Annotated in this window: 38 protein-coding genes, 1 tRNA gene, 2 rRNA genes and 1 pseudogene; 22 read left to right on the forward strand and 20 right to left on the reverse strand. The window is 28.5% G+C overall.

Annotated features, from left to right (window positions below; translation table 11 throughout):
• Positions 1 to 519: 519 nt before the first annotated feature.
• Positions 520 to 804: an NADH dehydrogenase ubiquinone Fe-S protein 4 gene (locus tag h2es_RS06480; protein ID WP_154512461.1), complete on the reverse strand. Its 285-nt coding sequence runs from the start codon at positions 802 to 804 to the stop codon at positions 520 to 522.
• Between the two features lie 69 nt (positions 805 to 873).
• On the opposite strand from h2es_RS06480, the gene xseB reads away from it, so the two are divergent.
• The 8 genes from xseB to h2es_RS06520 all read left to right on the forward strand — a co-directional run bounded on the left by xseB (position 874) and on the right by h2es_RS06520 (position 9436).
• Positions 874 to 1107 (forward strand): exodeoxyribonuclease VII small subunit, encoded by a 234-nt coding sequence (gene xseB / locus h2es_RS06485; RefSeq protein WP_126045267.1) that lies wholly within the window; start codon positions 874 to 876, stop codon positions 1105 to 1107.
• An 89-nt stretch (positions 1108 to 1196) separates the two neighbouring features.
• Entirely contained in the window at positions 1197 to 2921 is a 1725-nt protein-coding gene (locus h2es_RS06490; protein WP_154512463.1) for a type I secretion system permease/ATPase, read from the forward strand.
• A gap of 15 nt (positions 2922 to 2936) precedes the next feature.
• Positions 2937 to 4598, forward strand: a complete 1662-nt coding sequence (locus tag h2es_RS06495; protein ID WP_154512465.1) for an HlyD family type I secretion periplasmic adaptor subunit — start codon at positions 2937 to 2939, stop codon at positions 4596 to 4598.
• A gap of 137 nt (positions 4599 to 4735) precedes the next feature.
• Complete coding sequence (gene hisS, locus h2es_RS06500) at positions 4736 to 5989, forward strand: histidine--tRNA ligase (RefSeq protein WP_154512467.1); 1254 nt, start codon at positions 4736 to 4738, stop codon at positions 5987 to 5989.
• Positions 5990 to 5992: 3 nt separating this feature from the next.
• Positions 5993 to 6808 (forward strand): division plane positioning ATPase MipZ, encoded by an 816-nt coding sequence (locus tag h2es_RS06505; RefSeq protein ID WP_126045020.1) that lies wholly within the window; start codon positions 5993 to 5995, stop codon positions 6806 to 6808.
• 36 nt (positions 6809 to 6844) lie between these two features.
• On the forward strand, positions 6845 to 8032 hold the full coding sequence (locus h2es_RS06510; protein ID WP_154512469.1) for an EAL domain-containing protein: 1188 nt from the start codon (positions 6845 to 6847) through the stop codon (positions 8030 to 8032).
• Positions 8033 to 8167: 135 nt separating this feature from the next.
• Positions 8168 to 8641, forward strand: a complete 474-nt coding sequence (gene pal, locus h2es_RS06515; RefSeq protein ID WP_126045023.1) for a peptidoglycan-associated lipoprotein Pal — start codon at positions 8168 to 8170, stop codon at positions 8639 to 8641.
• A gap of 60 nt (positions 8642 to 8701) precedes the next feature.
• Entirely contained in the window at positions 8702 to 9436 is a 735-nt protein-coding gene (locus h2es_RS06520; protein ID WP_154512471.1) for a pseudouridine synthase, read from the forward strand.
• Positions 9437 to 9573: 137 nt separating this feature from the next.
• On the opposite strand, the gene h2es_RS06525 is transcribed toward h2es_RS06520, so the two are convergent.
• On the reverse strand, positions 9574 to 10233 hold the full coding sequence (locus h2es_RS06525; protein ID WP_154512473.1) for a hypothetical protein: 660 nt from the start codon (positions 10231 to 10233) through the stop codon (positions 9574 to 9576).
• Between the two features lie 680 nt (positions 10234 to 10913).
• On the opposite strand from h2es_RS06525, the gene h2es_RS06530 reads away from it, so the two are divergent.
• Positions 10914 to 11510, forward strand: coding sequence for a hypothetical protein (locus h2es_RS06530; protein ID WP_154512475.1), 597 nt, complete (start codon positions 10914 to 10916; stop codon positions 11508 to 11510).
• Between the two features lie 167 nt (positions 11511 to 11677).
• On the opposite strand, the gene h2es_RS06535 is transcribed toward h2es_RS06530, so the two are convergent.
• From h2es_RS06535 to h2es_RS06550, 4 genes are all read right to left on the reverse strand, one after another.
• The gene (locus h2es_RS06535; protein ID WP_154512477.1) at positions 11678 to 12103 is read right to left on the reverse strand and encodes a GNAT family N-acetyltransferase; all 426 of its coding nucleotides are present in this window, start codon (positions 12101 to 12103) and stop codon (positions 11678 to 11680) included.
• 29 nt (positions 12104 to 12132) lie between these two features.
• The gene (locus h2es_RS06540) at positions 12133 to 12465 is read right to left on the reverse strand and encodes a hypothetical protein (RefSeq protein WP_154512479.1); all 333 of its coding nucleotides are present in this window, start codon (positions 12463 to 12465) and stop codon (positions 12133 to 12135) included.
• Between the two features lie 44 nt (positions 12466 to 12509).
• Positions 12510 to 12624: ribosomal RNA gene (gene rrf, locus h2es_RS06545) — 5S ribosomal RNA — on the reverse strand.
• Between the two features lie 86 nt (positions 12625 to 12710).
• Positions 12711 to 15478 (reverse strand): 23S ribosomal RNA (locus h2es_RS06550).
• Positions 15479 to 15777: 299 nt separating this feature from the next.
• Here h2es_RS06550 and h2es_RS06555 point away from each other — a divergent pair.
• On the forward strand, positions 15778 to 17169 hold the full coding sequence (locus tag h2es_RS06555) for a hypothetical protein (RefSeq protein ID WP_154512481.1): 1392 nt from the start codon (positions 15778 to 15780) through the stop codon (positions 17167 to 17169).
• A gap of 249 nt (positions 17170 to 17418) precedes the next feature.
• Here h2es_RS06555 and ftsH read toward each other — a convergent pair.
• Positions 17419 to 19331: pseudogene (gene ftsH, locus h2es_RS06560) on the reverse strand (ATP-dependent zinc metalloprotease FtsH).
• A 93-nt stretch (positions 19332 to 19424) separates the two neighbouring features.
• Complete coding sequence (locus tag h2es_RS06565) at positions 19425 to 20258, reverse strand: pyruvate, water dikinase regulatory protein (protein ID WP_154512483.1); 834 nt, start codon at positions 20256 to 20258, stop codon at positions 19425 to 19427.
• Between the two features lie 161 nt (positions 20259 to 20419).
• Between h2es_RS06565 and h2es_RS06570 the strand changes: the two genes are divergently transcribed.
• The 4 genes from h2es_RS06570 (at position 20420) to h2es_RS06585 (ending at position 22050) form a co-directional block, all read left to right on the forward strand.
• On the forward strand, positions 20420 to 21205 hold the full coding sequence (locus h2es_RS06570; protein WP_154512485.1) for an enoyl-ACP reductase FabI: 786 nt from the start codon (positions 20420 to 20422) through the stop codon (positions 21203 to 21205).
• A 6-nt stretch (positions 21206 to 21211) separates the two neighbouring features.
• Positions 21212 to 21394 carry a hypothetical protein gene (locus h2es_RS06575; protein ID WP_154512487.1) on the forward strand — a complete coding sequence of 61 codons (183 nt, stop codon included), beginning with the start codon at positions 21212 to 21214 and terminating at the stop codon, positions 21392 to 21394.
• A 9-nt stretch (positions 21395 to 21403) separates the two neighbouring features.
• Positions 21404 to 21823: a nucleoside-diphosphate kinase gene (gene ndk, locus h2es_RS06580; protein ID WP_154512489.1), complete on the forward strand. Its 420-nt coding sequence runs from the start codon at positions 21404 to 21406 to the stop codon at positions 21821 to 21823.
• Between the two features lie 151 nt (positions 21824 to 21974).
• Positions 21975 to 22050: transfer RNA gene (locus tag h2es_RS06585), tRNA-Lys, on the forward strand.
• 147 nt (positions 22051 to 22197) lie between these two features.
• Here h2es_RS06585 and h2es_RS06590 read toward each other — a convergent pair.
• The 8 genes from h2es_RS06590 to h2es_RS06625 all read right to left on the reverse strand — a co-directional run bounded on the left by h2es_RS06590 (position 22198) and on the right by h2es_RS06625 (position 27574).
• Complete coding sequence (locus h2es_RS06590) at positions 22198 to 22923, reverse strand: DUF445 domain-containing protein (RefSeq protein ID WP_230204285.1); 726 nt, start codon at positions 22921 to 22923, stop codon at positions 22198 to 22200.
• Between the two features lie 21 nt (positions 22924 to 22944).
• Positions 22945 to 23943, reverse strand: coding sequence for a protease SohB (gene sohB / locus h2es_RS06595; protein WP_154512491.1), 999 nt, complete (start codon positions 23941 to 23943; stop codon positions 22945 to 22947).
• A 61-nt stretch (positions 23944 to 24004) separates the two neighbouring features.
• Positions 24005 to 24577, reverse strand: a complete 573-nt coding sequence (locus h2es_RS06600) for a ProQ/FINO family protein (protein WP_154512493.1) — start codon at positions 24575 to 24577, stop codon at positions 24005 to 24007.
• Between the two features lies 1 nt (position 24578).
• Positions 24579 to 24788: a DUF2905 domain-containing protein gene (locus h2es_RS07970; RefSeq protein WP_154512495.1), complete on the reverse strand. Its 210-nt coding sequence runs from the start codon at positions 24786 to 24788 to the stop codon at positions 24579 to 24581.
• A 155-nt stretch (positions 24789 to 24943) separates the two neighbouring features.
• Complete coding sequence (locus tag h2es_RS06610) at positions 24944 to 25222, reverse strand: HU family DNA-binding protein (RefSeq protein ID WP_154512497.1); 279 nt, start codon at positions 25220 to 25222, stop codon at positions 24944 to 24946.
• Positions 25223 to 25468: 246 nt separating this feature from the next.
• The gene (locus h2es_RS06615; protein ID WP_154512499.1) at positions 25469 to 25948 is read right to left on the reverse strand and encodes an AraC family transcriptional regulator; all 480 of its coding nucleotides are present in this window, start codon (positions 25946 to 25948) and stop codon (positions 25469 to 25471) included.
• Positions 25949 to 26373: 425 nt separating this feature from the next.
• Positions 26374 to 27138, reverse strand: a complete 765-nt coding sequence (rlmB, locus tag h2es_RS06620) for a 23S rRNA (guanosine(2251)-2'-O)-methyltransferase RlmB (protein ID WP_154512500.1) — start codon at positions 27136 to 27138, stop codon at positions 26374 to 26376.
• A 4-nt stretch (positions 27139 to 27142) separates the two neighbouring features.
• A complete protein-coding gene (locus tag h2es_RS06625) occupies positions 27143 to 27574 on the reverse strand; it encodes a ribonuclease H family protein (RefSeq protein ID WP_154512502.1) in 432 nt (143 codons plus the stop codon).
• 39 nt (positions 27575 to 27613) lie between these two features.
• Here h2es_RS06625 and h2es_RS06630 point away from each other — a divergent pair, with 39 nt between their 5' ends.
• Positions 27614 to 28882 carry a S41 family peptidase gene (locus h2es_RS06630; RefSeq protein WP_126044919.1) on the forward strand — a complete coding sequence of 423 codons (1269 nt, stop codon included), beginning with the start codon at positions 27614 to 27616 and terminating at the stop codon, positions 28880 to 28882.
• Entirely contained in the window at positions 28875 to 29372 is a 498-nt protein-coding gene (locus h2es_RS06635; RefSeq protein WP_154512504.1) for a TlpA family protein disulfide reductase, read from the forward strand. Before h2es_RS06630 ends, h2es_RS06635 begins: the two co-directional genes overlap by 8 nt.
• A 176-nt stretch (positions 29373 to 29548) precedes the next feature.
• Here h2es_RS06635 and rsfS read toward each other — a convergent pair whose 3' ends face one another.
• A complete protein-coding gene (rsfS, locus tag h2es_RS06640) occupies positions 29549 to 29869 on the reverse strand; it encodes a ribosome silencing factor (RefSeq protein WP_154512506.1) in 321 nt (106 codons plus the stop codon).
• 9 nt (positions 29870 to 29878) lie between these two features.
• Complete coding sequence (lon, locus tag h2es_RS06645) at positions 29879 to 32269, reverse strand: endopeptidase La (RefSeq protein WP_154512508.1); 2391 nt, start codon at positions 32267 to 32269, stop codon at positions 29879 to 29881.
• Between the two features lie 562 nt (positions 32270 to 32831).
• Here lon and mrdA point away from each other — a divergent pair.
• Together mrdA and h2es_RS06655 are read left to right on the forward strand one after the other, a co-directional pair.
• On the forward strand, positions 32832 to 34592 hold the full coding sequence (gene mrdA, locus h2es_RS06650) for a penicillin-binding protein 2 (RefSeq protein WP_154512510.1): 1761 nt from the start codon (positions 32832 to 32834) through the stop codon (positions 34590 to 34592).
• Positions 34593 to 34685: 93 nt separating this feature from the next.
• Complete coding sequence (locus h2es_RS06655) at positions 34686 to 36134, forward strand: peptide MFS transporter (RefSeq protein ID WP_154512512.1); 1449 nt, start codon at positions 34686 to 34688, stop codon at positions 36132 to 36134.
• Between the two features lie 11 nt (positions 36135 to 36145).
• Here the strand turns inward: h2es_RS06655 and h2es_RS06660 are convergent, their stop codons facing one another.
• A complete protein-coding gene (locus h2es_RS06660; RefSeq protein ID WP_154512514.1) occupies positions 36146 to 39922 on the reverse strand; it encodes a pentapeptide repeat-containing protein in 3777 nt (1258 codons plus the stop codon).
• Between the two features lie 59 nt (positions 39923 to 39981).
• On the reverse strand, positions 39982 to 40242 hold the full coding sequence (locus h2es_RS06665; RefSeq protein WP_154512516.1) for an accessory factor UbiK family protein: 261 nt from the start codon (positions 40240 to 40242) through the stop codon (positions 39982 to 39984).
• Between the two features lie 60 nt (positions 40243 to 40302).
• Between h2es_RS06665 and lgt the strand changes: the two genes are divergently transcribed.
• From lgt to h2es_RS06685, 4 genes are all read left to right on the forward strand, one after another.
• Positions 40303 to 41127: a prolipoprotein diacylglyceryl transferase gene (gene lgt, locus h2es_RS06670; protein ID WP_154512526.1), complete on the forward strand. Its 825-nt coding sequence runs from the start codon at positions 40303 to 40305 to the stop codon at positions 41125 to 41127.
• A 235-nt stretch (positions 41128 to 41362) separates the two neighbouring features.
• Positions 41363 to 42097 carry an HvfC/BufC family peptide modification chaperone gene (locus tag h2es_RS06675; RefSeq protein WP_154512518.1) on the forward strand — a complete coding sequence of 245 codons (735 nt, stop codon included), beginning with the start codon at positions 41363 to 41365 and terminating at the stop codon, positions 42095 to 42097.
• A 12-nt stretch (positions 42098 to 42109) separates the two neighbouring features.
• On the forward strand, positions 42110 to 42565 hold the full coding sequence (locus h2es_RS06680; RefSeq protein ID WP_154512520.1) for a DoxX family protein: 456 nt from the start codon (positions 42110 to 42112) through the stop codon (positions 42563 to 42565).
• Positions 42566 to 42742: 177 nt separating this feature from the next.
• A complete protein-coding gene (locus h2es_RS06685; RefSeq protein WP_154512522.1) occupies positions 42743 to 43933 on the forward strand; it encodes a DEAD/DEAH box helicase in 1191 nt (396 codons plus the stop codon).
• Positions 43934 to 44254: the final 321 nt, after the last annotated feature.

Genomic DNA, 44254 nt, shown 5'->3' on the forward strand with positions numbered 1-44254 from the left:
AGCATCCAGCAAGAAGATACACTGCCAATGCTATACATAAACGATTCAAAAGGAATGGGAATAGCAATGCACTCACTAAACTTAAATAATAGTACTGAAGAGATGCTAACTCAAAATGATGAAACACCACATTATGCTGAATTATTATAGCCATTATATATAGCTAAATAACTTTAATTTAACCCAAGCTGCAGATAAGAAATAAGAAATTTACAGCAAATCTTATAATCATGAAGAAGAGTATATATCTGGATTGCCACGGATGCTTGAGGAGTATCCTCGCAATGACGTTTTTATTTTTGTCATCACGAAGGAGGAATGTAATTCCGACTGTGGTGATCCAGAATTGTTGTCGCATATACATTTGTTGATAGCTTCCCTGGATTGCCACGGATGCTTGAGGAGCATCCTCGCAATGACTATATTTTTAACTAAGTGCACCTATACAATAGCTTTTTTGCCTCTTGCAACTTAATTTTCATCTTCAGCTTTGGTTAATGATAATAATAAATGGAAAGATTAGGATAAATAATTATTTACATATGATTTTATAGTAAATTTTTGCTTATTCAAGTCTTGAACAAAAAATTCTAATTTATTTTTCTTTGCAAAATTAATAGCTTCTTCTTTATTTTTAAACTGTAATTTAACTTCACTAGGGTACATATTAGTGCTACCTGTCCAACCCATAATTTGCTCTTGAAACCTATCATCATTTGATAAGAATTCTATAGTCCAATGATTAGTATTTGCTTTGCCTGATTGTGTGGGATTTTTATATTCTTTAAATATTTTGACAATCATTTGTTTTATAAAATTGAAATTCAAGTTATCCTAACTATATAGTATATAATTAATTAACTTATTCAAGTAATGAGCAATAATATATCTAAATTAACGTTTGAGCAATCCATGCAAAGGCTGGAAGAAATTATTAATGATCTAGAAAGTGGCAACGTAGAACTAGAAAACGCTATAAATCTTTATTCTGAAGGAATTAAATTACAACAACATTGTAAAGATAAGTTAGAAAATGCCAAATTAAAGATAACTAAGATAATAAAAAATAAAGATAAAATTGAAACTGAAAACATTGAGATTGGTTAAAATGTTAACTAAAAATTAACTTAAAAATTCTTGTTTTAATTAATTTAATCACTATATGTTTAATTAATGTATATAAGCAGAGTAAATAAATGCAAAATAATTTTAATAATGAAATCCCTAATAATCCTCTAAAAGAAGCTTTGCTTTCATGTAAAGTGATGATTAAATTTGTGCTGTTATTTGGATGTTTGATTAATTTATTAATGCTTTCAACACCTCTATTTTCCATGCAGGTATTGGATAGAGTTTTAGGTAGTCAAAATACAAATACACTTTTAATGCTAACCCTCGTGATAATATTAGCATTATCATTATTAGGTATTATACAAGCTGCTAGAGCTTTCGCGATGAATAAAATGGGAAGTTGGCTAGAAAATAAATTATCTGAAACTGTATTCTCAAATTCAATTAAGTTGTCCTTAGAATCAAAAGCCATGGCAAATAGCCAACAACTAAGAGATTTGCAAACTGTAAAAACATTTTTAACGAGTCCTGGCTTAATATCTATTATGGATATGCCATGGGCAATAATCTTTATTATCGTATTATTTATTTTACACACATCAATAGGATTTTTAGCATTAATTGCAGGCACAGTTCTTATAGTTTTTGGAATTATAGCTGATAGATCAACTAAACCTTTAATTGAAATGAATAATGAAAACTTCATAAAAAGTATGAGGCAAGTAGATCAATCAACTAGGAATGCTGAGGTTATCGAAGTGATGGGCATGAAAGATAATATTATATCATCTTGGCAAAAAATGAACCAAGAAGTCCAAAAGACACAAAATTTAGTCACTAAGAGACAAGCAATTTTCATGGAGATTACAAAATTTTTCAGATTGGTAATTCAGATTTCAGTAACAGCTTTAGGTGCATATTTAGTAATTCAAGGTCAAATAACTTCTGGTACAATAATTGCAAGTTCCTCATTAGTAGGTAGGGCTCTTGCGCCATTTGAAGCAGCTATTAATTCATGGAAAGGTTTTGTTACTTGTCGTAAATCATATGAAAGGCTGACTAAATCATTCACCAGATATAAAAATGATAGTGATAAAATGTCATTACCTCATCCAGAAGGAGAAATTGATGTAGAAAATGTATATTTTGCACCACCAGGGGTACCTAAACATATATTAAAGGGAATTAATTTTTCATTAAAGAAGGGAGAAGTTCTTGCTATTATTGGACCTAGTGCTTCAGGCAAAACAACACTTGCAAAACTTCTTGTTGGGATTGCTAATCCTAGTATTGGGACAGTGAGGATTGATGGTGCAAGTTTGAAAGATTGGAAAAAAGAAGAACTTGGCCCACATGTTGGTTATTTGCCACAAGATGTTGAATTGTTTTCAGGTACTGTTAAAGAAAACATAGCAAGAATGCATAGTGATCCTCATTATGAAGATGTTGTAGTAGCTGCACAACTTGCTGGAGTGCATGATATGATATTACAATTGCCACAGGGTTATGATTCAAGCGTTGGTCTTGATGGATCTATGTTATCTGGTGGTCAAAAGCAGAGAATAGGCCTAGCTAGAACTTTTTATGGTGAACCAAAATTTATTGTATTAGATGAACCAAATGCTAGTTTAGATACACAAGGTGAAGAAGCACTGATGACTGCAATTTCTGTAGCTAAGGAAAAAGAAATAACAACAATCATCATATCACATAAAACTTCAATACTTAGTATAGTTGATAAAATATTAGTTATGAAAGATGGAATGGTTGGATCATTTGGCCCTAAAAAAGAAGTATTAGCTAAATTAAAAGAAGCTCAATCAATTACTCAAGCTGGTATTGGGGCATAATTTAAGGAGATTAACATGGTTAAAAAGAATAAAGAAGAAACAAAAATTATACAGCAAGAAGATATAGAAGTTATTTCTGATGACAATACAGCAAAAAAGCAATCAAAAGCTAAGGATGATATGGCTTTTAAAGATGGTGAAGAAAAGAAAACTATATCTGTAAAAGATGAATTTGAAGAAAATTTAGTTGAAAAATATAAAGATTATAAAATATTAGATATAAAATCTTTTAAAAAATTTTTAATGGAGACTAAAGATTTTTTATTTGGAATAACATTAGAAAAATCTAATTATGTAGAAAATAATGAAAAAGAAATATCAAAGCAAATTAAATTTCCAATAAAATTTGGCTTAATTGCAGTTGCTATTACCTTAGGATTTTTTGGAGTATGGAGTGGATTTGCTCCACTTGACAGTGCATCCATTGCAGAAGGATATGTGGTTTTAAGTGACCATAGAAAGCAAATTTTTCATGAAAGTGGTGGGGTTATAGAGAAAATTTTAATAAAGGATGGAGATGAAGTTCAAAAAGGACAACCATTAATAGTGCTTAATGAATATAAAGCTAAAGCTGAACTTGAGAGTGTTTTATGGCAATTAAGGCATACAATTGTTGATGAAAAAAGATTGTCTCAAAATTTACAAATAATTTCTTATTACCTAAATGGCAATCAAAATGAAATAAAAAGTATGCAAGTAAATTTTGATAATAAATATTTAGATACTAAGAATGAAAGGGTATTAAAATTAATTGAAGCACAGAAAAACTCGTTTGAATCATTTAAATCATTTATTGAAAGTAATGTAAAATCTTTTAATGCACAAATTGAGCAAGTGCATGCTGAAATTAATGCTTCAAAAGAAAGGATTGATTCCTATAAAGAAAATATCACCACTCTAGAAAAAGAATATAATAGGAAAAAAAAGTTATATGAGAAGCAATTAGAGACTTCTGAAAGATTATCACAAGTAAAAGTACAGTTGCAAGAATATAAAGGAAGAGAACTTGAAGAACAATCTAGATTAGCTGGAGCACAACATAGAATTGCAGAGATTGAAGCTAAAAAAGCGCAATTTATGGAAGAACAAAATGTTAGATTATCTGATGAATATAAGAAAAATCATACTGAATTGCTGAAATTAGAAGCACAATACATTCATGTTAAAGATGCTCATGAAAGAACTACAATCACTGCCCCTAATGCTGGAATTATTACAGGATTAAATATTCATACTATAGGCTCTGCTATACGTCAAAATGATAAGCCTTTGGTAGAAATTATACCTCAAGATGATAATCAAGTAATAGAAGCTTTCATACCTTCTGGTGAAATAGATAGTATAACTGTAGGAAGTATTGCTAGAATACAATTGAATGCCTATAAGGCTCGTCTTGTTCCTAGAATTGAAGGAAAAGTGATTTATATTTCAGCTGATAAATTTGATAAAGAGATGCCTGGCATGGTAGCACCTGGAGTACCAAAATACACACCTGCTGGTTATTATAAGGCTAAAATTGAAATAACTCCTGAAGAGCTAGCTAAAATAAATATGGATGTTAAGTTGTTTCCTGGCATGCCAGTAACAGTGTTTATTGTTAAAGGATCCAGAAGTTTTGCGGAATATTTATATTCACCTATTAAGGATAGCTTCCATAGAGCTTTCAAAGAGCCATAGTACCTTTTTTTGAAATTCTTATTTATGATAGAGGTATTGGTATGATTAAAAACAAGTAATTTAGCAAAAACATGACTTTTGCACTTTTTTAAGATATAGGGTAATACTAAAAATCATATTGATGATATCAAATTAACATGAAATTACAAAGAATTAGAGGGACAGCAGATTTATATGATCAAGATATAGATCGATTTAATCATGTAGTTAGTTATGCAAAACAATTTGCAGAGCTATATTGTTTTGATGAAATTGTAACTCCTATAATGGAGAATAGTGAGGTTTTTCATAGGACTCTCGGAGAAACATCAGACATAGTTAATAAGGAAACATACCATTTTTTAGATCGTGATAAAACTAACATTACCTTAAGGCCAGAGTTTACTGCAGCTATAGTTAGATCTATTATATCAAATGGAATGCTTCAATCTTTGCCACTACGTTTATTTAGCTATGGCCCATTATTCAGGCATGAAAGACCTCAAAAATGTAGATTAAGACAATTTCATCAAATAAATTTTGAGTATATTGGTTCAGATAGTTTGAAAGTTGATGTTGAGTTAATAAATCTTGCTTATGATATACTAAATTCTTTAAAAATTCTTGATAAAATTAAATTAAAAATTAATACCTTGGGTAATTTTGATTGCAGAAATAAATATAAAGAGGCCTTAAAAAGCTATCTATTGAAATATAGAAATGATTTATCTGATATTAGTTTAATAAGATTAGAAAAAAATCCACTTCGAATTTTAGATACAAAAAATGAAAAGGAGAGAATGTTACTTGGTGATGCTCCAAATTTATATAATTTTATAGATAATAATTCAAAATCTACCTTCGAAAAAATAATGCTAAATTTACAAGACTTGGATATTGAATTTGAACATGAGAAAAGATTAGTGAGAGGTATGGATTATTACTCTGGTTTTGTATTTGAATTTATGACTGAAGATTTAGGAAGTCAAGGAACTGTAATTGCAGGAGGCAGATATGATTCTTTAATATCTACAATGGGAGGCAAAGAAACTCCTGCTTCAGGTTTTGCTGGTGGAATCGAGAGATTGATGGAATTATTATCTATATCATCAAACGAATTACAAGATAAAAAACCGCTTTACTTAATACCTATTGGAGAATTTGCAGAGAGTAAAAGTTTAAAAATTTCAGATGATTTTAGAAGTGAGAATATTATAACTTTAGTTGATTATGAAATTTCATTAAAAAAGAGAATGCAAAAAGCTAATAAATTAAATGTAGATTTTGCGATTATCTATGGTGATAATGAGTTGCAAAATAAAACATTTATATTGAAAAATTTGAATTCTGGCGTTGAAGAAGTAATGAATAAAGAACAGCTTTTAAATTATATAAAGAAGAGTATAAAATAATATATGACACATATAATTGTTTTTGGAAATGAGAAAGGTGGCTCTGGTAAAACAACTACCGCAATGCATTTAATTATTTCGTTATTAAACTTAGGCTATAAAGTAGCCACATTAGATATAGATTTAAGACAGGCATCTTTAACAAGATATATAGAAAATAGGAAAAGAACTCTTGATTCTCAAGGTATCAAATTAAGTTTACCTATACACTTTAAACTTAATAAGAGTGTTAATAATTTGCAAACAGTTGAATTTACATCTGATGATATTGGCGATTTTAATAATTTAATAGATAAATTAATTAACAAATTTGATTTTATAATAATTGATACGCCAGGAAATGATAATCTCTTAAATAGACATGCACATTATATTGCAAATACTATAGTAACACCAATTAATGATAGTTTTATTGATGTTGATTTATTAGGTAAAATAGATCCAACTAATTATAGCAAAGCTATACCAGGCATTTATAGTGCTATGGTATGGGAGCAAAAAAAATTAAAAGCACTTAAGAAAAAAATGGAAATAGATTGGGTTGTTGTTAGAAATAGACTTTCCTCTACAAATGTTAAAAATAAACAAAATGTAGGAGAAGCAATTACTTATCTTGGCAAAAAATTAGGATTCAATGTGTCGCCTGGATTAGGAGATAGAGTTGTGTTTAAAGAATTATTTCTTAATGGTCTAACATTATTAGATGCAAAAAATTGTAAGCATTTAATTAAACTAAATACTTCTGTAATATCTGCAAGACAAGAGTTGAGGGAATTTTTATATTCATTAAATCTTGATGCAATTAATAAAAAAATATAGAATATTTAATGTAAATACATAATCTGAATAGAATTGGTGAATGTTTCTAATAGGACATTAAATAAAGTTGATATTTTTTGCAAATTAAATGATAAATGTTCATTTTATGTAGGTATTATATCAATTGAAAATCTTTGTATTATAGAACAGAATAATGGCTCAGAAATTTGCAATGTTATAGATCGTGTAATAAGTAAAGCATTCAAATTTCATGCTAAAGGTGAGTATTTTTTAGAAAAAATTAGTTATAACTCATTCATTTTTGTTATTATTGATGAAAATTTGAAGTTAACTATAAGTGTTATAGAAAATATCATAACCTTTATAAATAAAAGAGATAACTTTTTAAAAATGCAAAATGTGTTTTTTTTGACCAGGGTAGGATTAGCAGAACACACAAATTCAAAAGATATAAGTATTACACATAGCCAAGCTCAAACTGCATTATTTGAGTGTAGTAGTGAAAAAAAAATATACAGTTTTTATAGAACATCACTTAATACAATTCAAAAACATATTAACAATACTGACTTAATAGCTAATTACTTAGAAGCATATGAAAATAGAAAGCTAGAATTTGATTTTCAGCCTATTGTGGACAGTAAAACTAGAAAATATCTATTTTATGAATGTCTTTTGCGGTTAGTAGACGAAAAGGGATTAAGATTATCTGGATCTTCATATATTCAAGCTGCTGAGCAATATGGCTTAGTCAGTTTTATTGATCAGTTTACATTAACTAGTGTTTTGAAATTATTAGAGGAGGATAAAAATTTAATTCTTCACATTAATATATCTGGTGCAACTATTACTGATTATGATTGGATGGAACTGGCTCAGCAATTATTTTACAAAAAAGATTTTCATCACCGACTAGTAGTTGAAATTACTGAAACATCTGTAATAAAAAATTTAAAAGCTGCAAATTTTTTCATTGATATGCTAAGAAAACTTGGATGTAAAATTTCTATAGATGATTTTGGTTCAGGATATAGTTCTTTCGCTCAACTTAAAAATATGAAGGTTGATAGTATTAAAATAGGAGAAGATTATATAAAAGATTTGCCAGATAATAGAGATAATGTAATATTTATAGAAACGCTTATTAAGCTAGCCAAAAATCAAAATTTAGAGATTATTGCTGAACATGTGGAAAACGAAAAAGCTGCAAGATATTTAGCTGACATAGGTGTTGAATACTTGCAAGGTTATTTATTTTCATAAACAAAATTTACTACCTATAAAAAAATTTTATAAATAAAAATGTCATTAATTATAATCTAAATATATTTGACCAAGCATATAAAACATATTAGAGTGTTACAGAGAGTATAAATAATATAAAGACAAGGAGACCTAATGAAAAAAATATTACTAACTATTTGCAGTATGGCCCTACTTACAGGAGTTGGTTGTAAAAACAAATCACATCAATCAGCAAGTGACGTAAATAGCAGTACTTTAGATTCAATACCAAATTCCACTTTTGAAGAACTAGACAAAAAGGTAGGTGATAAAGTATTTTTTGCATATGATAATTCAGAATTATCAGATAGCGCAAAAACTATTCTTGATAGACAAGTTGAGTTTATGAAAGAAAAGTCTCACCTAAAATTTGTTATTGAAGGTTTTTGTGACAAAAGAGGTACTGTTGAGTATAACTTAGCACTTGGTGAAAGACGTGCAAATAGTGTTAAGAAATACTTAGTAAATCATGGTATTAATCCAGATAGACTAATTGTAATAAGTTTTGGTAAAGAAAGACCAGCAGTAATAGGTGATACTGAAGAAGCTTACAGACAAAATAGAAGAGCTGTTACTGTTATTAGATAACTTTTTTATAATTTTTATAAACTTGAATATATGTGAATATATTCAAGTTTTTTTATTAAAATGTCGCAAATTAGGATTACTAAAGCGCTTTCTCATTATGGTATTTGCTCTAGAAGGGATGCTGAATTATTAATTGCAAAAAATAGAGTAAAAGTAAACAATCACGTATTAGACTCACCTATATATTTTGTAAATGATGAAGATGTTATACATGTAGATGATGTTATTGTATCTAAGCCTTCAAAAATACGCTTATGGAAATATTTTAAACCAAAAAGAGTGATCACAAGTCATAAAGATAACTTCGGTAGAACAACATTATTTGAAATTCTGCCAAAAAATATTGGAAGAGTTATTTCAGTTGGTAGATTAGATTATAATACTGAAGGATTAATTTTATTAACTAACAACGGTGACTTAGCAAGAAAATTAGAATTACCAGCAACTAAATTAAAAAGAATTTATTTATGCAAAGCATATGGAATCATGCCAAAAAATATGATTCAAGAGTTATTATTAGGCATAAAAATAGATAATATTCAATATGGCCCTATTTTTGTTGAGGTTTATAAAAAACAAAATTCTAACACTTGGTATAGAATTAAATTATATGAAGGAAAGAATAATGAAATTAGAAAAGTTTTTGCACACTTCAATTTACAGGTTAACAGGCTAATAAGAACTGATTACGGTAATTTTTCATCAAAAAATATGATAGCTAAAAGCCTCATAGAGATTGAATATAAAGAATTTGCTAAATTGTATAAACAAGAAACAGAGTTACAAAAGAATTAGATAATCAAAAGCAGTCTGAAAATTTTAACTATAAAGATTCACTTAAGTTACTTAATATAATTTTTATAGTTGTCAATCTTAATCTATACATAATGATTGAGTAATTATATACAGTTATATTTCTCTGTTATATAATATTATTGATTGCTAGAAATTTTAAACTTCTCTTCAAATTTATCATTAGAGGTATTTTTTGACTTTTCTGTTTTTTTATTTTTTTCCTTTATTTTATTGCCAAAGACTTTTTTGGAAAGCAAAAAGTAAAATATTAATGGTTGATATAAAAATATATTTAATATATTAGTTAAACTATCAGGAAAACCTAATACACGCCTGGTACAGAAGCTTAATAACCCATATAACATAACCCAAGCAGCTATAAATTTTAATTCCCCTTTCCAACCTTTTGAACATTCTAAGTAAAACATCTTAGGGGTATAATATGCATTAACTTTTCTAAATACATAAAAAGTAACTAAAACATGTATTATGTACACACATACTATCACTATTAAAGCTATAAGAATCCACCATATATATAGTAAGCTCACTGCTAAATCTGTTTTTAAATGATAACCATCTTCAGAAAAAAATCTCATAATTAACGAAGCAAGTGATTCATAAAAATTATCATTTTGTGAAAACTTAAAAATAGACTTGATAAAATATAAATATATTGGAATTGATACAATTGCAGCTATATACATTATAACTTTAACAAAGAAAATTATAGCTAATGATAGCTTAATTTTGTAACCAGCTTTGGTATTTAAAAATTTTTTTAATTCTTCCAACATTTATTTATAAGTAATATTAAATTAATACAAGAAAATTAATGATTATAAATTAAATCTTTAGTCCTAACTAAATGAGTAAATTTTACTTTCTTATATTTTATAATGTATATTTCCTTCTGCCAATTGCAACTTTTTTCTCAATTTAATTACAGTTTAGTACTTTCAAATATGCCATTATTTTTAATAAATTCTTCAATTTTTCCATAATTTACTTTTAATTAATTTTCGTTAATTCACTTTTCAAATAATCTTTTATATATATTTCTTTACTGATTTATATTTCTTTAAATTCGTTTGCAAAATTTTCATGACAAAAGCTTAAGAATATTGCAGCAACCATAATTTGACTTTAATTCTTTCTTCTTATATAAGTGTATAGAATATGATAGAAATTTACTTTGATATAGATATTTATGAGTTAAGTAGCTTTAATAGTATTAATAAAAATCACTTTAGTTCTATTAAATTTATTGCAAATTATAAAAAATCGCAAACAGTGTACTATGTAAAAGCAATGTTTCCAAATCAATTGATAAATTTAATAATAGCTAATTTATTATTTAGGATATGTCTTTGGCAAAGAGTTTATTCCTGAGGTTGGAATTGCAAAAGATGATAAACTAAATACTACTAAATTTTATTCAGCACTTGAAGAAATTGATCTAGAAGATGCTAAATATTTGCCTCATTTAGCATCTGGGATTACAGGAAATGGATGGGGTGTTGATTATATTCATTCTAATATTGGAAAGTATCATGAGAATGTATTCAATGCTGAAAAAGAAGGTTTAGCAAGTTTATTATTTCAGGATTCTGATGTTCATATAGGAAATGAGCATTATGTTATAAAAGATTATAAATATTATTATATTCGTCTAGACGTTGATCATGCAGATTTTATATACACTCCATTATCTGATATTATGGACAGTCATATATATATGCGAGATACACTGAAAAAATATAAATTTTCATACAATGCATTAAAAATATTATCAGAACTTTTGGAAAAGCGTGAAGTATTTAGGAAAAGTATTTTGCTATCTTTAAATCATATCTCTAAATTATTTTCAGATGAATATATACACAGAATTTATAGAGGTGAAGAAGGTTTTAAAGCAAAGTATGATACAAGTAATTACTATAAGCCTATAGATATCAAAAATAATGAAGAGCTTGGCAAACTAGTATTGTCTAATTTTGATAATATTTTTGATAATGCAGAAAAAAGTTTAGATGAGCTGATAAAAGATGATAAATTCTCTCTATTAAACTAAGTATGCAATCCTACCAATGACTCATAGCAAAGCACAAGCCTCCTATAAATACTTCCTCTCATCTTTTAGCTGGGTTAATAAATTATCAACTTAGATCAGATAAATCTGCTATTGATAAAAATTTGTTCATTAATCCTTAACTGCAGTTCTAGTTATTTTAAGAAAATTCAAATATATTTAATAAAAAAAGTTTTTGTAAATTTTGGATTTTGTTTGTTTTCGCGTATGAATTCTATTTTAAAACCACATTTTTTATAAAATTCAACTGCTTGAAATGAACTTGTTACTAAATTAATATTATTATATCCTCTGTTAACAAACCTCTTTTCAACATTTTTTAATAATATAGTACCGATACCTTTATTACGATGTCCAGATTTCACACATATATCTTCAATATAAATTTCTTCAAATGCAGTATATCCTAATAACATTCCTATAATTTCTTCATCACTAGATTTTGCAATAATAGAAAATTTTTTATAATTACACTTAACAGCATGATTTGTTTCGTATTCAATCATCCATTGATGACATATATTTTTTAAATCAGAAGGTACATAATTAAGGTATTCTACTAATAAATCAGACATATTATAATTTTCTTCCTGTGAATTTATTATTATTTATTAAATTTATCAAACAATACCTTCCAATGAATGAATAATATTATAGAAACAATAAATATAACAATTAATAATTTAGTAATATCCTGAATATTCTGATACTTAATATTTTGAAGAGATGCATTTTTTTCAAATTCAGTCTTATAATTTGAAGTTTTTTTAATATTTTCTTTGTCATTACTAAATTTATCAATACTTACAACATTAAAGTACTTTGGAAGTATCAAACTAATTGTAGCTAACGTCATACTATATAAGTATATAGCTAAAAAGAGTATCGAAACAGCACAAATTATTGAAGCATAAATTTGTAATACTAACTTATTCATTTTAAAAATAAATATTTATTTAGTTAAAAAAGCCTAGTTTATAGGAATGGCAACGACCTACTCTCCCATGCCTTAAGACAAAGTACCATCGGCGATGAAGCTTTTCACTTATGAGTTCGGAATGGTATCAAGTGTTTCATCTTCTCTATGGCTGCCACACCAATAAACTAGGCTTTTTATAATAAGATATTGTTTTTTTCTATACCCTAGGTAAACAAAAATTGCACTATATACGCACTATGTATTAGCAAAATTTAATTGTGCTATTAGTACTGGTCAGCTTAATAAATTACTTTACTTACACTTCCAGCCTATCAACGTGATAGTCTATCACGGCACTATAGGGAAAATTAGTTTTGAGGTGGGTTTCCCGCTTAGATGCTTTCAGCGGTTATCCCTTCTATACTTAGCTACTCAGCATTGCTCCTGGCGGAACAACTGATACACCAGAGGTATATCCAACTTGGTCCTCCCGTACTAAAGTCAGATCCTCTCAATTTTCCTTACACCTACGGCAGATAGGGACCGAACTGTCTCACGACGTTCTGAACCCAGCTCGCGTACCACTTTAATTGGCGAACAGCCAAACCCTTGGGACCTTCTTCAGCCCCAGGATGTGATGAGCCGACATCGAGGTGCCAAACGAACTCGTCGATATGGACTCTTGGAGTTCATTAGCCTGTTATCCCCGGAGTACCTTTTATCCGTTGAGTGATGGTCCTTCCACGCAGAACCACCAGATCACTATGACCGACTTTCGTCTCTGCTCGACTTGTCAGTCTCGCAGTCAGGCAAGCTTATGTCATTGCACTCTTTGGGCTGATTTCCGACCAGCTTGAGCTTACCTTCGCACACCTCCGTTACTCTTTAGGAGGTGACCGCCCCAGTCAAACTACCCACCATACACTGTCTCAAAACTGGATTCACAGTTTTTGGTTAGATATCAAAAATCAGAAGGGTGGTATTTCAAGGATGACTCCACTACAACTGGCGCCGTAGCTTCAATGTCTCCCACCTATCCTACACATCTAATTCCTAATATCAATGTAAAGCTATAGTAAAGGTTCACGGGGTCTATCCGTCTAACCGCAGGGACTCCGCATCTTCACGGAGAATTCAATTTCGCTGAGCTAATGTTGGAGACAATGGAGAAATCGTTACGCCATTCATGCAGGTCGGAACTTACCCGACAAGGAATTTCGCTACCTTAGGACCGTCATAGTTACGGCCGCCGTTTACTGGGGCTTAAGTTCGAAGCTTGCACATCTTACCTTAACCTTCCAGCACTGGGCAGGCGTCAGACCCTATACTTCCTCTTTCGAGTTTGCAGAGCCCTGTGTTTTTGATAAACAGTCGTTTCTCCTTGGTTTGTGCCACCTAGATATAGTTGCCTATACTAGGTCATCCTTTTCCCGAAGTTACGGATGTAATTTGTCTAGTTCCTTCAACATTATTCACTCTACGCCTTAGTATACTCTACCTGTCCACCAGTGTCGGTTTGGGGTACGGTCTATATGCTAAAGCTATTTCCTGGAAATTCTTGGCTGCATTATGAATCCAATAACACAATACAACTTCTAAATTTTGTCACTTTTAGCAGGCTCACGAATATTTACGTGATTCCCATCGATTACGCTTCTCAGCCTTATCTTAGGAGCCGGCTAACCCTGCGCAGATTAACTTTACACAGGAACCCTTGGACTTTCGGCGGGAGTGTTTTTCACACTCCTTTACGCTACTCATGTCAGCATTCTCACTTGTGATGTCTCCAGCAAATTTCACAATTCACCTTTACAGACTTACACAACGCTCCGCTACCGCTTATAGTACGAATACTATAAACTCATATCTTCGGTGTATAATTTAGCCTCGTTACATTTTTGGCGCAAAGTCGCTATTAGACTAGTGAGCTGTTACGCTTTCTTTAAGGGATGGCTGCTTCTAAGCCAACCTCCTAGTTGTTTTGGCGTCTTCACATCCTTTCACACTTAATTATATCTTAGAGACCTTAGATGATGATCTGGGCTGTATCCCTCTCGGCTATGGACCTTAGCACCCATAGCCTGTCTGCTGTTCTATATTCATTAGTATTCGGAGTTTAGTTAGGTTTGGTAAGGCTTTTGACCCCCCTAGCCTATCTAGTGCTCTACCCCTAATGATAAACGAACAACGCTCTACCTAAATAGATTTCGCGGAGAACCAGCTATTTCCGAGTTTGATTGGCCTTTCACCCCTAACCACAAGTCATCCCACAATTTTGCAACATTGTTGGGTTCGGTCCTCCATTGGGTATTACCCCAACTTCAACCTGCTCATGGCTAGATCACTCGGTTTCGGGTCTAATGCATTTAACTATATTCGCCCTATTCAGACTCGCTTTCGCTGCGGCTACATCTAACGACTTAACCTTGCTAGATACACTAACTCGCTGACCCATTATACAAAAGGTACGCCGTCACACGTCTTCTTTCCGAAAAAAGAATTATGCTCCGACAGCTTGTAAGTGTTTGGTTTCAGGTTCTATTTCACTCCTCTTATCGAGGTTCTTTTCGCCTTTCCCTCACGGTACTGGTTCACTATCGGTCAACAAATAGTATTTAGGCTTGGAGGGTGGTCCCCCCATATTCAAACAGGATTTCACGTGTCCCGCTTTACTCATGCTTTTAATAATTTTTTACCTATACAGGACTATCACCTTCTACAGTTATTTTTTCCAAAATATTCTAGTTATAATTACTAAAAGACTGGCCTTTTCTACGTTCGCTCGTCACTACTAGCGGAATCTCGGTTGATTTCTTTTCCTCTGGGTACTAAGATATTTCAGTTCTCCAGGTTCGCTTTTTAAGACTATATATTCATCTTAAAATATCAAGTAAACTTGATGGGTTTCCCCATTCGGAAATCTACGAATAAACGGTTATTGACACCTACTCGTAGCTTATCGCAGTCTATCACGTCCTTCATCGCCTTTTGTTGCCTAGGCATCCACCAAACACCCTTATTATAATTTTGCTATTACAAATAGCGCATATAGAGCAATTTTTGTCTCAGCTTGTTGTTGTAAAAAAACAATATCTTATTAACTTTTTCAAAGAAAACAGTATGAAAGTTATACGTAAAAGTTTATCATTCGTCAATAGATTATTTACTATTTACTTAAATAAATTTTATTATAAAGTTCTTACCGATAAATCTAATAGCTTTACAATTAATTAATATTACTATTTTTGCATATATTAATCACTTTAATTATACTTTGAAATATATATCATATATTGTATTATTAACTTGAATAATTAAAGATTATTTCATATGGACCCAACCGCAATACTACATGCTATTAAAACAACTATTGAGATTACTCATCAGTCACATAGCACACTTGAAAATGCTGAATCTATTGGAAATATTTATGAAAACACAGAAAGAAGAAAATTTCAAAAACATAGTACTGTAAACACTGATTTTACTTTAAAGCCTATATTAGGCCAAGATGCGGAAAAAACAAAATTTAGAAATAAAATTTTACATTTTATATTAAGCCCTAATTTTGCTAATATTCTAATGATAACAGCTGCAATACTTCTTACTGGCCCAATAGGAGGAGCAATAACATTGGCTTGCATAGCGGCTAACACTGCAATTCAAGCAAGAGGCTTATCAAAGCTTAAAAATATTCAAAGCGAAAATATTTTACTATCAAAAACATTAGAAATCGAAAATGAAAAAAGCAAATTGCTAGAAGATAATATTGGAAAATCATTGGAATCAATTTTATTAGAAAACCATGAATTGAATTTAGGTTTAAATTCTGCAGAAGTACATCAAAATAATCAAAGAAAAATATCAAATAAAATAGCATTAAAAAAACAGCTGCAAACTCACGGACTAGAATATTTAACTATGGGAGGAATGTCTACAGGTTTTTTCTTAGGTGCTATAGAACCTGCTTCACTTACTATAGGTTTAACCACTATGCTACTTAGAACTGCTGTTGATCATAAAAAACAAAAGGCATTTGAAAGTGAAAAAAATGTTTTACTTGAACAAAACGAAAAATTATCTAATGCTCTTGGCATAGATTATCAATATGGAAAAAGTATAGAGCAATTAAAAGAAACATTTTTAAATTCTTATTTAGAAAAAGAAGCAATAAAAATTGTAAAAGAAAAAATAACATCTGGAGAACTAGATGTATCAAACAAAAAGTCAATTCAAATTGCGTTTGCTGAAGCAAAAGAAAATGTGAAAGAAAACTTACCTCAAGAAATGAAGTCATTTACTCAAAAACAATCTTTAAAACATAAAACAATAGATTTTTTTTCAAATGTCAAAAATGTAATTACACATGGATTTTCAAGTGAAAATCAATATAAATTAATGTCACCTTGCGCACATGTGCAACATATGGATAGAAATGCTATTAATAATGCAAGGAGTACATTTCAAGAAAGAGTAAAAATACTTAATCAAATCAAAAGTATAACTAAAGGCATATCCACAAAAAAAACTAATCAACATGTGAACATAGAAGCATTAGATTTAGCTACACCAAATCAACATCATTCACACCATGCAACTGACGTAGGCCATCATCATTCAATAAAAGAAACTTTGGATTTAGCAATAAGCCATCATCAGGATAAAGAAAAATTCTCTTCTAGAGCAACTCATCAAAACCATAAGATAGACATCACACATTAACTCAAGCTGAAATAAGAAAAGAAATAAAATTAATAGACAATATTCACCTTTTCCTATTAACCATCATGAAATTACATAAATCCAATATAATTATTAAAAGAGTACATGTTGATATTTTAATTAAATTGCCCAAATATTAAAATGCTATTACATTAATTAAATCTAGAAGTAGATTATCATAGTTGCTTTATGCTTCATAATTGCATAAAAGCTTATCTATAAATCAGATTACATAGGCTATATTTCACCTTAAACATCTTGCAATACAGGAGGCGAACTATCTAAATTACTACCTGGTATGGAAGAAGTTGGACGATTATCATCATTTTTATTTGATGAATTTTCATGAATACGTATTTTTTTTCCTGCAATTAAATCTTTAATCTCATCTCCTGTTATAGTTTCATATTCCATAAGTGCTTTAGCTAATACTTCAAGCTTCTTTTTATGTTTTGTAATAATATTTTTAGCAAGCTTGTAGCTATCCCTTAGCAATTTATCAACTTCCTTATCCACACTCTCAGCTAATTTTTCTGACACTTCTTTATTACTACCTCCACCATAACGCATACTATCTTCCCTATCCTCACCATTACAGGTCCTATCTTTTCACTAAAACCCCACTTAGTAATCATATTTCTCGCTAAGCTTGTAGCAACTTTAATATCATTTGAAGCACCTGTAGTTATCTTCTCTTTTCCAAAAATAATTTCCTCAGCAACTCTACCACCCATAGCTATAATAAGCCTTGCCTCCAGGTATGTCTTGTTATGGTGACATCTATCACTCTCTGGAAGTTGCATAACCATACCCAAAGCTCTGCCCCTTGGAATTATTGTTGCTTTATGAATAGGATCAGATTCAGATACATATAAACTTACAAGAGCATGCCCTCCTTCATGATATGCAGTAATTTTCTTTTCCTCCTCAGACATTACCATAGATTTTCTCTCAGCTCCCATCATAACTTTATCTTTAGCATGTTCAAGTTCATGCATAGTAACCACATCTCTATTAACTTGAGCTGCAGCAAGAGCTGCTTCATTTACTAAATTTGCTAAATCAGCTCCTGAAAATCCAGGCGTCCCTCTTGCTATGACTTTTATATCAACATTAGGTGCTATTGGGACTTTTTTAATATGCACACTTAAAATTTGCTCTCTACCTTTAATATCTGGTACAGGAACTGTAATTTGTCTATCAAACCTACCAGGCCTAAGTAAAGCAGAGTCTAAAACATCAGGCCTATTTGTTGCAGCAACAACAATTATACCCTGGTTATCAGCAAAACCATCCATCTCCACAAGCAACTGGTTCAATGTCTGTTCTCTCTCATCATTTCCGCCACCATAGCCAGATCCTCTGTGACGTCCAACCGCATCTATTTCATCAATAAATACTATACATGGGGCATGTTTCTTAGCTTGAGTAAACATATCTCTAACTCTACTAGCACCAACCCCTACAAACATCTCAACAAAATCTGAACCAGAAATTGTAAAAAATGGCACTCCAGCTTCACCAGCAACAGCTCTAGCAAGCAAGGTTTTTCCAGTTCCAGGAGAACCAATAAGCAAACAACCTTTTGGAATTTTCCCTCCTAATTTATCAAATTTCCCAGGGTCTTTTAGAAAATCAACCACTTCTTTTAATTCATTTTTTGCTTCATCAATTCCAGCCACATCAGCAAAAGTAACTTTTTTACCTTGATCTTGCATCAATTTAGCCTTTGATTTACCAAATCCCATAGCCTTTCCACCAGCTCCTTGCATATTTTTCAAATAATATATCCATATACCTATCAACACTATCATTGGTAACCATGAAAATATTATACCTAATATGTTACTCATTGTTGATTCAAGAGGAACTATATTAATCTTTACATTACGAGCTCTTAAATCATCTATCAACTGTGGATACACTCTAGGAGATAAAGTAATAAAATGTTCACCATTAGAAAAAACACCTTCTATATTACTACCTTTAATGCTAACCTCACTTACATCCCCATTTGAAACTTTATCTAAAAAATCAGAGAATATTAATTTTTTATTTGAAACATTAGTTACATCTATAAGGTTATAAGCTACAATAATTAAAAAAATTATACTAACCCATTTCATTAAATTAGCATTGAAGTTATTTTTTAAATTTTTCATAAATGATATAAATTTATCGTTATTCTATGTTGGGCATATTAACTTCTACCATAATATATTTAATTAATCATTACATTTTATAAATTTTTCAAATTAAGTATTAACTAAATGCTCACCTTTTTTAGCAAAATATAAATTAATAATCTCAGCTGATATTTCTTCTATTGCTTTAGAAGTTACATCTACAACAGGGAATTTGTTATTGTTAAAAATTTTATTTGCATATCTTATTTCTTCTCTAATGCTAAGGGCATCTGTATAATCATTTCTAAAATCACTAAAATTCTGACCAATTAATCTACATTGCCTTATTTGTAGTAATCTATCTATACTTACTGTCAAACCAACTATTAAGGGATTTTTTATTAAAGAAAAATCATACTCAACATCATTAATTATTGGCCAATTAGCAACTTTATAGCCCCTTTGGGCTAAGTATAATGAAGTTGGTGATTTAGAAGTCCTTGAAACTCCAACTAAAAGGATATCTGCATTATTAAAATCATTAATTTGCTGACCATCATCATGATTTACAGTAAAATTTATTGCTTCTATTTTTTTAAAATAACTCGTATCCGATAAAATTTCTTTTTCTGGAGTTTTTTTAGAAGTTTGTATATTATAGTAAGAGCAAATTTCTGAAATTATACTTGCAATAGGTGAAAAACACTTAACATTTAATTTATTGCATTGCTCTTTTAAATATTCTCTTAATTCCCTATTTATAATTGTATATATTACTACTCCTGGATTCTTTTTTAGCGATACAACTACTTCATCTATTTGCTTTTTAGACCTAACTAAAGGCCACATATATTCATGAATTTTGATGCTATCAAATTGCGAAACAACAGCTTTTGACACAGCTACAACTGTTTCACCAGATGAATCAGATACCATATATAAATTTAAACTGGTAATACTCATTTGCTTATGTATAAAACTAATATATGATTATTTAGATTATAAAAGCTTGCATTTCAATATATAAATATTATTATTTTCTAATATTGAAAGTAAAATTACGTGTAAAAAGCTTTTTCAATAAATTTTATATTTTCTGATTAGGCTATTTAAATTTGAATGATATGTTAAAAAATAAAGTTGGTTTAATAATGGGTTTGGCAAATGATAAATCCATATCTTGGGGTGTTGCAAAAATTTGCAACGATCATGGAGCAAACTTTGCAATTAGTTATCAAAATGAAATACTAGCCAAAAGGGTCAAGCCACTCGCAGAAGAATTAAAATCTGATTTACTAATAGAATGCGATATAAGTGATGAAAAATCTATTGATAAAGCATTTGAATTGATAAAAAAGAAGTATGGTAAAATTGATTTTTTTGTGCATGCAATAGCATTTTCTGATAAAAACGAGCTTAAAGGTCGCTACGTTGATACTTCAAGAAATAACTTTTTAAATACTTTAGATATCTCTTGCTATTCTTTTGTATATACATCCAAAAAAGCTGCAGAAATATTAAAGCCTGGTGGAAGTATTTTGACATTAACTTATTACGGGGCTGAAAAAGTTATCCCTAACTATAATGTGATGGGAGTTGCGAAAGCAGCACTAGAGTCTAGTGTAAAGTATATTGCTGCAGATTTAGGACCTTCAAATATAAGAGTTAATGCCATTTCAGCAGGACCAATAAAAACCTTAGCAGCCTCAGGCATAGGTGATTTTCGCAGCATGTTAAAATTTAACGAGGAGAACTCTCCACTTCAAAAAAATGTAACAATCTATGATGTGGGAAACACTGCTGCATTTTTGTTAAGTGATTTATCATCAAGTATTACAGGAGAAATTATATTTGTAGATGCCGGATACAATATTCTAGGATCTCCAAGATCATTATATAAACAAAATTAGATTATTATGAACATAAAGATAAATACAATTATACTAACATGGATTTTACTTACCTGCGTAATTGCATGTAAGCCAAAAGATCCCTCTATTTATGACATAAAAAGCCCATGTGCTACAAATAATAAAATATATACAAATGGTCATGAGCCATGTATTAAAAGAACACCTATAGGAAATAAATTAGTATAAAAACAAAAGATGAAACAACAAACATTAAGTATAATAAAACCAGACGCAACAAAAAGAAATATAACTGGAAAAATTAACAATAAATTTGAAGAAGCTGGTTTAAAAATAATTGCACAAAAAAGAATAAAATTAACTAAAGAGCAAGCCAAAGCTTTTTATTATATACATAAAGACAGGTCTTTCTTTCAAAGTCTTATCGATTTTATGACCTCAGCTCCAATTGTTGCACAAGTACTTGAGGGAGAAAATGCTGTTGCAAAAAATAGAGAAATCATGGGTGCTACAAATCCTGACGAAGCTATAGAAGGCACCATAAGAAAAGAATTTGCTGAAAATATTGAAGCAAATTCTGTACACGGCTCTGATTCCATTGAAAATGCTAAAAAAGAAATAGCATTCTTTTTTAGTGAATGTGAAATCATTAGATAAATTTTCTTATGTTAAATAATAAAAAAGTTTTGTCTTACTATATTCAATGTGCTATAACTTCCAAAATGTAGCTTATTAGCATTTGTATATATAACTTAGCGAAAATATTATTCGCTTTTTTTTATTAATAAGCTCTTTATGCTTTATTTATGGTCCCGTAGCTCAGTTGGTAGAGCAACTGACTTTTAATCAGTAGGTCACAAGTTCGAATCTTGTCGGGATCACCACTAAAAAAACTTTAATGTTTCAATAAACTAAAAGTAAGTTATTATTTACCCAGAAAGACTGATTTTTAGCAAACAGGAGCATTATCTCAAATCTCTTATTTGCTCTCAAAACATATTTAAGGCATAAATAAGTTTGTTCATATGCCATCATCCAACAATACTTGCAATCAATCCTATCACTCCACCAAATACTCCACCCCATACTACTAACCATCCCAAGTGCCTTTTTATTATATCTTGAATTATTTTTTTCACCATAATAGGAGTTAATTTATCTATCTTATCTGAGATTATTTTATCAACTTCCAAAATAAATGATTCAGTATTATTATTAATTTCTAGGTTAGAATTTGAAAGTTCTTTAATAAAATCTTTAATTTTATTGATGATTGGAGCTTTTAATGGTTCCAATGCTGATTCACCACCCATCATAGCAATTATACCTCCTGCAGGAGAAGTTATAATAGCTTCTACTAATTTCTTATATAAAGATTCAAAATCTATTGATAATTCTAAATTTGAAATAACTAGCTTATTAATTTTATTAAGGAATTTATTAGAATCATCTTTGTTAAAAAACTGACTCATTACCAAATCTTTAATTCCTTTTTTAAAATCTTGAAATCTTAATTCAATTACTCCTGATCCATATATAAATGGAATCTTTTCAAATAGCATATGAATTGCTAACCAATTTGTTATACTACCAGATAATGCAAATAGTCCTATATTATGCAATTCTTTAGAAAAATATGGCATTATATAGCTTAATAGTAATATATATAATGCTATTAAATTTGTTACAAAGCTCATATCAGCAAATAAGCTTTTAATATAATTAAAGCTTTCTTTTCTTGTTCTCTTATCTATCATATCAATCAATTTAAAACGCATTTAAATATCATATTTTGTCTGGAATATACTTTTAATATTATTACAAGCAACGGATAATTTATTCATTAAACTTAGCTCTTTTTTATATTCAATCTGATAGATATTATTACCAGATTCATTAAGATCCATTAGATATTCATCACTAGTCATTAAATCATCTACTAACTTTAATTCCTTAGCTTTCTCTGCTAACCAATACTCTCCTGTAGAAATCTTTTCTATATCTATATTTGGACGTTGTTTTTTTATTAATGATTTAAATTGACTGTGTATTTCTTCAAGTTCTAATTGTAACTTCTGACGCCCCTCATCTGTATTTTTACCAAACATCGTAACAGTTCTCTTATATTTGCCTGAAGTGATTTGCTCATACTCTATTCCTTTATCTTTAAGTAATTGATTAAAATTAGGTATTTGAGAAGCTACTCCTACAGAGCCAATTATTGCAAATGGAGCGGCAATAATTTGGCTTGCTATACTTGCCATCATATAGCCACCACTTGCAGCTACTTTATCTACTATAACTATTAATTTAATTCCTTTATTTTTTATTCTATTTAATTCTGATGAAGCAAGTCCGTATCCACTTACTGTACCACCAGGTGATTCTAATATTAGAACAACTTTATCTCGTTTATGTGCAATAGAGAGTATTGCTGTAATCTCTTCTTTTAATGATTCTACTGCCGTAGCTTTTATATTTCCCTTGAATTTAATTACATATATATTTTGTTCATTTTCTTTTTGCTTTTTACCTTTTAATACTTTCTTAAACTCCTTGACTGTATCTTTAATTTTATGCTTTGAAGAAATAGTCTTTAACATCTGCAACTTCAATTCATAGTAATGACGAGATAAATCTTTTACAATTAACAATCCATCATCCTTACTTTTCCTAATTCTTGCTTTTATGTAAAAATATACAATTATTATGAAAATTATACTTCCCACGATTGTTAATGTTTTAAATAGAAACATTAGATACTCTGATAAAAACATTCTTTATATCCTCACTATCTTTATTATTGATCTTACTCTATTTTTCTTATAGCTGGACCCTTCATAGTTTTATACCTAACTTTGGTTTAGTGCTATTAATTGTATGGTTAGCAGACTTTATATTGCCTATGTTATCTTGAGTAACAGTTGGCTTTTTTACTTTTAGATCTTTATTTATTTTTGAAAGAGAACTACTATTTTGATCTTTATTAATATTCTTGTTTTTAACTTTAGCACTACTATCTTTTGCTTCTTGCTTTTTAGCTAATTCTTGCTGTCTTTGTTTTTTCAATTCCCGCTTCTTTTTTGTTTCTTCTTTTAATTTAACAAGGCCTTCTATTTGTTCTTTTGTAACCACTCCAGACTCATTACCTTCTAAATCATATCTCTTAGCATTTTCTACATGAAGTTCTTTATATTCCTTACTGGTACAATATAATTTAAAAAACTCAGCTAATTGTGTCTTACTTATTCTTAGATTATCATTAGCTAGTATCTCTTTCCTTATCCCTACTTTAAGTAATTTAACATCCTGCTTATTAAATAACTTTGGATATTCATAAGCTAAAGTATTAAATATTTTATTGTAATCCTCAGATAATAATAGCTGATCTTTTTTTATTTTTTGATCCATCTTAAAATTTTCTCCATATCCAAATAATAATAGATATTATAATACTCAATAAAATAGAAGTTGTAATTGGGAAAAAGAACTTTAAGTTTTTGCTTTCAAAATATATATCTCCAGGTAATTTAAAAAGTCCTATTTTAGATATATATGGGAATAATATTCCAATAATTATGAATGCTATCCCAAGGGCTATAATAAGTTTTTGTATTGTCATACGTTATCAAAGAAGATTTAAAAAATTGTTTTAATAAAAGTCTTATCCATTGAATGGCCTAATAATCACTTGCTTTTTCCAACATAATAACCAAAAGCAAAGCATATTATAGCTATTATTGCTCCATATACAACTGCTGCTAACATATATTTTTTCTATTTATTATTATTTACAACAGCTTTAAATTCACTACCTACAGAAAAACTAACCCTTCTTTGTGCTGGAACTTTTGCTATAGTTCCTCTTGGGGTTTTTACTTCCTTTTCTTCTGTTTGTTTAGCTTTAAAAGTCCCAAACCCTATAAATCTTAGTTCGTCTTTATCTTTTAAAGATGTAGCTATACATTTAAACACTTTATCTAAATGCCTTCCAGCTTCTGCTTTACTTGTATTGATTTCTTTTGATAATATTTCTATAAATTCACTTTTGTTCATAATTACTACTCTTATTTTGTTAATTGTGGCCTAATAATATGTTTGTTCTATTTTAGAAACTACTTTTATAAAATAATATATAAAATGTCAAAAACAATGTTAGTGCTACTATAAAAAGAAAATATTTTTTATAGGATAGTATTGCAAACTGAAAAGATAAGATTGAAATAAATGATACAATCAGTAGAGTCATATAAAATAATTTCTTACTTCTTGCACCGCTTAATAGCAATTTGTAACATAGCTCTATATGTTATTTTGTTCTCTTAGTGGAACAAAAATTTCAGTTAACAACTCATTTGGTGGAGTGTTATGAGGATTATTTTTGTATATTTCAAAGCATGGTGCTAAAAGGTCTACTCCATACCTCTCATTAATTTTATCAGTATATATTTTTTTATATGTATTAATCATTATATCATAACTACCTTTGTGTATAGTTGAAATGCATTTTCTAGATTCTAGCACTTTAGTTTTAATATCATCTATAGTTATTACTCCCTTTTCTACTTGTATACATGCATCATATCTACAGTCTTGAACTACTTCAGGATTATCATAACAAACACCTACGCTTATTATATTATCAATGTTAATATTACTATTTTTTGCCCACGATAAAAGACGTTCCCATGCGCCATAACAATCCTTATAACGTCCTATATGAGTTATATATGCTACATGTAACTTTGGAAAATTTTTTATTTTTATTGTCAAGTCTACCATACTACTCCCACTATATTAATATTATAACATTTTAAAGTTTAATATATATCAATAATAAATTCAAATCTAGCTTTAATACTTTATTAAAAAGGTAATGGTGTAAAATAAAAAGTTACATAATATGAGTTGAAAAGTATAATAATAAATATTTAAAGGGAAGCAATTATTGAAGAAGCAAAACTTATAAATATAGACACAAACTTCAAAAATCAAAATTTTAGTGGAGAAATTATTATAGGATGTACATTCAAAACTCAAAAATTAGAATCACAAAAAACTGAAAGAATTATTATTCCTAACATCATTAATTTATAAAATTCTTTTGGTAAATCCACTGCCATTAAAGTTTAATATTATAACTGTTGCTGACAGAGTTATACATTTTTGAATAATAAGTCTTTATTCAAGATTCGCGATAAAATGAATCAATTAAAATTTATATATAATTGATGTAGAATAATAGCTGCAGCATTTGAAACATTTAAGCTTTCTAACTTATTTGACATATCAATTTTAACTTTTACATCACTTTGCTTTAAATTGATATCTCTGATTCCCTTACCTTCTGAGCCTAAAACTAACGCAATTTTATTAAATTTAGCAACAGAACCAATATTATTATCACCATTTTGTGTAATAGATACAACCCAAAATCCCTGATTCTTTAAAAATTTTAACGTTCTAGCCATATTAACAACTTGAATATATGGTATTAACTCAAATGCACCAGCACTAGCTTTTACAAGTGATGCACTTTCTGAAGGAGCATTATCTTTAGTAGTTATTACTGCATCAGCAGCAAATGCAAGAGAAGATCTAATAATTGCTCCAATATTTTGTGGATCGTTAATTTGATCCAAGCACATTATAATACTTTTGCTTTTAATATTATTAATTAAATTATCTATACTAGGTGACTTTAATAACTTCACCATTATTGCAATGCCTTGATGAATTGATTCATTAATTCCAATCTTACTACTGATCTCAATATTAGTTAAAATTTCTATTTTTATGTTTTTGTCCTCAATATAAGTTCCTATGTTTTTTTTAACAAAATCAATAGTATTTTTAGTTACACATAATTTTAAAATTTTTCTTGCAGGATTTTTTATAGCTGAAATTACTGGATGCTTGCCATATAGCCAATAATTATCATTACTAAGATAATGTTTTTTATTTTTTAACATATAATTAATTTAATTCAATTTGATTAACTGCAGCATTTCTTGCAAGTTTATCTACAATTTCATTAAATTTATTGCCATTATGAGCTTTAACCCAGAACCATTTTGTATTATAAACTGAATTTAATTTATCTAGGTCTTTCCAATATTCTATATTTTTTATTTTTCCATTTTTCCAATTATTGATTTTCCAATTTTTAATCCATTCAGTTATTCCACATTTTAGATAGTTACTATCAGTATATATTTCAATCATGTTATCCATAATTTCTAAATTTTCTAAAGATTTAATAGCAGCTGTCAGCTCCATTTTATTATTGGTGGTATGCTTATCACAACCATAAATTTTTTTGATAATTTTATCTTCTTTGATAAATATAGCTGCCCAACCTCCTAAACCAGGATTTCCTAAACAAGAACCATCGCAATAAATTTTCATAAAAAAGTATAAGTATTTTTTTGATTTTATGATATATTTATGTTCATTAAAGTAAATATATTTTTATTATTTGTGAACACCAAAAGCCATAAAAATTTAATATCTGTTTTGGCAATACTCTACATTTTAATTACCTATAGCAATTTAGGATTTGCCAATGAAAAATACAAAGATATGAAAGATTTTGAAGAAGTAATAGATATTATCCACAATCAATATATTAATAAAGTAGATAATAAACAGCTTATGCAAAGTGCAATTAATGGCATGCTTGATTCACTAGATCCATACTCAACTTTTTTAACTAAAGAAGAGTATGACGACATGAAATCTAGTGCAAAAGGTGAATTTGGAGGAATTGGTGTTGAAATAAATATGGAACAAGGTTTTTTAAAAGTAGTCTCTTCTTATAAAAATCTTCCTGCTTACAGAGCTGGAATCAAACCTGGTGATATTATTGTTATGATTAATGATGAAGCTATTGGTAGTATGAGCATTGTCCAAGCATCTGACAAATTAAAGGGAGAACCAGGCAGCACAGTGAAGCTTAAAATTTATAGAGATTCAGGAGAAATAAAAGAAGTAGTAATAACAAGAGACGTAATTAAGCTCATTCCAACTAAAGTTCTTTATTATAATCAAGATAAAGTAATTTATGCAAAAATAGGAAATTTTAGTGAAAAAACCAGCTTAATTTTAAAAAATGAATTATTAAAAATAATCAATAATCATAATAGTATTAAAGGATTAATATTAGATTTAAGAGATAATCCCGGAGGAATTTTAGATCAAGCGGTTGAAGTTTCAAGACTTTTTTTGAATGATGGAATTATTGTATCAATTAAAACTAGACATAATAATGAAGAAATATCATATGATGCAACTGGTGCTGATATAATAAAAGGACTGCCTATAGTAATATTAATCAATAATGGCTCTGCTTCTTCATCAGAAATAGTAGCTGGAGCATTGCAAGATAACAAGAGAGCCCTGGTAATGGGAGAAAAATCTTTTTGTAAAGGACTTGTGCAAAACTTAATCCCCTTTAGTAATGGTTCGGCTATAAAGCTTACAACAGCTAAGTTTTATACTCCTTTAGGTAAATCTATACAAGAAGAATGCATAATACCAAATATAGAAATAATATCTCCTCTTGTTAATACAGAGTTAAATAATGACACAAATAATGCTATTATTAAAAATAATAATCATAAAAATTTGAAGAATTATCAAAATGACTATGTACTACTCAGAGCAATAGATTTAGTAAAAGGCATTTCTTTATATACTCATGATAAAAATGAATAAATTTATTTTATTTTTAATATTTGGTTTAATTATTTTTTCACCTAAAATTATAATGCAAGCTTATTGTCTTGATTTAATACCCACAACATCAGAAAAAATAGCAAATGTAATTTACAAAGATAAAAAGAAATATAAATTTATTTATTTTTTTACTTCATGGTGTTATGAATGTAATGAAACTTTAGATAAGTTACATAAAATGCAACTTGATCGTAATTTATCACAAAAATATAATTTTTATATTATTTCATTAGATGATGATAATAAAAAATTATTAAAATTTTCTAACACTAAAATTAAGGATAAATCTAAAATTTTTTACTTTGATAAATTTGCTGAAATTGAGAAGTTCCTTATAAAAACAAACATAAATTATGATAATGCAGTTCCCTTTTACTGCATACTTAATGAAAATAATACAATAATTAAAGAAGGATATTTTGAACTAGAGCAACTTAGCAAAATTATAAAAAACCAGAATAAAAAATAACTTTATTTGATATAATTTATTATTAGAGCTTTGAGTTAAATTGATTAGCTTTGTTGCAAACTAATTCTAAGCCGTTCAAAAAGAAAAAATAATTTTTATAAATTACCAATATTCCTAATTTTAAGTTTTGTTTCGAATTTTTCAGTTTGCAACATTGAATTATGTCTATGCTATGGTTAATTTGACGATAACTTCCAAATTTCTTCAAGATTATATTTCTCCCTTGAGTGCTTTTGAAAGATGTTAATAATTAAGTTATTAGCATCTATTATTACCCATTCACAAGAATTATTTCCTTCACTTTTAGTATATATTTTATATTTTTGCTTTAAAAAATCACAAATATTATCTGTTAAACTTAAAACATGCCTTGAGGAGTTTCCTGTAGCTAATATTGCAGTACTAAAAATGTTATTAGAGAGTTTAGCTACTTTAATATCTTCAGCTTTTAGTTCACTTAATTTATTTACTATAGCGTTTATTATTTCCTCATTCATATTATGCAATTAGTGTTTTTGAAGTATTTTATCTTGTTCGTTATCTATATTACTATCGTAGATTTTATCTGGTATAATTTGTAGATTTTTACCTAATGCATTTTCAATCACTTCGTCAAAAGTTTCTACAAATATAATTTTTATATTGTCTTTTACTTCATTTGGAATTTCATCCATATCTTTTTTATTTTCCTTAGGGACTATAGCTATTTTTATTCCAGCTCTTAAAGCTGCTAATAACTTTTCTTTTAACCCTCCAATTGGCAAAACATTCCCTCTTAATGTAATTTCTCCAGTCATAGCAACATCATTTCTAACAGGTATATCTGTAAGTATAGATACTATTGAGGTAGATATAGTTATACCAGCAGAAGGCCCATCTTTTGGTGTTGCACCTTCAGGCACATGTACATGAATATCATATTTTTGAAATAACTCCTCTTTAATTCCATAATTTTTAGCTCTTGAGTGAATGTAACTATGAGCTGCTTGAACAGATTCTTTCATTACATCACCAAGTTTTCCGGTGATTTTAATATTACCTTTTCCTCTATATTTCACTGCTTCTATAGCTAATAAATCTCCCCCAGCCTCTGTATATGCTAAACCATTAGTAACTCCGATTCTATTATTTTTTTCAATTCCTTCATAGTTGAATTTATGAGGCCCTAAAAATTCAGGAAGATCATTGCTTGTAATTTCAAAGCTTTTTTGCTGTTCTAGTAATATCTTTTTAACAGATTTTCTAAATATTTTTTCGATTTCTCTATTTAAATTTCTCACACCTGCTTCTCTAGTATAATGTCTAATTATATCAATAATTACAGAATTACTGATTTTTAATTCTTTTTCACTCACACAATGAGAGTCTCTAATTTTAGGAATCAAGTGTTTTAAAGCAATTTCTAATTTATCTTTTTCAGTATAACCTGATAATCTAATGATTTCTAACCTATCTAATAATGGAATAGGAATATTAAAGCTGTTTGCTGTTGCTACAAACATAACTTTTGATAAATCGCAATCAACTTCTAAGTAATTATCATTAAAATGTTTATTTTGAGAATTATCTAATACTTCAAGTAAAGCAGAGCTTGGATCTCCTCTATAATCGGTTCCTAATTTATCAATTTCATCAAGTAAAATTAAGGGATTGGAGCTTTTAGCTTTTTTTAATGCTTGAACTATCTTTCCTGGCATTGCACCAACATATGTCCTTCTATGGCCTTTTATTTCAGCTTCATCTCTAAGTCCACCTAATGTTATTTTTGCAAAATTTCTATGCGTAGCTGTTGCTATTGATTTTGCAAGGGAAGTTTTACCAACTCCAGGAGGCCCAACCAAACATATAATGCTACCTCCAAGCTTTTTTGACTTAAGGTTGACAGCAAGGTATTCAATAATTCTTTCTTTTACCTTACCTAAGGCATAATGCTCTTTGTCTAATGCATCTTGAGCTTTTTTAAGATTTTTATTGTTCACAGTTAATTTATTCCAAGGTAAAGATATTATCCAATCTAGATAATTTCTAATAACTGTTGCTTCAGATGACATAGGGTTCATCATCTTGAGTTTTTTTAGTTCTGAATTAGCTTTCTCTTTTGCCTCTTTTGGAAGCTTAAGTTTCTCTATTTTCTTACCTAATTCATTAAACTCTTCTTTTATATCCTCTTCTCCTAATTCTTTATGGATAGCTTTTAGTTGTTCTTGTAAATAATAATCTTTTTGATTTTTTTCAATTTGTGTCTTTACTCTATTTTTTATCTTGCTTTCAGCTTTTAATAACTCAATTTCAGCATTTATATAAATCATTAGATTTTCTAGCTTTTTATTTACATCATTTAATTCAAGTATTTGTTGTTTTTTTGCTAGAGTTAAATGTATCTGAGAGCATAATGCATTACAGAAACTAACTAAATCTTTAATTTTAGTAATATTAAGAAAAGCTTCTTGAGAAGCTTTTTTGCCATAATTGAGATATTCTTCAAATAAATTAGTAACAGCATTCCTTAGTACTAAAGTTTCTTCATCGTTGGAGCAGATGTCTTTTGTTACTTCAACATGTGCTTTTATATAATTGCCTTTATTTATGTATTTTGTTGCCTTAGCTTTTTCTAGCCCTTCTATTAAAATTTTTACAGAGGAATCTTGTAATTTAATTACTTGTAAAATTTTTGAAACAACACCAATTTTGTGTAGATCACTTGATTTTGGAATATCATTTGCCCCATCTTTTTGAGAAACTAAAAAAATTTTGTTATTTTTTCCTATGTTTTGTAAAGCTTTGATAGATTTATCTCTGCCTACAAACAAAGGTACTATCATTTTTGGAAATATCACAACATCTCTAAGAGGTAACACAGGATATAAATCTAATTCTTCAGTAACTTTTGCTTTCATTATAGCTTTTGTATATTATATTCTTATAATTATATATATAGTTTAATGTCATTTTAACAAGTTTATTTATAAAATATTTATATGAAATTTATTTCAAAATTAAAAGTAAATATCTTTCTAATATTAGTTATCTTAATAAAATATACCCCTCTTCAAATTAATATTAAATATCAATATATTCCAGAAATTTTATCATTATTAATATATGTTATATATTTACAGAGAAGTGATTTATTAATATATGTGAATATATTTTTTTTGTCTCTATTAGATGATTTATTAAGACTAAATTATATAGGAATTAGCATTATACAAAATTCTATATATGTTTTCTATATAGATACACTTAGAAAAAAGTATTCCAGCAATATTTTATTTGATTGGCTTAGTTTTACCATATTAAATATTATATTGTTGCCTATCAAATATATTTTGCTAAGTTTTTTTAAAAATTGTGATATATTTTCTTTTGATATATTTTTTAAAAAAGCTTTTGTGACAATAGCATTTTTTCCATTTATATATTATTTAACTAATAAATTCATCCATAATAATAAGATTAATGCGTGATGAAAAAAGCAAATACAAAACCTTAACAAGACGAGCTTTAATTTTAGGCTCTGTTAAAGGAGCTTTGATAAGTTGTTTAATAGGCAGATTTTATTATTTGCAAATTTTAAACTCTAATGTTTACCAAACTTTATCTAATAAAAATAGACTTAGGATATTACCAACACCACCTCTACGAGGTGATATACTTGATATAAATGGTGATGTATTAGCAAACAATATTAAGATTTATTCTCTCATAATAAAAATAGAGTTTAAGAGTCGCCTAAAACATATAGTAGATAAAATTAATAATATTTTGATCAGTCAAAAAATATCTTTACAGAGAATAGTTGAAAAATCAAAAAATATTCCAATTAGCCAACCTATCAAATTAATTGAAAATATTTCTTTGCAAAATGCTATTTTAGTGGATTCTAATCTTAATTTACAAGAGGTAGAAATAATTGAAGAATATATTCGTAATTATAAATTAAGAGAAAAAACTTTCCATGTTATTGGTTATATTGGAAATGCAACATTAAAAGAAATTGATTTAGAAAATTTACCGAAAAATTATAAATTTTTAACTGGAAAGGATGGTATTGAAAAAGAGTATAATAAAATTTTACAAGGAAAACCTGGTATAAAAAAAATTGAAGTTGATGCGAAAGGTAATTTTACAAAACAAGTTGATGTTATACCCCCTGTAAAAGGTTCAACTATTTCGTTATCAATTGATAAAAATGTACAGAATATTATATCCAATCACATTGGTGAATACAATGGAGCAATAATAATATCAGATTTAGTAAAGAAAAAAATAATTGGAATGGTATCTATGCCAACAATTGACCCTAGTATTTTTATTGATGGCGTATCAAGTAAGAAATGGAAAGAAATAGTTAATAATAAATATAACCCACTAATTAACAAGTGTATATCTAGTCAATACCATCCTGGATCTATTTTCAAAATAATAATGTTCTTATCAATCTTAAAAAGTGGAATTAATCCAAATGAGACAGTTTATTGTCCCGGTCATTATAAATTAGGTGGTAGAGTATATAAATGCTGGAATAAGTATGGCCATGGAAATGTTAATTTAAAACAAGCTTTTGCAAAATCATGTAATGTGTATTTTTTTCACCAATCATTAAGAGTAGGTATAAATAATATTAGTAAAATTGCAAAAGAGCTCGGATTAGGAGATAAAACTAATATTAAACTTCCATTTGAAATTGGAGGTACTATTCCTAACATTGAGTGGAAGAAATCAAAATATAAGAAGAGTTGGTATTTAGGTGACACAATTAATTCATCTATAGGACAAGGATATGTAGAAACAACGCCTATACAGTTACTTCAAATGGTGTCTAGAGTTGCTACAGGTGAGGTGTTTGATCAAACGATAGAGAATGATAATAATAGTATGCAAAGTAAAAAATTAAAGATTAATCAAACGCATTTGAATATGTTGAGAAAATCTATGTTAGGAGTGTTTTATAATACACAAGGTACTGGTTACAGACAAAGGATTGACGATGAAGAATTTAAAATTGCTGGTAAAACTGGCACATCTCAAGTAGTGTCAACAACTCATGATATTTTAAGTGATATGTATAAAGATCATAGTATATTTGTAGGGTATGCACCATTTAATTCTCCTAAATTTGCTATATCTACTGTTATTGAAAATGGTGGTTGGGGATCAAAAACAGCTTTACCAATCTCAAGAAATATACTTAATGATTTAAAACACTTGTATATTTAATTTTAATACTAACCAAAATATATATTACCTTTATTGTTGACTCAGTGATAAATCTTAAGATAGCTTGTTTAGATACTTTATATTTCTGATAGTGTGAATAAAAAGATATATATACTTAAAGAACAAAAATTTCTACTTGTAATATTTTTTGTTCAGATGTGGGAATCATTCAGCATATACGGGATGAGAGCTTTGCTCATTTTATATTTAGTATCTCAATTAGGTTTCTCTGATCCAAAGGCTTATGGAGTTTACTCTTTATTCTCTGCATTTGCATATCTTGTGCCAGTATTTGCTGGAATTATTGCTGACAGATTATTAGGGTATAAAATTCCTATAATTATTGGATCAATTATAATGTGTTTAGGGCATTTTATAATGACTTTTATTAACTTGAATACAAGTATAGTGTACTTTGGACTGGGTTTAATTGCTACTGGCTCAGGTTTATTTAGAGGTAATCTTATAAACCTTCTTGGAGGTTGTTACAAAAAGGATGATCCAGAGAAAGAACGTGGATTCACTTTATTATATATTGCAGTCAATGTTGGTGGTTTTATTGCTATGATAGGATGTAGCTATGTTGCACATTATATTGGTTGGGATTATGGATTTGGACTTGCAGGAATTTTTATGTTGTTTGGCACAATTGTTTTTTTAAAATATCAGTATCTATTTAAAAATATAGGCAATATTCCAGATTTTTCTAGAGTGAAAAACATATTAGGTATTAGTTTAGAAAAAGTTATATTTTTTGGTAGCATTGCTATATCTGCTTTATTTGCTGTAATGCTATACTATAATGAGCAATTTATATATTTACTTGATATTTTTGGTTTATTTATTGTATTAGTCTTGGGAAATTTATTATACAAAAGCAATAGACTTGAACGTCAAAACTTACTTGTACTGTTGATATTAACAATTTTCTTTATGTTAATTTATGCAACAGAAATGCATTTAGGATCATTGATAAATTTATTTACAGAAAGAAATGTGAATAAAACTATATTTGGATTTGAAATTCCTGCTGCAGCACTGCAATCATTAAATCCAGCTTATGTCATGATATTTGGGCCATTTATTGCCAATTATTTTGCTAAGAAAGAGCAACCTTTGCTTAGATTTTTTATGGGATTAGTGTTTATGCTAATTTGCTTTTTATTATTGTATATTGGATGTAGGAATCATAATGCATTTTATCAGAGTAACGTAATATACTTATTTTTATCTATAGCAATGATGTCATTAACAGAGCTTTATGTTGCACCCTTACTTTTCTCTTTATATAACGCATTATCGCCAAAAAAAATCCAAGGATTTATGATGGGAATTATGCTACTTAGCATAGCTTATTCTAGTATAATAGGTGGAGAAATTGCTAAATTAATGTCTATTCCAAAAAATATAAAAAATGCAAAAGATTCACTATTAATATATCAAGAAGGTTTTTTCAATATTAGCTTATTGTATTTTGCTTTAACATTTGTTTTCTTAATAACAATACCATTCTTAAAAAGGTTGATGAATAACAATACCTAAAAATTAAATTTCTATAATACTCTTGCAGGCCCCTTGTTAACAGCATGTGTATTAGGAGTCTTTGGCGCTGTTATTTTTTCAATTAAGCTAGGTCTTCTTTCAACAACAGAAGTTCTTTCAACCATACATCCTTTTGTTTGAGCTTCAACAAATTTATCAACAGAATCTTTTTTCAATTCAACTTGTTGTTTAATATGAATAGCTGAAGAATTTAACCCCAAATCGAAATATCCACTACTACTTGTTTGTATAGAATGATCTTGTTGAAATTGCTTTTTTGGTTCAATAATGTATCCTGAAAATAACCCTAAATCATCAGATTGCTTTGAAATATCTCTTTCTGAAAATTGTTTATCATGACTTTGTTCATGGAAATATCCCTTAATACCATCTAAATTAATCTTATTCCAAAATGATAATTTTTCATCAAATATATATCCACAAGTAAAACCTAATGTTCCTGCTGCAAATGCTGTATTGGCTAATATAACTGCATTTACAGCTAATGAATAGCCGATAGTTATTGAAAGTGGATTCAAAGCTAATATTACACCTACAGCAAGGGCAGCAAAAACAATTCCACAAATAAGTTTATTTTTGGTAGGCCATATTTTTTTGAAACTCTCCTCAGCCTTATGCACACTTAAAGCATAAACCTCTTCTGGTCTCATTCCTGTGTGTTTTTTTTCATCATAATCTCTGAGTTGTTTGTATGCAAAAATTCCTCCATGTATACCTCCAGCTGCTGCTCCACAAAGTACAGTTCCTGCAAATGTATTGAACCCATTTGCAAGAGAACTTAGCCCAACTGATGTTGCTATAACGCCTAATCCTGTTAAAGTTGCTCCTATTATTTTTTTCGTATAACTTTGTTCTGTAAAGCCACTTTTTAAAATATTTATACCTGCATATGTGCTAAGTGCTCCTCCAACTGTTGCTCCTATACTAGATGGAGATATCAAACCAGTTGCTGCACATAAAGTTGCTGCAACTGGAATAGTATTGACTCCAGCATCTAAGCTTCCAGCTCCAGCAGATATTGCTACAGCACCTAATTCAGCAAGCTTATCACCTAATTGATTACTAATATAACCTTGCTCTCTAAAATACCCATTTTTAACAGCATGTAATGCTTGATCACTTATTATTCCTGCTGCTACAGAACCAGCTATGCCAGTAAATGGACCTGACAAGGTATAACCAGCCCCAGCACCAATTACAGAAGATAATATTGCTGCACCAATTCTTTGACACTTAAATCTATCATTTGTACCATCATCATTACTTTTACAATATCCATATTCGCTTCTGCCAAATAGTTGAGTTTTAACCAAATGTTGATTTTCTTGTAGCTCTTTTAGAGCATCAGCTCCTATTGCATCTCTAAAATTTACATCTAATAATAAAGTATCTGGATCAAATATGACACCTGTAAGGTCTGTCCTTTCCATATGTGACATTGGAAGTTTCGCACCTGAAATATCCATATTTCTAGCAATGGCATCACTGAAATCACATGCAACCATTTCAGCAAATTTAGCATTTACTTTTTTCAAAGTTGCTTCTCTAAAATCTGCCTTGTATGCCTCTATATTTTCTAAAACAGCTTCTGTAAGATTAGCATTTTTTAAATTAATTTCATTTAATATGGCTCCTGATACATCTAATCTTTCTCCTCTTATTCTTTCCATCACAGCATGAGAAAAATCAGCTTGATGAGCGTGAACATCCTGCAATGTCGCGTCTTTAAAATCTGCATACCTAGCATTAGCCCCATCCATTATTGCGTTAGATAATTTAGCTAATTCTAATTTTGCTGACTCTAAATCTGCATCAGATAAATTCACTCCTTTGGCTTTAATTTTGTTTAATAATGCTCCTCTTAAGTCAGCATACCTTAAATTAGCTTCTTCAAGAACTGCTTCTTCAAGCTTTGCTTTACTTGCATCAATTTGTTCCATTTGTGCTTGAGAAAAATCTGCATGAGAAAAATCACCTTCTAACACAGCTTCCCGAAGATGCGCTTTTCTCATTTTAACGTATCTAGCATCAACATCTCTTAAATTTACTTTGTTTAAATTAGATCTATCTGCAATAGCTGATTTTAAACTTGAGTTCTCAATACTTGATCCAGTCAAGTCTGCAGAATAAAGCAGTGCTCCTTCAAAATTTGAGTTAGTAAATCGACTATACATCATTCTAACTCTTGGCATAATTGCTTGAGAAAAATCTACATTCTCTCCTTTAATAGCAATTAAATTAGCATCTGTTAATGTACTATTTTTAAAAGAGCTTGTACCTTGAAGTGACGCAGTCTCAAAGCAAGTTCCAGTTAAATTTGTATTTTCAAAATTACAATCTTGGAATACTACACAAGCAAAATTAACTCCACTTAAATCCAAATTAGATAAATCTAAACCACTAATTCTTTGATATTTACTTTCTTTATAGAAGAAATCTGCAACAGGTATTATATCTTTGCCTGGATTTAAATCTTGAGCTTGGCTTAATATTGCTTGATTTGTTGTTTTTTCAGACAAAAAATCGTTAAATGATTTTTTAGCTGCTTTTTCAGGCAAAGAATTAATATATTCTATATAATCTTCTAAATCTTGTTGTGTAGCTTCAAGTCTTACCTTAACAGAGTTAGCTCGTTCAGGATTTTTTGGCAGGTATGTTGGGTCATAATATGCTGTCTTTAGCTCTATTATATACTCATTAGCTATTATAAATAACTCATTTTCAAGTCTTTTCTTATATTTAGCTTTAATTTCTTCAACTCCTTCAGCAATTTCCTGATTTAGTTGCCTTTGTTTATCTGTCTCACTCACAAAGCTTAAAGCCCAATCTTTATAACTCTGTATGGAAAGCTTTTCTTTTTTAAAACGATTAATCTCATCCTCACATTCAGATTCATAACGTCTTCTTGCATCATTTTCTCGTCTAAACCTTTCTTCAGGTTCATAATCATATTCAGTTCTTTTGTTAGCTGGCAAAGGACTTTTATCATCTGCTTCAATTCTAAATAATTTCTGCATTTGCATTCTTTCAGCATTTGCGTAATCAAGTTTAAGAGAGTCAAGTAATCTTTCATCATCTCCATCAGGTAATTCACCATCTGCTAATAAGTAGTTACGAAAATCACAATTTAATTTAGAACCTCTAAAATCAACATGTGATAAATCACATGAATCAAAAATAACATTTTCATCAAAAATACAATCTCTAAATATTGCTCCATTTAATGATTTATAAAATCTCACATTTGAAAAGACACACCCAGATAAATCAACTTCACTTAATTTTAAAGGATCTTGTTCATAATATTCATCTACAAAATTTCTATCGCTATCATAACTATCAATATATTGTTCAACTATTCCATAATCTCCGCTAATTTCTGCTACTATAACCTTACTTTTATATTTAGGATTCTCTTCTGTAAATCTTTGTTGCAAATATTCATTTAAACTTCCCGCAGCTTTTTGGTCTCCTGGTTCTCCATTTTTAATTTTTCTATGTTCAGTAATATAATCTATTAATAAATTTAAATTTTCCGGTTCTGGAATACCATCTTCTTCTCTCCTTGTTTGAACATATTCATATATTGACCATTGTGCACGTGGATCTGCATCTTTTCCAGCTTTTGATTTTTCAAGCTCTTCAATATACTCATTTATATATTTATGATAATCTTCACCTAAAGATATAGGGATAATTTCAATGGACTGATCTAATTTTATACTTTCTTGTTCTAATTGAGCATATATTTCTTCAACTTTAGGCATAATACTAAATACAAAATAGTTATAAATTTAAGGTAACATTAGTTACTTTAAAAAACATTTTATTTTTTTTCAGATTTAGTGATTTTTTTTCTTTTTACTGTCTTCTTTTTTTGTAATTTTTCAATCATTAATCTATTATCCTGAGCTATTTTTTTCACAACTTCAAATTCCTCCTTTGTTACAAAGTTCATTTTTTTTATAAAAATTTCAATTTGAGTAGTTATATAGTCTGATATTTCATTCTTAACATTTACGGCTCCTGTGAAAGTTGAGCCTGCTAGCTTTGCTAGATCATCTAATATTTTGTTGTCTTTTTTCATTTTTTTAAATATTTATATGTATTAAATAATACAAATATCATGTAAGAATTAATGTTTGCAATGCTTTTTCCTAATATTAATCCAATAGCAATAGAATTAGGATATATATCAATTAGGTGGTATGGAATATCCTATGTTATAGGTGTTTTGCTTGGTGTATATATTTTGAAAAAAATTGAGAAAAAGTATACTGTTGCTAACCTTATTTCAAGTGCCTATGAAAATTTACTTACATATATTATTATTGGCATAATAATAGGCGGAAGATTAGGCTATATCTTATTTTATTGCCCGAATGTAATTTTGGATGATTTTTGGGAGATATTTAAGATTTGGCATGGTGGCATGTCTTTTCATGGAGGACTGCTTGGGTTAATGGCAGCAATATGGTTGTTTAGTTTAAAAAATGGAAAATTTATATTTACAATGGATTTAATAGCATGTGTAGTGCCTATAGGTTTATTCTTTGGACGTATAGCAAATTTTATTAATGCTGAGTTATATGGAAAAAAAACAAATGTAAGCTGGGGAGTAATTTTTCCAAATACAGATTATCAGCCAAGGCATCCTAGTCAATTATACGAAGCAGCTTTTGAAGGAATAATGTTATTTTGCATTATGTTAATTGCACTTAGAATAAGGCAAAATTTTCTTAATAATAAAACTTTAGATTCAAAAAAAAGTAAAAATATGGAAGGCTTTCTCAGTGGAGTTTTTTTAACTTTTTACTCTTTATTTAGAATTATTATTGAAATTTTTAGAGAGCCTGATCAGCATATTGGGTACATTTTCAATTTATTATCTCTAGGACAAATTTTGTCAATTCCAATGCTAGTAATGGGTATTTATTTAATTTTAAAAGAGTTGCAACTAAAAATTGAGTAGGTTATCATTAATATATAACAGCATGAGAAGATATATGAAAAAAATTTTAATTCGAGAAAGTATTTATAATAAGCTAACTAATAACATAATAATATTTGGAAAATAAGATATTATTTAGAGTATTTTAAGAAAAATCTTTCATAATACTGATTTATTAATTATTTTAGGGGGAAAATGGATAAACTGCATTTAAAAAATTATGTAGATCTAGCTCGAAAATTAAGCGGTATAGAATATGCATAAATTACAACAAGTATTCAAAAAAAGTATACTGCATCATGGTAATTCAAAATTATTAAGCATAATTACTCAGAACGATATATATATAAAAGAGTATATTAATTTATGCCAAGATAATTTCTATGGAATTTTAATTAACTCTTTAAGTACTACTTACCCAACAATAAAGAAATTAATTGGGGAGAAATGTTTTGATTATTTAGCAAAATTATATGTCAAAAGTAATTATCATAAAAGTAATAGTTTAAAAAATTATGGGAAGAAATTTTCTTCGTTTATAAACTCAAAAGTAGAGTTAAAATCATTTCCTTACTTATATCATGTAGCTAAATTAGATTACTATTTATATTTAGTTCGTAATGCTAATACAGATTATAAAATAAATATTAACTCAGATAATATCTATTACTTTAATGATTTTAAACTTAAAAAATATATTAAACTGGTAAAATCTAAATATCCTATAGATTTTATTTTTAAGTTCTGTAATTCTAAAAAGCATGTAGATAAAAGCATTGAAGTACCTAAAAGAGGATCTAATTTATTAATTTTAAAAATTAACAATGTAGTAAAATATTTGTGTTTAAATAATTTTGAGTATAATTTTTTATTAGATTTCAAAAGATATAATAAACTCTCTAACATGCAAGAGATTTATGACCTTGAAGATGATATTAAGGTGCAAAAAATTTTATCAAAAATTTTACAATTAAATTTATTAACTTTTTAAAAGAGGTAAATAATGTGTATAAAAAATATAATCAAAAAAAGTTATTTATTTTTAAAAGATAATTACAGTTATATTACTTCCATTTATTTATTATTATGCAGAGCATATGTATTTTTAATATTTTTCAAATCAGGCTGGCTAAAGCTAAAAAGTGGATTAAAAGGGCATTGGCATGTCGTTGAGTATTTATTCCAGCATGAATATAATATGCCTTTTATTCATTATAAAATCACAGCTATTATAGGTACTTTTAGTGAATTATTTTTTCCTTTATTACTTTTGCTTGGATTAGTAAGCAGGGCATCAGCTATAGTTATGATTTCAATAATATTATTTATAAATTTCAGCTATATGTATCATGATAAATATTTTATCTGTGGTATATTAGTGTTAAATATATTAATATTTGGACCAGGCAAATTTTCTATTGATCATATTATTTCTAAAAAGGCAAAGTCAAAAATATAGTAATTGACATTTATTATTTTATCTATAGTGTGTGACCTGTGCAAGTTAATAATCTATTTTATAACTTTATATATTAAGAGCTATGTATCTAAAGTTCTGTTTTATTACTCATTAAATCAATATATTTATAAATAAACTAGAAGACATTAACACTTTATATATGAAATTATTTAAATTATGAATAAATTTAGTTCTCTTAATATTACAACTTTGCTTCAAGAATCTATTATAAAAATGAATCTAAAGATTATGACACCTATTCAATCTAAATCCATACCTGTGATTTTAGAAGGCAAAGATATAATAGGTTCTGCGCAAACAGGCACAGGTAAGACCATTGCATTTTTAATTCCAGTATTAGAAAAAATCTTAAGATATGATAAAGAGCAAGCTTTAATATTAGCTCCTACAAGAGAATTAGCATCTCAGATTCAAGCTGTAATCAAAGATTTAGCTCTTAAAATCAAAACTATTAATTCTGTTTTATTGGTTGGAGGAGCTCCAATTTTTAAGCAAATGCATAAACTTAAGAAAAATCCAAATATTATTGTTGGTACACCAGGAAGAATCAATGATCTTATAAATAGAAAAAAATTAGATCTGAAAAAGGTAAATACTTTAGTAATTGACGAATCGGATAGGATGCTAGATATGGGCTTTAGTATACAGTTAGATCAAATTGTTGGATTTTTGCCTAAAGAAAAACAAACCTTGATGTTTTCTGCAACTTTCTCACCTGCAATTCTTAATCTATCTAAAAAGTACTTACAAAATCCTCAAAAAATTACAGTCACTTCTTCAAATGTAGTTACTCCTAAGATTAAGCAAGATATTAAGTATACAAATAATTCAACTAAATATAATGACCTCTCAAACGAACTTGATATGAGAGAAGGTTCAATAATTGTATTTGTTAATACAAAAATTAGCGCAGAAAGTCTAAGTAAAAAGTTACTGCAAAATAATCACAGTGTTTCTACGCTTCATGGAGATGTTATACATAGAAAACGTGAAAAGGTGATTAAAAATTTTCGTGCTAAAAATTTTCGTATAATGATAGCAACAGATATTGCATCAAGAGGTTTAGATATTCCTCATGTTGAACATGTAATTAATTATGATTTACCAATGTCTCATGAAGATTATATACATCGTATAGGAAGAACTGGTAGAGCTGATTCTAGAGGATCTGCATTAAATTTACTTTTACCTAATGATATAAATAAATGGAAAAGCATAGAGAGATTTGTTGATCCAACTAAAGGTTCATTTAAGGAAAGAAATAATAAATCAAAATTATTTGGTAATAATCGTTATAAAAAAAATAATAAACCAAAAAGATTTTATAGTGCCAAACATGCTTCATAATTAGGAGTTTATAAGAAATATCTATATTAAAATATGGGTTTATTGCAAACAAACTTAGTGTATAGTATAAAGTAAAAATAAGGGGAGGAATATGGAAGAAAAAATAAAAACAAATATTTGAGGACAACTAATATAAATATTTAGATCTAAATGAGAGATATATGTAAAAAATATTGAAAATTATTAAATAAAAATACTAAGGTGAATAAAAAAATGAAAACAATTAAAATATTAATAGCAGTTTTTTTGCTCAATCAATATGTAGTAAGTACGCTAAATGCAAAAAATCCTGAAGAAGTAGAAAGACAAATTAAAAAAGAT

The organism is Rickettsiales endosymbiont of Trichoplax sp. H2, from assembly GCF_009690945.1.
Taxonomy (GTDB): Bacteria; Pseudomonadota; Alphaproteobacteria; order Rickettsiales; family Midichloriaceae; genus Aquirickettsia; species Aquirickettsia rohweri.

Bases quoted from the DNA above. Each gene is read 5' to 3' on its own strand.
- lon (WP_154512508.1), bottom strand. From the start codon at position 32,269: ATGAAAGCAAAAGTTACTGAAGAATTAGATTTATATCCTGTGTTACCT.
- ndk (WP_154512489.1), top strand. From the start codon at position 21,404: ATGAAACAACAAACATTAAGTATAATAAAACCAGACGCAACAAAAAGA.
- lgt (WP_154512526.1), top strand. From the start codon at position 40,303: ATGCTTTTTCCTAATATTAATCCAATAGCAATAGAATTAGGATATATA.
- h2es_RS06635 (WP_154512504.1), top strand. From the start codon at position 28,875: ATGAATAAATTTATTTTATTTTTAATATTTGGTTTAATTATTTTTTCA.
- h2es_RS06600 (WP_154512493.1), bottom strand. From the start codon at position 24,577: ATGGATCAAAAAATAAAAAAAGATCAGCTATTATTATCTGAGGATTAC.
- h2es_RS06630 (WP_126044919.1), top strand. From the start codon at position 27,614: ATGTTCATTAAAGTAAATATATTTTTATTATTTGTGAACACCAAAAGC.
- h2es_RS06495 (WP_154512465.1), top strand. From the start codon at position 2,937: ATGGTTAAAAAGAATAAAGAAGAAACAAAAATTATACAGCAAGAAGAT.
- h2es_RS07970 (WP_154512495.1), bottom strand. From the start codon at position 24,788: ATGACAATACAAAAACTTATTATAGCCCTTGGGATAGCATTCATAATT.
- rlmB (WP_154512500.1), bottom strand. From the start codon at position 27,138: ATGTTAAAAAATAAAAAACATTATCTTAGTAATGATAATTATTGGCTA.
- h2es_RS06525 (WP_154512473.1), bottom strand. From the start codon at position 10,233: ATGTTGGAAGAATTAAAAAAATTTTTAAATACCAAAGCTGGTTACAAA.
- h2es_RS06555 (WP_154512481.1), top strand. From the start codon at position 15,778: ATGGACCCAACCGCAATACTACATGCTATTAAAACAACTATTGAGATT.
- sohB (WP_154512491.1), bottom strand. From the start codon at position 23,943: ATGTTTTTATCAGAGTATCTAATGTTTCTATTTAAAACATTAACAATC.
- mrdA (WP_154512510.1), top strand. From the start codon at position 32,832: ATGCGTGATGAAAAAAGCAAATACAAAACCTTAACAAGACGAGCTTTA.
- h2es_RS06665 (WP_154512516.1), bottom strand. From the start codon at position 40,242: ATGAAAAAAGACAACAAAATATTAGATGATCTAGCAAAGCTAGCAGGC.
- h2es_RS06590 (WP_230204285.1), bottom strand. From the start codon at position 22,923: ATGATAGATAAGAGAACAAGAAAAGAAAGCTTTAATTATATTAAAAGC.
- h2es_RS06575 (WP_154512487.1), top strand. From the start codon at position 21,212: ATGAACATAAAGATAAATACAATTATACTAACATGGATTTTACTTACC.
- h2es_RS06570 (WP_154512485.1), top strand. From the start codon at position 20,420: ATGTTAAAAAATAAAGTTGGTTTAATAATGGGTTTGGCAAATGATAAA.
- h2es_RS06535 (WP_154512477.1), bottom strand. From the start codon at position 12,103: ATGTCTGATTTATTAGTAGAATACCTTAATTATGTACCTTCTGATTTA.
- hisS (WP_154512467.1), top strand. From the start codon at position 4,736: ATGAAATTACAAAGAATTAGAGGGACAGCAGATTTATATGATCAAGAT.
- h2es_RS06675 (WP_154512518.1), top strand. From the start codon at position 41,363: ATGCATAAATTACAACAAGTATTCAAAAAAAGTATACTGCATCATGGT.
- h2es_RS06615 (WP_154512499.1), bottom strand. From the start codon at position 25,948: ATGGTAGACTTGACAATAAAAATAAAAAATTTTCCAAAGTTACATGTA.
- rsfS (WP_154512506.1), bottom strand. From the start codon at position 29,869: ATGAATGAGGAAATAATAAACGCTATAGTAAATAAATTAAGTGAACTA.
- h2es_RS06610 (WP_154512497.1), bottom strand. From the start codon at position 25,222: ATGAACAAAAGTGAATTTATAGAAATATTATCAAAAGAAATCAATACA.
- h2es_RS06565 (WP_154512483.1), bottom strand. From the start codon at position 20,258: ATGAGTATTACCAGTTTAAATTTATATATGGTATCTGATTCATCTGGT.
- xseB (WP_126045267.1), top strand. From the start codon at position 874: ATGAGCAATAATATATCTAAATTAACGTTTGAGCAATCCATGCAAAGG.
- h2es_RS06505 (WP_126045020.1), top strand. From the start codon at position 5,993: ATGACACATATAATTGTTTTTGGAAATGAGAAAGGTGGCTCTGGTAAA.
- h2es_RS06625 (WP_154512502.1), bottom strand. From the start codon at position 27,574: ATGAAAATTTATTGCGATGGTTCTTGTTTAGGAAATCCTGGTTTAGGA.
- h2es_RS06540 (WP_154512479.1), bottom strand. From the start codon at position 12,465: ATGAATAAGTTAGTATTACAAATTTATGCTTCAATAATTTGTGCTGTT.
- pal (WP_126045023.1), top strand. From the start codon at position 8,168: ATGAAAAAAATATTACTAACTATTTGCAGTATGGCCCTACTTACAGGA.
- h2es_RS06520 (WP_154512471.1), top strand. From the start codon at position 8,702: ATGTCGCAAATTAGGATTACTAAAGCGCTTTCTCATTATGGTATTTGC.
- h2es_RS06680 (WP_154512520.1), top strand. From the start codon at position 42,110: ATGTGTATAAAAAATATAATCAAAAAAAGTTATTTATTTTTAAAAGAT.
- h2es_RS06685 (WP_154512522.1), top strand. From the start codon at position 42,743: ATGAATAAATTTAGTTCTCTTAATATTACAACTTTGCTTCAAGAATCT.
- h2es_RS06660 (WP_154512514.1), bottom strand. From the start codon at position 39,922: ATGCCTAAAGTTGAAGAAATATATGCTCAATTAGAACAAGAAAGTATA.
- h2es_RS06480 (WP_154512461.1), bottom strand. From the start codon at position 804: ATGATTGTCAAAATATTTAAAGAATATAAAAATCCCACACAATCAGGC.
- h2es_RS06490 (WP_154512463.1), top strand. From the start codon at position 1,197: ATGCAAAATAATTTTAATAATGAAATCCCTAATAATCCTCTAAAAGAA.